Raw genomic sequence first — 43,670 nt, 5'->3', positions numbered from 1 at the left:
TAACCCCCAGACCGGAAATCCAGGAGCAGCGAATCATGCTACGGCGGCAAAGGGAATCCCCCTCAGCGATTCCAGGCAACCTGAGAACGCTCTAGCAGTGGCTCAGGCGCAACGCGAAGCGGACCTGCGGGATCGGCTCGGCGCTGGCCGCCCCTTGTCGGTCGGAACCCTGTGCATCGGCGCCGGCATCATCGACCATGCCGTCCATGCCGGCTTGCACGAGGCGGGTATCGCGACTGAGGCGGCGCTGGCTGTCGACATCGATCCTGAGGGGCTGGACGTGGCGGTCACCGCCAATCCGGCGACTAAGGGCTGCCGGATGAGCATTGAGGCCAGCATCGACGAGATCGAGCCCGAGATCATGCCCAAGCTGTCCGTCCTCCTGGCCGGGCTGCCGTGCACCGCGGCGAGTGTCGCCGGGCGGGCACGCAAGCGCTTGACCATGCCGGAAGCGGACGAGCAGGCGGGGCACCTTTGCCACGCATACCTCACGCTTCTGCGCGCGTCGGAGGCGCCGATCACGGCGATCGAGAACGTCCCCCAGTACGCCTCGACGGCCTCCGCCGCAATCATTCGCACGCAACTCAAGCGCCTCGGCTACAGGGTTTTTGAAGTGCCGCTCGTCGGGTCGGAATTTGGCGCTATCGAAGCCCGTCGGCGTTGGACGCTGATCGGTATCAGCGAGGGACTGGCGCCGGAGACCCTCGAGGTGCCTGCGGAACCCGGTTCCGCGACCCGGCTGGGAGACGTCCTCGAAGACGTGCCGCCGGGCGATCCTCGCTGGCAGGATCATGCTTATCTGGACCGGCACGCCGAGGCGGAGGCCTCCAAGGGGAACAGCTTCAAGCGCAACATCGTGACTGTCGACAACACCACCGTCGGCACGATCGGACGGTCGTACTGGAAGCACCGGACCAGCGAGCCTTCCCTGCAGGCTCCCCACGACGCATCGCTCTCCCGTCTGCTGACGCCGGCAGAGCACGCCCGTGTCAAGTCTATCCCGGATGACCTCGCCGCCGCGATCATCAACGGCCGCTCCGCCACCGCCGCTCATGAACTGCTAGGGCAGGGCGCTGTGTGGAGTTGCTTCCGCGCCCTGGGGCGAGCCCTTGGAAAGGTGCTCGCACCGCTCGCCGGGAGCAACGTCGTGCCGCTCCCGGCGCGCACCCCGGTCTCCATCCCGCCGCTCCGTCGCCATTCCCGCATCACCAAGCGCGCAGCCGACTTCGGCCAGCTTGCGCTCGCTCTGTGAGGGAGGTCTAAATGCGGTTCTTTCCGAATTCCTTCTCCGACACCGGCTGGAAAACCGTCGAAGAAGCCTGTGCAAGGCTCGGACTGCGCGACGCCGAGGCGCTCTACGAGCAACTGGAGCGCTCCGTGCGGCGCCTCCAAGAGCGGCTGGACGGCGCAACTGGGCGCCGTGTCAGCCTCACGCTCCCCTGGCCAACGGCGGGCCGCTGGTGCGTCTTCATGAGCTTTAACGACCCCCTGGTGCCCGCCAGCGAGATGGTGCTGGTGGCGCTGGATGACGTGATGGAGGTCAGCACGAGGCTCGTCGACCATCTCGCGACCCTGGGTGAGGCCGTTCTGCAGGCCGCACGGCCCGCTCCAGTCTCTCCGGTGTCCCTTGCGCCGGAAAAGGCTGATCCCGCGCTCCAGAGGGCCTCGCGGCGCGTGCAGGCTGCCATCCGGCCGGAACAGCGACCGGCGCCGGCGCTGCTGCCTCCCATGGGCTCGGTGGCGACCACCGGCCAATTTGCCCTTGCTCTCTGAGGAACGGAAGCATGACCACCCGCACCAGACAGAGCCAGCTTCTGCTTCCGTTGCTAGAGGTCCTCGACGATGCCCCCAAGGGGATGACGGCGGCGGAGGCGGTGAGCGCCGTCGCCGACCACCTGAAGCTCTCCGAGGAGCAGCGTCGAGAGACTGTGCAACTGCCCTCCGGTACCTACCGCGCGCTCGACCGGGATGTCCGTTGGTGCCGCCAGAAGGCGGTCCTTGCCGGGCACATGGATGGATCGGTTCATAACCTCTGGCGTCTCACTCCGAAGGGGAAGAAAGACCTCCGTTTCGCCATGCCGGGGATCGTGGTCACGGTTTTCGAAACGGAGAACGGCGCAGCGGTGTGGGCCCAGGCCGAGAGCGCGTTCGGTCACATCGAGGATCAATCCCTAAACCTGATCTTCACCAGCCCCCCGTACCCGATCCTCACCGCGAAGGACTACCAGACGGCTGACGATGTCGGCACGTATCTGGATTGGCTGACTGGCCTTGCCCGGGAGTTCCATCGCTGTCTCACGTCCGATGGCTCACTGATCCTGAACCTCGGCGATGCGTGGCAACCCGGCAGGCCGACCCTCAGCCTCTATCAGGAGCGCCTCATCCTGAAGCTGGTTGATGATCTGGGCTTCCACGTCGCTCAGCGCTGCCACTGGCACAACCCGGCCGCCCTGCCGTCGCCGGCGCAGTGGGTCACGGTCAAGCGTGTTCGGCTGGCCCAGAAGGTCGAGAGCCTCTGGTGGCTGTCGCGGTCAGACACCCCGAAGGCAAACAACCGACACTGCCTCCAGCCATACAGCGACGCCATGCAGAAGCGATTGGCACAAGGTGGCGAGAAAGGCGCGGCGCGGCCGTCGGGGCACGTCCTCGCCAAGGGCGCCTTCGGGGCAGACAACGGCGGCAGCATCATGTCCAACCTCGTGATCGCTCCCAACACTGCATCGAACGGCGCCTACCAGCGCTACTGCCGCGATAACGGGCTGCCCGCTCACCCTGCTCGCTTCCCAGAGGCGATTGTCGAGCCGTTCATCAAGCTCACCACAGAGCCCGGTGACACGGTGTGCGACCCGTTCGCGGGCAGTCTCACGACGGCGGCTGTCGCGGAGCGCCTGCAGCGCCGGTGGATCGCCATCGAACAGAGCCTGACCTACCTGCGGGGGGGCGTTGGCCGGTTCGAGCCCGATGGGCTGCGTGTGGCCGCCTAAAAGGGAGAAGACCATGAGAGGTTTCGGCATCCTGAACGGTCCGCGCTCTCGAGTGTCCGTCGCCGACGACAGCGCGCGTTGTCCGAGTTTCCCGTGGCTCCTCACCAACGCCGGTTACGGCGGCGCGCTGAAGCGCCGCTTCGCTGACCGGGGCGTCGCTGAGGGCCGAGCCCGCCGACTGGCGCGCACCCTGCGCGCCGATGGAGCCTCCGTCATTCTGGAGATCGCCGATGCTGTCCGCACGTGATGTCCGCGCCCAGACAACCGTCCCCGGCTTCGTCCCGCCGCGGCCGCCACAGTCGTCGGCGCCGGCGCAGGTCCTCCCGTTCCGCCGTCCGATCCGCTGGTCGGCGCCGCGCCTGGACGACCTAGCGCGGCTGGCGGTCGACCTCGTGCGGGACGAGAGGGTCCTCTTTACGGCCCACGCCTACAGCGACCGCATGTCGGAGCGCGACATCGGGCAAGGCGAGGCCCTGGAGATCGTGTCCAAGGGTACGCCCTACAAGGTCGAACCTGGCGCGGCCGACGGCGAATGGCGGGTGAATTTCAGCCGGCGGGTAGGCGGCCGGGACGCCGCCGTGGCCCTGAGCCTGACGCAGGGACGTCATCAGGCCAAAGTGGTCACCGTCATGTGGCTCGATCGCCGGTAGCCGCTCCTCCTGGTCAGGCTCTTTGCCAATCACACGGCTCAAGGTGCCGAAAGACGTTGAATCGCAGCGCCTTTCAGCGGCGCGCCGGTTGAGGCCGCGCTGCTAGAGTCGTCTGCAAACAAAGGGGGGCACCTTGAGACAAATGGCATCCACGCTCCGCCGCGTCGACGTCATCGAACCGGCGCCGGCGATGAGCCTGAGGCAGACCATTGCGCAAGCCCAGGAATGGTTCGGCGAGGATACCGCGGGGGTGGGCGCCTACAATGAGCGGGTTGGGGTCTTGGTCGAAGTCTTCGGCGTCCATGTCGGACTCGAACGTGAAACCGCCAACCGCTGGGCTCGCGCTGCATGTCTTCACGACGTCGGAAAGCTGTGGGTTCCCGCCGACATCCTGCTGAAACGTGGTCCCCTTTCCGCGGAGGAGCGTCACGTGATGCAGCAGCACACTCTCGTGGGCTGCCTGCGTCTGTACCCCGTGTGCGAGGTGGCGGCTACCATGGCCCTCTCGCACCATGAGAACTTCGATGGTAGCGGTTACCCCTACAAACTGGCCGGCCAGGCCATTCCGTTTGCCGGCCGCCTCGTGAGGCTGCTGGATGTGTACGACGCCCTACGGTCGCTCCGGCCCTACAAGCCGGCGCTGAGCCATGATGAGGCCGTCGGGATCATGCTCCGTGGGGACGAGCGGGTCCGGCCGACGATGTTCGATCCACGCCTCCTGCACTGCTTCGAGCAGCATCATCGCCTGATAGAGGCCCGCTACGGCTGAAGAGGGTGACAAGCCGCCGCACGCGAGTACCGCCGTGTTCTGTGACGTGTTCGTTGTGGCTAGCCTACACTCGATGAGGGGACAGAATGACAGCCCATGCGACGATAGCAAGGATGTTCACGTGGGTGTGTTTAGTAATGTTGATATCCTCTATCACCGCAACTGCGCTCGCTTATCTGGACGGCAATGAAACCCTGCTGCCGGATTTTATATTGATCTCTGTTGTTCTCCTGGTGGTTACCGGCCTTTGTTTTTACGAGTATCGGTGCGCGGCGGCCCGGTAGACGCCTTTTTTCGTGCTCGCGGAAGGCAGGAACATGCGGACTGTAATCCTCTCCGCTCGACCATCAGCAGGGCACATGCGGCGAGGGGAACTGGGGCGCTGCCAGGATCTGAATTCTCAGGTTGCTGCTCCCCGAATATGACCAACGGCTTCGGCTGGCCCCAAGTCCAAATATCCGCCGTCGGTGTTGAACACTGAAGCACCATGACGGGAGGGCGACATGCGGTCGATGCTCATGACAACCATCGCTGCAGCACTGGTGGTGGCTTCCCACGGCGGCGCCGTCGCCGAAAGCGGAGGCAACGCCGAGGCTGGACTGATCTGCTTTCAGAACGGCCGCGTCATCCTGGCACTCGACGTTGTGACGGACTTCGCGATCCAGGAAACGACCAGCGGGCGCCGGTATGTCGGCCGCTGGGTGCGCAGTACCTACGCGGCCCCGGAGCCGTTCAGGATCGATGCGGGAAGCGACACCACCTGCTTCTCGCACAGACCGGAGCGGGGGTTCTTCTTCAGCAGCGGTGCCGGTCGGTAGGTCAGTTCCACCGGGTCGAAAGACGTGCAAAACTGTCGTCTTTCGGCTCTATCGCACTCAGCGTCGGACCGGTACATTGGGCTCACTTAGCGCCGCTTGCATGCTGCAGCGTTTGCAAAGTGTCCAGCTTCGGCTGGAGGACCTAGTTGGGGTCCTGAAACAACCAGCGCTCACGCCGCGGCCTCAGTGCCACGGCATCCGGCGACACTCGTCGCCGATGATCCCCCTGGGGAGGCATTCTCCCCACACAGGGGAAATCCGCCTCCTCGAACAGCCCCGGAGGGTCAGCCCTTTGGGCCGGCAACCCTCCTCTTTCCGTAAGGGAGTTGCGCTACTATGTCTATCGACAAGTTGTTCGAGTACGAGGAAGAGCTTCGCACTGGCGGCGCGCCGAATGCCGAGGTGTTCACCAAGGCGCTGCGCGGCGTTCTCAGGGAGCTCAAACAGGAGAGGTCCGGTATGGAGGCTTCTGTCACCGAGCTGAAGGGCGGCATCGACAAGCTCGATCACCGCATCGACAAGCTCGATCACCGCATCGACAAGCTCGATAGCCGCGTTTCCGCCCTCGACCATAAGGTCGATGCCGTTGAGCTCCGGCTCACTGCTCGCATCGACGCTCGCATCGACCTGGCCAAAGCCGAGCTCACCACCGAGATCCGAAACAGTAGCCTTGAAATCATGAAGGCGATGAACAATCAACTTTACAAGACAATGGGGGCGATCGGCACCATCATCGCCGTTTTCTACCTCATCGAAAAGTTCACCTGACAGCAGTCGGGCGCGACACACAAATACCCTGCGGGGAGGCCTCCTCCCCACCAGGGGAGAACTGCCTCCTCGCATCATCGTCCATTCACGACAACGAGGAAGCAGACCATGAACAAGCACTTCGACACCGTCTTTGCCTTGGCCGAAACGTCGCCCGGCTTTGACGATGCTGCGAACCGTTCTGAGATCATCCAGGCCAAGCGCGAGCTGGCGGCCCATGCCGGGTTGCAGGCGGCTGCTCAGGCGCTGATCGGCGCTTGGGGGAAGGGAAACCTCTCCCAGCCATTGCAGGCCATTCAGAAGGCCGTGGATGCGTTTTCTGCCCTATCGTCCTTGCCGGCGCCGGGGCATGTCCGCAAGTTCCTTGACCTCTCGACTGCTCACCTGGACGTGGAGGGAAGGGATCATCTGGAACAGGGTGGCGAGGGGATGGTCGTCTATCCCACCGCCTACGGATGGTTCGTCTACGTGTCGGAACCCGATGCGCTGGCGAGCTACACCGTGCCGCAGTGCCTGCTCGACATCCTTGATCGCGCCCGACAACTCGGATGTGACTATGTGCTCCTCGACTGCGATGCCGAGGAGGACAGCGAACTTCCGACGTTCGACGAGGCCGGTGCCGTGGAGGTTCCGGAAACCCCTCCGCAGCAGCCCGAGCCCGTCGCGGAGGTCGTGGCGGACGCTTCCAACTTCTGTGCCGAGCCCGGCACTCCCCCCTGGGACGAAGCCTGGGCGGCCCTGGTCGCCGAATTCGGCGATCCGGTCTGTCTCAGCACCGACGGGTGCCATAGCTGGCAGTATCTCGGCACCACCCAGAAGCCCGACGGCACCTGGAAGCACATCTTCCGCCACCGGTCGCTCTCGGCCGCGGGAGGCCAGCGGACCTATCGTGAGTACCCGGCGACGCCGCCGGCTCGCTGATCGGCGCTGATTCACGCCTGCGCTCCGTGCGCGGCACACAACACCAACCCGACCGGGTGCGTCTCCCGGTGGGGACGCACTCCGTCCCCATCGTCCAAGGAGGACCCCCGATGAAGAAGTTGACGCTCAAGGGCATTCCAGCCTCGCTGGTCGTTTTCGACTACCAGGCGTTCGGTGGCCCAATGCGCGCCTACTGCGCCGAGATGCCGGCGCGTAAGTGGCTCGAGGCGCACGGCTTCTGGGCCGGCCATTCTGTTCACATCGAAGAGATTGTTGAATGGGAGCGGTCACCCACGGACCGGGCTGCCGACGTGTTGTTCCGGATCGGAACGCTGGAGGCCAAGTTCTCCGACCTGATCCGGACCGACCTGCCGGTCGGCACGGGCGGCACCGCGGAAGCAGGAGACTTGATGCAGCTTGAACTTGACGGAGCATGGGCGTTTTTCGACCACTCCTGCGCAAGCTGGACCGGCTTTTCCGTTACAAGCTCCGCAATGGACGGCCGCCGCGGCTTCACGCTGGACCCCGAGTTCGCTCGCGCCTGGCTGGACCGAGGACGGTGCCGCCTGCGGCTGCACACGCAACGGCTTTCGGCCAAAGCGGCTGCCTGAGCGTCCCTCAGGTTCGCCACATCGCAAGCGCTGACCGGCCCTCCGCCGGCAGCGACACTCAACCCCACCGGGGCGACCACGCCCCGGGAGGGGTGTCGTGCGCCCGCCAATGGAGGACCCCATGCTGAATGCGGAAAGCCCCCGTGCTCGTGCGTACGCCATCGTGTTCCTTTATCGCGTCCAGAAGATCTCTTTTCTGCGCGCAATACGGGAGCTGGCTGCGCTCGGCATGCTCGAACTGAGTGGTAAGGGCTCGTGCCCCGTGGTCGATGCCCTCTATGCCCACTCGCTGGACGCGCTCCGGCGGATCATTCGGGAGTACGTCCCGGAGCCCAGACCCCAGCTACCCGATACCAGCAAGCTGCTTCGCCTTGCGAGAGCCGCCTGACCCACATCATCACAAACCCAAGGGGACCATGCCTCCCCAATGGGAACCGGCGTGCTCCCCGTCCGAGGAGAACTTCGATGAGCACCCCGCAAGAGACCGTCCGACGTTTCGTCACGTCTGATGGCTTCACCTACTTTCACCTGGATGACGTTTGGCGCGACTCAATCCTTTCCGGGCTCGTCGATGCGAGCTTGGACGGTGGCGAAAACGGCCCGGTCGGCGAGGATGGCTCGATGTCGGGCATCCTTGATGTCGTGCAGCCGGTGCTGCGCGTCTCGTGGATCGACGGTCCGCGCCAAGGGCAGGTGGCGAAGATCCCCATGATCGCCGTGCCCAAGCTGGTCAATGTCAGTGGCCAATGGCTCACCGGATGGCGACTGGCTGCCGGCGAGGCTCCATCATGGGTCACTGAGGTGCTCCAGTATGCCCTGAATGAAGGGCATACCCTGGAGGGGTCCCGGTTCATCGCCGACGAGATCGGCGACGAACTGGACCGGGGTGACGGCCGGCCCAACCTGACATTCAACGTCGATTACCTGGCGACCACGACACCTACGGTGATCGTGGGCGAGCGGGAGATGCAGGAGACCCAGGCGTCGGTGCAGGCATTCCTGTCCGCACCCTGAGCCTCCAGACGGCCCTTCATCACCCCTCCCGGTGGGGAGGGGCCGTCCTTCCGCGAAGCCACACCGTCCAACTGAGACCGTGGCGCAAGGAATGCCCTCAGCGCCGGACGGTCCACGGCGGAAGGCGGTGGAACAGCGCAGTGCACGCGAGCGCGAGAGTGAGCGGGTATACGACCGGTTTGCCGTCGCCGCGGCGGCCGGAGCGATAATGCTTGATGGACTCGACAGACAATCTCAGCGCCGCCGCGGCCTCCTCGCGCGTTTCGAAGCCCATGGCGTCCATCCAGTCATTGAATGCCTCGGGCGTCATGGCGCCCCAGTCATGGCCGGCGTCGGGGCGGGAATCCGGCGGCGTGCTGCTCATAACGTCCTGATCCTCGATCTGCCCGGCTGCGCGCCGGTCTGCGCAACAGGTTTACGCCGCTGCTTTGAGATCGACAACGCGCGAACGCAGTTCCGCTTTCGTCGGCCGCACCGCACGGCTGATGTGGAGCGCATAGACCGCCACAGCTCTCCAGTACACGGCTAGGGGGCCTTTCTTGCTGGTCCAAGACTTCTCGGCGCGCACCTTCGCGTCCAGATACAGGTCGCGGAGGACATCGGCGAGGGCAAGCCGGAGTTCGGGCTGCAGCGTGAGCAGCCTGGCGACAGCCGGCAGGGCGAGAACAGGATTTCGAACTTCGGGGCGCGAGCTACGGTCCATGGTCAGGTCCTTGTTCGTGTTCGACGGAGAGGGAGGTGGTGGCAGCGCACAGCGTTCTTTAGGCGGCGATCTGCAGCCGGCGGCGCGGCGGCGAGTTTGCCGTTACCAGCACTCGGGCCATTTCCGGGCACACGCTGTTGCCAATCCGGGCGATCTGCTGTTCCTGGGTCAGCCTGCGACCGTCGGAAGTGCGGTCAATGACGTACTCCGGGGGGAAGCCCTGGATGAGCTTCAGCTCTTGCGGCACCAGCATCCTCATCGACAAGTCGACGATCTGGAACCACTCGCCCTTCACGCGGCAGAGGCCCAAAAGGTGCGGCAGTTCGGTCGCGGGGCCTACATAGCCAAGTTGGGCAGCGAGCGCGGTCAAGAAGGCGTCTGGTTCCGCCGGCGGTAGTTTGCGCAGGCCGCGCGTGCTCTTCCAATCGACGCGCTCCAGGAACCGCCGCACGGCCCGAATTTGCTCATGCAGTCGCTTGGGGAAAGCAGTCAGGAGAGCGTCCTCGAAAGGAACGCTCACGTCGTCTAAGGCCGTGCCAACTGGCTCCAGTCTGGTCTGGACGAGGCCCTGGTGCATTCCGGACGCCAGAACAGCCGGAGCCGACCTATCAAGGGCCCGGCCGTCCTTGCACGTACCCTTGAGCACCACAAGGTGAGCGCCCTGCCGCCCGTGCGGATCGCGGGTTGCGGGGGTCGCGGCGGCCCCCTCCCGCCCCTGTCCGACACTCGGGGCATGGAGCTTGTGGATGGTCGCGGTCACCGGCTGCTGGTGGCTGCCCGTTGTGGTGATGGTGGAGGCGGGGGCCAGCAAGCTGTGCCCAATCTCGCCCGTGTTGTGCTGGGCCAGATAGGCGACGCTGCCAGTGTCTGCGCCCGACAGTGGGTGCGCGTGGCTGGTGAGAAGAGCACTTTCGTTCTTGGTGACGATTGTCGGGTGCGGCACACGTGGATCCCGAACCTTGATGGAGCGGCTGCCGCGCTGGGTGATCTGCGTTGTGGCCGCAAGCACAAGCCCATGGGCATCGCGGGCTGCGGTGATGGTCTTGGCCGGCTCGGTCGAAGCGAAACCCCGGAACCCCTTGCCTGCATGGTTGAGCGTGGCGACGAACGGCTCGTAACCCTCGCGCATCGACGATGCGATCATGAAGCGGTGCGCACCATGGGCCAAGCGATCCAAGGTGGCGGGCGCGAGCGGCTTCGTCCGACCGAAGATGCTCTTGGAGGGCAAGGAGAAGTCAATGCAGGTGGACACCGGGGTGTAGGGCTTCAACAAGCCCGTGCGAACCTCGTCAGAACGTGGGTCGCCATGGGTCGGCGTCGGCCAAGCGACTGGGACGCCATCGCGGCGTGCGACGATAAACAGGCGGGTCCTAATGGTCGGGACACCAAAGTGATGGGCGGCCAGGCAGCGGAACTCGAGATGGTACCCGAGCCGCTCCAACTCCGTCCGCCATTGTCGGAAGTAGAGCCCTTTCAGTGCTTCAGCCGGCGCGCTTTGGCTGTCCGGTGGAACCCCGGAGCCGTCAGGGAACGGATAGAGGATCGGCTCGTCCTCGGTGGGGCCTGCGGTTAGCATCTCCGGAACATTCTCAACGTAAATAACTTTCGGACGTTGCCAACCCGGAAGGCGCGCCCATCTAATAACAACCCTCATCAATCCCCTGATTTTTGGACTTCTCAGAGCCTTGCCTGAGGCTCTCGACCAATGGCGACAGTCCGGCGATGCCCAGAGATTTCGTATGCTGCGGCCTCTACATGCGATTACTGGATCGACCTCAAACACGTCGCTATGAAAATGTTCGGTGCGAGGATGATTGACTTCGTGCATGGCGATTGCAGCGGCATCATGATTCACCGCCAGATCGACGGGCTTGCCAAGGGCCTGCTCCATTCCCTCCGATGCGCCGCCGCCACCGGCAAACAGGTCAACGTCCAACTCATCGTCCGCCGTCGACTTCAAGGACAACGAAAACTGCGCGGCAGGACTCTCCGCCCGTCCCATTGAGCGACGCGCCTCATTACGGCGGCGCGCGCGGGAACGAGCTGGCATGTGCGGAACGGAAATGGGACGGGGGTGAACGGACATCGCCATGGACATGACCTCAGCACTATGGGCGAAGCGGGTAATTTTTACCCTCCTGCTCCCATATAGCTGTTGCCTCTCTCCTCTGGCAAGGGTAATTTGTACCCACGCCGAGCAGGCCGGAAAGGCTGGCTCGAACACAAAGAGGCAAGAAAGATGGCCGCTTCCTCTCAGATCGCTTCCAAGACCGCATCTCCCACTGCCGGGGAAAAATTACCCGCAACCGTCATCCAGGTTCGTGGCGTGCCGCTGCGTGTTGCTGACCAAGCACTGCACGCCGTCCGCTTCGGCTATTGCCCGGTCTCATCGACTGGCTACCGGTCGCACTATTGCCAGCCGCTACCGTCGCCCACCGCGCTGGAGGAAATCGCCCAGGAGGCGGACAGGCAGCGTGCTTCGGCACTCCGGCGGCTTCGGGAAGCAAAGGCGGGATCGCCGAAAGGACGCACCCCGGACCAGCGGTTTTCGGATTTCATCATGTTTGAGGGCGCGATCTCAGCTGCCGTCAACCAAGCCTACCTCGCGCCGCCGTCGGACCAGGACAAGCTGTTGCGGGAGATTGCAACCACGACCGAGGCTTTGGCGCCTTTCATGGTAACGGGCCATGCCAAGCCGCTCAATCCCGGTTCGCACTGGACCCCCGAGCTGCTGATCGAACGCGCGCAGGCTTACCACCGCCTTTGTGCTTTGACGTGCCGCCTACTTGCCCGCCTGTGCCAGCGTGGAAGGGCCATCGACATCGCCGCCTGGGGCGCCTTCGTCGATGCGCTTCCTCGCGGCCCTGGCTTCTCGATGCTCCCTCCGACCGTGCTGTTGAAGCTGCTGGGCCGGGACGGCTCCGAGAAGGCAGGAACCAGTGGCAACGCGGTTGAGGTGTGTGGCGCATCCGCTCCGCATGCGGTCGATGACATCGAGGAGCAGCACTGTGAACCGGAGCCCCGCGTCGCGCCTGCAGAGCTGGTGGCCGCCAATGCGGCGCCGGTTTGGACGGTCGACAAGCGTGGTCAGCTGTCCATGTTCTGAGAAACCGTGCGAAGTGCCGGAACACGAGCGGAGGGGCGGGTAGATCGAACGGCGGCGGTGTCGGGTGCGACTGAGCCGACGGCTGGCGCGGCGATCGTCACCAACCACACCAGGGCCGCATAGCCTTTGATGGGCGAGAGATGATCCATCTCGGTCGAGAACTCGCATTGGAACGTGGTCGGCGGAGGCGCCGATTGGGTCGAGGCAATCAAGGTGCGCACCAAGCGCCCTCATTGTCTGGCCGTGACAATGCTTATACTTAAGCGATCAACTGTGTCTCATAATTTGCAATCATGATCGAGATGCAGATTTTCTTTCTTGTGCGCTCTGTACGATATGGTAGGATCGTCTCATCAAACCACTGACTGATGCCGCCGCCATGACTGCGCTCTTCTCAACAGACAAGCTGCTGGATGCCAAGTTCTCCTCTGAGACCGTCGAGAAGATCGCCGCAGCTTATCGTGCGGTGCGCGATCTCATCGAAAAGGATGTTCCTCTCGCCGTTGCGGTCAGCTTCGGGAAGGACAGCACGGCAATGCTCACCATCGCGCTGCTGGCCCACCATGATGCGGTGCGCGAGAACCCGCTGCGCCACCCCTTGACCGTTCAGACCGCAGACACCGGCATCGAGAACCCTGTCATTCATCAGCACGTCCAGAGCCAGATTTCGTTGCTGGAACGCTACGCCCGTCGACACGCGATCCCTCTGCGGATACGCGTTGGGCGTCCCACCCTGGCCTCGTCGTGGATGACTGCCGTGATCGGGATGCGCAAAGTGCCCACGTTTTCGAATTCGGCAAGCCGAGACTGCAGCGTAGAGCTAAAGGCCCGCCCGAACCTGCGCGAACTGCGCAAGCTGGTGCCTGAGCTGAAGGCTGAATACGAGGCGATGCTTCGGACTGCGGAGCCGGGCGACTTCTTCCGCATCTCCGAGCTTGCTGCGTCCCTGGACCGGGAGAGCGTGGTGACCCTCTTGGGCACCCGCTTCTCAGAGTCTACCAGCCGAGCCGGCCGGATGGATCGCAGGGGCGACGCGGCCCGCGCCATTACCGTCACCGCGGACGGTCAGCGGACGCTGCCACTGATCGCCGACTTCGACACGGATGAGGTATGGGAATGCCTTGCCCTGGCTGGGGAGGGGCGGGCGCTGGAAGCCTATGCACCGAACTTCGACCAGACCCGTGACCTCTATCGCGCGGCCACCGGCGAATGCCCGGTGGTCTCATCCGGTAAGTCTGCCGCCTCCGCCTGTGGAAGCCGATTTGGCTGCGCGCTTTGCACCGTATCGGGCAGCAGCGACAAGAGCATGACCATCATGCTCCGAGACCCGAAGTATGCCTGGATGCAGCCGCTCAATGATCTGCGCGACTTCCTCGTGGAGACCCAGTACGACCTCGACCGTCGGCGTTGGACGGCCAGAACCACGGACCCGGTTACCGGCCACGTTCGGATCCAAGCCGACGTTTACTCCCCAGCCATGGTCCAGGAGCTGCTGGGTATCTGCCTGACGATCGACGCCCGCGAGAAGGAACGGGCCGCCGCCTTGGACGAGGACCTCTGGGCCTATTACGCTGGTGAGGCCGTGTCGTGGTCCGACCCCTATATGCGCGCGACGGCAGCCGCTGGGACGCCTGACATCGCCTGGGCGACGCGTATGGCAAAGCCGCAGTTCCAACTCGTAAACCCTGAGCAGGTGCTGGCAATCGACTTCATGTGGGCACGTTACGGCGCCTCCGTCCCCTTTGAGGCTCTGCACATCTGGCGCGACGTGACCAAGCGGGGGGTTCGCTTTGAGATCCCCAAGATCGAGGTTCAGCCGAACCGGCGCGATCTCCGTATGCCGGAGCCGCGCTGGGTCGCGCTTCCCGCGAATGAACGGATGTTGCACCCGCTCTACGACCCGCTGACCACGTTCTACTATGAGCGCCCAGGCCGGGACGTGCCTGCGGTCACCGCGCAAACGTGTGTCGAACACCAGGAGGAGGAGACCTTCTCGGTTGACGGCGAATCCGCTCATATGATTTTCGAGTTCGAGGCTGACCGCCTGCTCGATGTCTACTACAACGGACGCTTCGAGCCGACGGTGGCGGTACAGTTCTACCTACGCTTCGGCACGATTGCACTCGCCGCCGGACGGCTGCAGGAACTGGCGAACACGGTGGACCACGCCCAGCGTCTTACTGACGCAGGCCTCGGCCCAGGCACGCCGGCCGCGGAGTTGCTCGCCCGCTCGATTTCCGATGGTGAGCACAATCGGCTGAAGGCTGCCACCATGATCCCTGCGAGGGTGGTGCCGGCGCCACGGCGGCAAGCCAATATGCCGATCGGGCAAGGCGACCTCTTCGCCTCCCTAGCCGCCTGAGGTACAACTATCGAAGGTCGAACGGCACAGCCACACCAGCGAAAGGCGGCGGAAATCGCCGTCTTTCAAGGTCGCGGGCAACGCCGAAAATCGGCTAACCAGATGCCATTGCACGTTGGAGTATCCGACCGTGACCAGACTGCCCACCACCGCCCTGCGCTCCATTGCCGTCGCCACGGTTGCTATATCCCTGACTGCCTGCACAACGACTTCTCGGCCCCGTCCAGTGGACGGATGGCAGCAGGCGCGCGACGCCCAACGACAGCTGTTATCCGGCGCTGGCCTCGAGAACCACTTCAAGCAGCCCCTGGTCAATGGGAAGCCGACCGTGACGACGGGCCGCGACGCTAAGTTTGACACACTCAACATCAGCTACGATCCGCGCTACGTCACCTCGGAGGAAGTCACCGAAGCCGGCAGCACCTTCTGCGAGAAGCAGAAGCAGGGTCGGCAGCCTATTCTCCTGGAGATGATTGCCGGGCAGTTGGATGAAAGTAACCGGGCTGCCCGTGAGCGGGTCCAGATGACGAGCTCGGCAACAATTTTCTGCACCAATGGCTCTGCGGCCGATGAGGCCCTGCTGGCCGCATATAAGGGCTCCCGGACAACGGCGCTCCAGCAGGAGGCGCAGCGCTCGGCGATGCAACGTTCGGCACAGCTCCGGGCCAGGATCGAGGAATCTCAGGAGAACCGTGCCCGATGGGACGCCATTAAGCGCCGCGACGAACAGCGGGTGAATGGATCGACCGGCTACACCTACGTCCCGACGCACTGACCATCGTCCACCCACGACATCAGAACCGCCATCCCTTCGGAGAAGCAACCGCCATGAGCACCCCCGTCACGAATGACCGCGTTTCTCTGGATATCCCCGATTTCGTCGGCCACACGAAGGGCTGGGATGGCGGCGTGTCGTTCGGGAACCTGGAGATCTTCCAGTTCTGCTCGGTCATGAAGCAGATCGATCCAAACGGGCAGCTGCGCCAGCAGATCACAGACGCGCTGAACGCTGCGCCCGGCCTGCGCGTGGCGATGATGCACGGGACATTCAGCCGTGCTCCGGTGGTTGCCACTGCGGCTGAGTAAGAAAACCCAGTCGTAAGCCGCGTTCCCTCCCGGCGTTGCACCGCGACGCCGGACACCGCCGGTCGAACCCGCGAAGCGGTGCGAGAGGGAGCTGAGCGGCGACCCTGGCAGTCCGCAAAATGTGCATCGAAGATGTCTTTGGCTTGGGACGCCACAACCGCGGCGGCTGTCTGGTTCTCCGGCACGGCGCGGAATAGCTTGGGCTCCTTGACCGGCCGCGCGATGCCTTGCCGGTTCGCCAGAGCCGCGATAGCGATGGCGTCTGACTGGTTTAACCTCATTCATGAAGGGTCCAATCCCCCGTGCCGATCAGCCTGCCCTACAACACAGCTGTTCGTGAGCGGCGTCGGTCAGCCCCGGAGGCACTGGACTTTCTCCCCACTCAACCGTGGGCGGTTCGGGCGCTGGTGCACCAGATCCTTGGTGTCGACGCGCTGTCCGGAAGCGTCGTCTGTGAGCCTGCGGCCGGTGCCGGGGATATCGCCCGCACGATGCTGGAGTTCACTCCGCATGTGCGTGTCGCAGATGTGGCGGATTACGGAACCAGGAACATCTACGAGCAGCCGATCAGCATTCGCGATTTTCTGACTTGGACGCCCGATGAAGCGGAAGCTCCGGATTGGGTCTGCACGAACCCACCCTTCACCTTGGGAGAGGCCTTTATACACCACGCCCGCCGCTTCGCCCGACGCGGCGTGGCGGTGATCGTCCGAACCGCATTCCTGGAAGGGCAGGGCCGTTACGAGCGGCTGTTCAGCCAGTGTCCGCCTGACATTATTGCCGTTCACGCCGAGCGCGTCCCGATGTTCGTGGGGCGGCTGGATCCCAAGAGGAGCAGCGCAACCTCGTATTCATGGTTGATCTGGTTCCGGGACGGAGCTGGCGACGCGCGAACACGCTGGATTGCACCGTGCCGCGACATCTACGAACGGGCATCGGATTATCACGGGTGGCGCTGGTGCATGCATGCCGGCCGTCCGTTGCCGCACCTGTCAATCACAGGCGTAGCGCATCTCGAAGACGACATTGCCCAAGCGCTGCCGATCCTGCGCGATCCAGTCCGCACCGTGATCCATCCTGGTCGCCTCCGCGTGGTGTCCAGCCTGATCGAGGCCACACCGGACTGTCGCGAACGGGTGCTGGCCCGGATCAGCGTTTGGCACGCAGATGCCGTTCCGACCGAGGCAAGGGCGAAGCTGGAGCAAGCCCTCGTCCATCATGGACTTCGGATTGACCCTGCCAATCTCGGCACCAAGCTCGCGGCGTGACGTGAGAAGGTTCAACGACGTGCTGACGTCTCGATGCGGTACCGAGCGATGACCAAGCTGACTCCGGCCCAGATCGCCCAGCTGATGCGGATCGACGCCGGCGGAATAGACGGGATGCCCGCCGCTGGCTTCACAGCGTCTGCACCGGAGAAACGACTGCTGACGCGCGGGCTGATTCAGACCTGGACAACCAGCATTCCGGCCGGGATCGGCGCCTTGACCATTAAGCTGAGCCTGGCGGCTTTAACCAACGACGGTCACCGGCAGTTCGCTGAACTCGGTCTGCCCCCATCTGCCGACATGGCTAGGTTCATCGGGCGGCGGCAGGGATGGTGCAGCACCAATTACGAGTTGCTGCGGATCGCCCACCTGAGGGGCTATGTGGAAGTCGTCGAACGGAGCGGTGTCGGCGGCTGCACAACGCGCTGGCGCCGCACAGAATCCGGGAAGGCCGCGCTGATCCTGTTCCATGAGCATGAGCGACTGGTGGCTGAGGAGATGGCCAAGCTAGAGGCCGCACACCTGACCCGGAGCAAGACGCAAGACATCGCGAGGCCGCGGACGCGGGGCTAGGGTTCGTCAGCCCATTGCCCCATGGCCGCCAATATCTGAGCTGGACGGCAGAACGTACCTGCGGGTGTCGCCTATCTTGCCAAGGAACGGATTTCACAGGTGATGGCGCTTGCCGACAACAGGCCGTTGGCGTAGAATGCCAACATGAATGCCGAACTCGTCATCCGCCGCCGCGTCGCTTACGGCAACCGCGACTTTGCCGAAATGGTGGTGTGGCGGGTGCCCGAGCCCGTTCCGCCAACCACCCACGGATTCAAGTACCGTCTGGTCTATATCGTTGACGGGCGGCGGGTGCTGGGGTTCGACAACGAACGCGGCAAGGGTGACCATCGGCATCAGGACGACGCCGAGCATCCCTACGAGTTTGTCAACGTCGACCGGCTGCTCGCCGATTTCGTGGCGGCGGTGAGGCAATGGAGGACCGACCATGATCGAACGTGACATCCGCGTCGATACTGACGCCCTGGACCAGGCGGCCGCTGAGGTTGCCGCTGCTTGGAAGGCGGCTGAAGCGGGCCATCCCGCCGCGGCCACCGATCGCCTCTACTTCGCAAGCTGGGAGGCCCTATGCACCGTTCTGACGCCCAAGCGCTACGAGCTGCTGCGGCACCTACGGCGTGCTCCTGCGGATGGTATTCGGGCGCTCGCGCGTGATCTCGGGAGGGACGTCAAGCGGGTCCACGAGGATGTTACCGCGCTCGAAGAACTGGGACTGATCGAGCGCGGCGCCGACGGTAGGCTAACCATGCCCGTCGACGAGATAGCCTCGTCGATCCGCTTCGCAGCCTGAATGTCCAGAAAAGGAGCCGAAGGTGGCATCGTGCATGAGTCTTTCCGTCCGGACGTTCGTTGAGGCTGTGCGCCTCGCCAGCAGCGTACCATTTTCCGAAGGAGCCGTGTTCGGCGTAGGGGGCGGCCCTGGGAATTGCGAACGGCATCCGGCAATGCGCCTCCTGGCCGATGCATGGAATTCCGCCGCGCCGGAGGATCTCCGCAGCGCCGCCTTCGCGCTCAGCTTCGTCAGGCAGGATGGCGAGTATCGGTGCGCGTCGGCCGACGTGCTTGCGCCGTCGTTGCATGATCGGGCCGTGCCGGCTAGCTGCGCACTCGTCGGAGACGACGTATTGCTCCAGTTCGTCCGGAGCTTCGCTGCTGGCCGCCGCAATGGCCACGGCTGGGAATTCCTCCAGGTAGACGGTGGGTTGTGGCTTGACGTTGCGGTGGCCGACGAAGAGCGCGATGAAGCCTACTGGGGCTTGGTGACGCTGGAATCGTTCCCGAGCGCCTTTCCGGCAGTCTGGGCGCGCTTGACCTCACGGTCGGCCACCAATCTGTGAATAGAGCGACGGGAAGCCCATGCGAACCCTGCACCAAGAGGTCATGCGCGAGGCCGCCTCGTCCGGGCAGCCGAGGTTTCGACCGACGCAATCCCAGATCGCTGCCATTCGGATGGCGGCGAAGCGAGACTGGCCTGCCGGCGAGCCTCGCATTGACTGGTTCAACAAGGCGACCGCACGGGTCCTGCTGCGCGAGGGCGTCATCGTCGAGCGGCCGGATAGCGCGGCTGGAAGCCGCGGGAACATCATCGATCTGACGCCGGCAGGCGAAGCGCTGCTGGCGTCTATCTAAGGAGCGCCATAATGCAAACGCTGGTGAAAGGCATGCGCGTCCGTGCCGAATGGTTCGAGGCACGTCCTTTTGATGCCGTGTCGCTGGCTGGCGTCCAGTTGAAGGTTGCTGCCAACCCAAAGGTTGTTGAGGGTACTGTCGCGCATATCCGCGGCGACCATCCCACCTCGCCGAGATCCGTTGGGGTCTGGATCTCCACCGACGCCGGCGATGAGGTTGTCGTCGATGCCCGCCACATAATCAGCGCCAGCGCGCCTGCCGATCCAGCATAGGAGGGCCGACGGCGCCGGCCAGCAGCAGGATCGCCGCCGTCCCGGCCGGTCAGCCGCCGCGGTGGAACTGGCCGCGCGCCCAGCGCGCCGCCCCCGTCAGCAAGTAACGCGAGCCGAGGGCGCCGACCTGCAGGACCGCCAGCTGCCTTAAGTTGTCGATTAACGAGTTTGCGGCTAGGGTGCCGCACTAGAACCGGCACCGTACAAACCCGCCGTCCACCTGCGACGGCGGCGTTATCTGAGGAATACCATGACGCGAAATGAACGACTTGCGACTGCTTTTACTTCCATGAATGAGGCATTCGAAGTGTTGCGCCCTCTCGCGATCGGGGGCAGCGAAAAAGGTCCTGCGAGTGAGATCGTCGCGCAAATATTGGAAAGACTGTACCACGACATGGACACGCTTGTTGAGGTCATGGCCAACTCGGCAAACGAAGAGCAAGCGATCAATAGGCCGAGCTGACCCGCAGCCGCCCGACCCAAGCCTCGGCCGTCGTCTTCGGTCTGGTGATGAGGGCTGGCAGTCTCCTCCGTAGTTTCCCCGCCGCCTGATAAACGCCCGATGTGGTCTGGCTGTTGACCAATCGCACCTGAGGCCCTGATGCACCAGTCCCCGGTTTGGTCCGTTCGTCACATTGTCACCCGCATTCACGGGTGCGATCTCGCTGTAACCTGGCGCCCTGAATGCTGGGTATGGAACGTAACCGTTGCCGGCGAGCAAGTTGCCAGCGGGAGATCGCGCAGCCAAGAGGGCGCCCAGAATGCCGCTGTGCAGGCAGCACGGCGCCACGCGGACGATGGCGGCAAGGTGCAACTCCCATTGTTCTGAGATCAACGGCTACCGGAAGCCGGCCCGATCTGGCGTTCGACGGGGAGGTGAAACTGACGAAGCGCCCGTACCCTCTTGGAGCCGGAAGGCGTTCCCATAACGGTCAGGCTGCTTTTGCGAGAAGCCATTCCTTCAGCTTCGACCACCGACGCCCCTCCTGCCGTGCCCGCACCGCCATCCCGAGCGCCTTCCGCTGGCCCACGACGACGACCAGTCGCTTCCCGCGGGTGACGCCGGTGTAGACGAGATTGCGCCTGAGCATGCTCCAGTGCTGCATCGCCAGCGGGATGACGACGGCCGGGTATTCCGAGCCCTGACTCTTGTGGATCGTCGTCGCGTAGGCCAGCGATACCCTGTCCAGTTCGCCGAAGTCGTAAGCGACCTCACGGCCGTCGAAGTCGATCAGCAGTTCGCTGTTCTCCGGGTCCATGGCGGTGATGACGCCCAGGTCTCCATTGTAGACCTCCTTCTCGTAATCGTTCTCGGTCTGCATCACCTTGTCGCCGACACAGTAAGTCCAGCCGAAGCGCTCGACCCTGGCATCGCCCGGTGGGTTCAGGACCGCCTGGAGTTCCACGTTCAGCGACCGGGCGCCGAGGCCCCCTCGGTTCATCGGGCAGAGCACCTGGATATCGCGTACGGGATCGAGGCCGAAGCGTTTCGGGATCCTGTTCCTGACGACCTCGATGAGCTTGCGAACACCAATCTCCGGTTCCGCCGCCTCGACGAAGTAGAAGTCCGAACCTTCGACCGGCGCCAAGTCCGGCATCTGGCCCTGGTTGATGCGGTGGGCATTGACGATGATGCGGCTCGCAGCCGCCTGCCGGAACACCTCGGTCAGGCGCACCACGGGCACGGCGCCGGATGCGATCACGTCGGCCAGCACCTGCCCCGGCCCCACCGACGGCAACTGGTCGACATCGCCGACCAGGATCAGGGCCGCCCTGTCGGGGGTCGCCTTCAGCAGCGCGTTCATCAGGGGCACGTCGACCATGGATGTCTCATCGACGACGAGCAGATCGCATTCCAGCCGGTTCTCCTCATTGTGCTTGAAGCCTCCGGCAGCCGGGTCGAAGGCGAGCATCCGGTGGATGGTCCTGGCCTCCAACCCGGTGCTCTCGGAGAGCCGCTTGGCCGCCCGGCCGGTCGGGGCGCACAGCAGGATCCGGATGTGCTTGGCAGCCAGGATCTTCAGGATGGAGTTCACCAGGGTCGTCTTGCCGACCCCGGGGCCGCCGGTGATGACCATGACCTTGGATGCCAGGGCAAGCCGGACAGCCTCCCGCTGGCTCGGCGCCAGCGTCAGTCCCGTCCTACCCTCCACCCACTCCAGCGCCTTCTCCATGTCGATGGCGGGCCAGGGCAGCGTCCCGCCCGCGAGCCCCCGCAGCCGGGCGGCGATGGCCTGCTCGGCCCGGTACAGCCCAGCCAGGAAGACGCAGTCCCTGCCCTCCAGCTGATCGGCGATGACGGCGCCGTCACGAAGCTCGTCCGCCAGCGCCTCGGCCACCAGATCGGTGCCGACCTCCAGGAGGTCGCTGGCCAGCTTCTCCAGTTCCTCCACCGGCAGGCCGCAATGCCCCTCGTCCATAGCCTCGGCCAGCGCGTAGCCGATACCCGCCCGGACGCGGACCATGGCCGTCTTCTCGATGCCCAGCTTGGCGGCGATGGCATCAGCGGTCTTGAAGCCGATGCCGCGGATGTCCCGGGCCAGCCGGTATGGGTTCTCGGTGATGAGTTGGATCGCCTCCTGTCCGTAGGTCTTGTAGATGCGGACGGCCCGGGAGGTCCCGACGCCGTTGGCGTGCAGGAACAGCATGATCTCCCGGATCGCCCGCTGGTCGGCCCATCCCTTGACGATGCGGTCGGCCCGCCTGGGCCCGATGCCCGTGACCTCGCGCAGGCGACTGGGTTCGGCTTCGATGAGGTCGAACACGGCCTCGCCGAATGCCTTGACGAGCTTCTTCGCGTAGACCGGGCCGATGCCTTTGATCATCCCGGAGCCCAGGTACTTCTCGATGCCCTCCAGCGTGGTGGGCTGCGTCGCCTTCAAGAAGGTGGTCTTGAACTGGAGACCGTGGGTGCGATCGTTGACCCAGCTGCCGCTCGCCTGGATCCATTCCCCGGCCGAGATCATCGCCGCATGTCCGACGACGACAACCAAGTCCCGATGTCCGCGGACCTTCACCCGGAGCACGCAAAAGCCGGTCTCGGCGCTGTGGAAGGTCACGCGCTCCACCAGCCCGGCCAGGGACTCCGTCGATGACGCGATGGCTTGCCCGCTCATGCTGTGAGTGTGCTGGATTCCCGATCGTGAGGCCAGAATTGTCAGCTCCGCCGTGGTTGTCCCGTCATCCAGGTCTTCCAAGACGCTGGTTTGTTCGAAGGGACCGGGATCACCAGCAACCTCCAGGCGACGGCGGTCATCTGGTCGCTCCCCAGTATCACCTCGACCTCAGGGGGCCGCCTTGCCACGACCACGGCCACGCCTTGTCGGCTTTTCCGGTGCCACTGGCGCAGGTGTCTGAGCGCGACGCCCAAGCCCCATGCCCTTTGCCAGCTCCGATCGAGCCGCCGCGTAGGTGGGGGCCGTCATCGGGTACTCCGGTGCCAGGCCCCATTTCGCTCGGTATTCGTCGGGCGCCAGGTCGTGCTCGACGCGCAGGTGACGCTTGAGAAGCTTGTTCTTCTGCCCGCACTCCAGGCAGGTGATCGTGTCTGGCGCCACCGAACGCTTGATTGGGACGGCCGGCTGCTGGACCTCAGCTTGCACCGATGAGGAGCTGATCGCGGTGGAGAGTGCCCCGTAGATCCCGCGCAGCACCGCAGGGATCTCAGCCACTGCCAGGGTATGGTTGCTCAGGTACGCGGACGCAATCTTGGCGGTGATCTGCACCAGGCCCGCTTGGTCAAAGCGATCTTCATGGTTCTGCTCGGACATTCAAAGTGTCTCCACTGTCGGTGCAAGACGGTGATGAGATCCGTCAAAAATCACGAAGAACGATATCCATCACAGCACCAGTGCCGCAAAGAAAAAATCCAGAGTTACAATTTTTCTTCTTGAGCTATGCGCTCTGTACGATATTATCAGTTTCATCAGCGCCACTCCCCCACAATTCCGGAGCCCACCCATGTTCCAGTACACGCTGGACATCTTCTCCGACACCGCCTCAGCTCCGGCCTCGGCGTTTGGACCCGTCTCGGTTCCATTCTTCGAACCGGACTTGGCAAGCTATGACCATTTCCTTATAGCATTCAGCGGGGGCAAAGATAGCGTGGCAATGGTTCTTGACCTGCTGGAGCGTGGTGTTGATCCTGCAAAAATTGAACTGTGGCACCATGATGTTGACGGCCGTGAGGACGAAGGCAATTTCATGGACTGGCCGGTGACGGCAGATTATTGCCGGAAGTTCGCTGCAGCTTTTGGTTTGCGCATATACTTCTCATGGCGGATCGGCGGCTTCAAGCGTGAACTCTTGAAGAGTAATGCCATGATCGCGCCCGTGGCCTTCGAAACACCCGATGGCGTGAAGGTGGCCGGCGGGGAGCGCGGCGAAATCGCGACCCGGCGGCGCTGGCCAGCGCTATCGCCCAATCTGCGCATTCGCTGGTGCAGTGGTGGTTTGAAAGTGGATGTCATGTCCATAGCGATCAACAACCAAAAGAGGTTCCGAGGCACGCGGGTCCTGGTGATGACAGGGGAGCGGGCAGCGGAAAGCGCTAACAGGGCCAAGTACCTGCCATTTGAGAATCACCGCTGCAACGCACCTGGAAGACGGGCCAACCGCACAGTCCACGTCTGGCGATCCGTGCACGCCTGGAGTGACGAGGAGGTCTGGGCAATCGTCAGGCGACATGGGGTTGTAGCTCATCCCTGCTACCACCTGGGTTGGGGGCGGGCATCTTGCGCCGGCTGCATCTATGGCTCGCCGTCGCAATGGGCCAGTCTGCGCGTTGCGGCGCCTGAGATGTTCGGCGTGATCTCTGGGATGGAGGGGCGACTGGGGCACACCATCCAGCGGGACGAGACGGTCACCCAGCGTGCCGACCGCGGCCGCGCCTATGACATGGATCCGGAGATCGTCCGCATTGCCATGTCCCGCACCTACGAAGGGCCGATCCGCGTGGCTACCGCGGACTGGCACCTGCCGAAGGGCGCATACGGCGAGAACGCCGGCCCCTGCTGACCGCCCAGGGGCCACTTTCTGGTGAGCCCCACTTCGCCCTGTCGGATGGCCTCCTCTCCGGGTATGCTCCCGGCGAGAGGTGCAGCCCGATGTCCTACCGTAACAACCACCGCAACCGTTTGGCACTGAGTGTCATCGCCATCGGCATGTGCGCTCTGGTCGTGTCGAGCCAGCTACTCCCCTGGCTGCACACAGCGACCCTGATCTCGGGCGCGGTCATCGCGGCCGTCCTGCTGGCATGGCTGGGTTTCCGCTATACGGCGTTCTGGCGCGACATCTGGATGATGCGTCGTGCATTCAACCAGGCGGTCGACGAGGCGAACGAGCGCCGGAGCATGGAGCCCTTGTCTCGCTCGGACACCAAGGGAATCGACTAAGGCCGCACTCCGCCAGTTCCAACCCGACGCGTTGGGGTTCGCCTCTTAAGCCACAGCCGCTGAGCCCTATGAGTTTGGGCTATCGAATGGCTGTGAACCGACACCCATCCCACAGGTAGCCGGCGTTCCTTTTTCCGTCCCCTAGCAGGCTCTCGAATTGGAAGCCCGCCCCACGAATGACCCCGTTCAGCGCGTCCGTGACGCGGCACGTCGTCATGAGCAAGCGCCGCTCCTGACCGAATTTCGGCGCCGTGTAGGGTCTAGCCGCAATGCCGGGATCATCGGCATCAAGGTTGTGGGCGATGTAACGATCCCGAAAGTCACGGATGGACAGCAAACGCTTGGACTCCATCACCGCCCGGCCAACCCCCATTCCAATCCGGAGTTGCTTACGGTATGACCGCCGGGCAGCTTCTATAGCGCCAACTCGGATTACATGGCAGTGCTGTTGTAGTTCTTCGAAGGCGAACTCCTCGCGGTGATTGCGCCGGAACACTCGCTCCAGCTCCAACCGCTCGAAAAGCCGGCGGCGGTAAAGAATGCGCAGCACTTTCGGCTCATCAATCAGTGCGATCACAGTCGGTATACTGAACTTTCCTAGGTCAGGGCGATCCCATAGGGCTGTCAACTTCGCCAGCTCCATATAGAGGATGGCCTGTTGGAAATCGAAGAAGGCGTGTGCGGCATACGAACGCCCAATTTGACTGGATAGCCGGTTCGTTGCGTTGACGATTTGATTGTTGCCGTGGGTCTGGGCTAGACTCCCGATGAAGCGCCAGAGTTCGGACGCCTTCTTCTCGGCGAGCGACACACGCTCCGCCGGGCTCATCCCTGCAATCTTCTTCCTAGTGACGTCGCCTCTAGCCACTGTTTTCTCCTACCGGATGGGATGCTGGACCGGGGCCTGATCCTGGCCGGCGGAGGCAGGCACTTGACGCTTCACTTCTGCCGGCGGCCGGTCTGACGACCGCAGGCCAGGCGGCGGTGACGGCGTCATTAGGACCACGAGCGGCGTGCATCCCGCAAGCGTCAGTAGGGCGATGGCGGGCAAGGCGAGGTTCTTGAGCTTCATTGTCCGGGTAGGAAATCGGAAGGGCAGGGAGCGCTATTCTACCGTTTTACTCGGACGGAGAGCAATATTTCTCGCAGTCGTTGCTTTCGCGCCTTGCGGAAAAGCCCGTAACGGGCTTAAATTCATTGAGTCGTTACGGAGCCCCTACCATGCTCTCCTTGGTCAAACGAATGGCCGCCGCGATGATCCCGCAAAACACTTACGATGAGACCTCGCCCAGCGACGAACAGTTCGGTGCGATCCGTGCGATTGAAGGCTGGTACAGCGACAAGCGTGCTCCCCAGGTTTACTTTCTCGGCGGTGGCGCTGGAACCGGCAAGTCGTACACGGCCAACAAGGTGATCGAACGCCTCAAAGAGCGGAACAAGGTCAAGAAGGTAGCCTCCGGTGCCTACACCGGGAAGGCTGCGCACATCTTGCGCAAGAAGGGGGTCAAGGACGCGACGACCATCCACCAGATGATCTACGAACCCCGCGAGGACGAGGAGACGGGGGAAATCTACTTCGTTTCCCGTATCGACGGGCCGGCCGCAGAGGCGGACCTGATCGTGCTGGACGAATGCTCGATGATCGACGAGCGGCTGGCCAATGACATCCTGATGTTCGGGAAGAAGGTGTTGGTCCTCGGCGATCCGTACCAGCTTCCGCCCGTAAGCGGCGCCGGCGCATTTACGAAGACCGCCCCCGATTTCCTCCTGCGCGAGATCCACCGGCAGGCCAAGGAAAGCCCGATCATCCGGCTGGCGACCATGATCCGCAATGGCGAGCTGCCGCGCCGTTTCGGGTCCGCCGGCTCGGCCCACGTTCTCCCGCTCACTCCCCAGACCCAGCGCCTCGTCGCCCGCCGTACAACGCAGACGCTGTGCGGGGTTCACAAAGTCCGCTTTGCCTACACGAGCCGCCTGCGTGCGCTGCACGGGTTCTCCGGCCCGATGCCAATGCGGGGGGAGCCCGTCATGTGCTGCAAGAACAACCGCGACGCAGCGCTATTCAACGGCATGATGGGCATCATGACGGCCGACGCCGAGCAGGGCTTTGAGAAAGGGGAGGGCGTCTTCAACCTTTCGGTCCTGATTGAGGATGAGGCGAAAAGGCGCAAAGACCTACCCACGTCACCATGGATGTTCCAACAGCACTTTAATCACAGCATCACCCGCCCTAAGGTTAGAAAAGGTATTGAGGAATTCGACTTTGGCTATGTCCTAACTGTCCACAAAGCACAGGGCAGTGAATGGGACAGCGTGACGGTCATTGATGACTCGCGCGTCTTTCGCGATGACCGCTGGCGTTGGCTTTATACCGCGGTCACTCGCGCCAGCGACGAACTGGTGCTCCTCCTGAGAGAAGACCTTGGCGGCCGGTGGAATATGCCGGTGTTCGATGACTGCGAATTGCAGCTCGCTGCCTGATCTACACGAACCCGCGCCGCTCCTCGTCCTACCAGCACAGCGAAAACGCCAAGGCTTGTACCAGCTTCGGCCCGCGAAATCTATCGTACAGGGCGCATTATTTCGTTGCAGTCATGCGCTGTGTACGATATCTTTGCTGTGTTCCCCAAACACGTCCGAGGCTCCAATGCCTACTATTCATCCGCCGCCCGGCTCTCAATCCGACCTTTTCGGCCCGCAGAAGCTCCCGCTTTGGCAAACCACGAACATTCGCTGGATCATTGAGGAAGGCCAACACCAAGGGCGGCGCTGCATTCTGAAAAGCAGCTTCGACACCAAAGACGGTATGAGGTTTGGCCGCGTGGTTTTGGAAGACACGCGCGAGGAGATCGTCCTGCCGGTGGCGGACTTCCGCCTTGTGATGGATACCGTTGTGCCGCCCGGCCTTGAACCTTTCAGCGTCCGTCGCCGACCCCACTCTGGCCTCGCCTTGACCGGCGCTCCCGCCTCGGTCCGGCTTAAGTCGTTCGAAAAATCCTCTCTTCGCCCGGTGTAAGAGCCGGTTGGCGGCTGTTCCTTTTCCCATCCCGAACGCCAGCCGCCGACCGCATCCCACCGCTCCCCACACCGCCCAACAGCCCCTCATCCCTGGAAAGAACCGCACCATGCCACACAGCAAGGGCGACCGCGTTTGCCTGACCCACCCGAAGACCAAGAAGACGGTAAACGCCGTTGTGTTCAAGGTCGCGGCCAAGGTTTCCGTCGTCACCGACGATCTGGAAGTTTTCACCGGCGGTCCCGCCGTCTTCACCCCGTCCAAGGTGCCCATCCCGTCCAAGCTGCACGATTTCATGGCAAACCTGACGCTCGAGAAGGGAGCCCGTGTCGAATACGAACATGAGGGGGCGATGGTGTACGGCGTCGTCAGCAAGGGCGGAGAGAACGTCGTCGTCGTCCTGGATGGGGGGCGTCAGGAAAGCCGTGGTCCGGCCTACCTCTACCACCGGTCCAACCACCCCCTGCCGGTTGATCCTCCCTCGGACATGGACAGATGGGCCGTCACGAACTACCGCGAGGTCAAGGCTCTGAGCGAGGAGACGCCGTGCTTTACGGCGACGATCACCTATGACGGCAAGCCGGTTCTACTCGCCGACAATCGCGGTCAGGGCGGTCCCAATGGCTACGCCACCCACCCGAAGGCTCCTAAGGGCACCAAGTGGGAAACGAAGCTGCTCGACGATGCAAAGGCCTGGGCCGAGCAGTTCGGCTGCGCGCACCCGGTTCCCGGTGAGACGGATGACTGGCTGGACTGGCATGTGACGGAGCGGCCCTTCGGTGTCACAGCGGCTGCGCACTTCGCGAACTGGAACGCCATGACGGCCAGACTGCGCAAAGCGGAGGACTGATGGCGATGCAGAGCCCCTCATCCCCTGTCTGGTACCTTCCAGGCGACGACATGCCGATGGTCGAGCCGACGGCTACGCGGGCCGCACTGGCGTCATGGATAGCGGCACCCGACGCCCTTGTTGAAGGCCGCTGGCTCGTAGCCGTCGTCGTCACCCGACGCCGGGTGTACGACGGGGCGCTTGGCCGGCGCGTGACGCGGGACTGGCGGATCGGCCACTTCCTTATCTGGCGCGATGGCCAAGCCGCTCCGACGCTGGATCGGCAGATCTACCGAGAGGTTCTGCAGGAGGCTCGTGCTTACGGTGTCGACCAGAGCGTGGTGCATGGGCGGCTCTGCACCATCGGCGGAACGCGCATGAGCTTCGAGCAATTCGGTGTGCGGTCACGGAGCCAGCGCGAGGGGCTGGCCGAATGACCGGCTCCCGTTTTGCCCGTCACCAGCCGCCTGATGCAGTGGATTATTGCTCCGACGGCCGCTGCAAGACTGGCGCTTGCCTCGGGTTCTGCACGAAGGACCGTAAAGCCCGTTACGCGGAAGCGGCCAACTGGTTTCGGGAGGGTGGCTGCGTCGTCTGCACCTACGACAGCCGAGTCATGGGAGACAATATGACCGGCCGCGCTGGGACAATCCGGCGTCTCTGCGGATCACCTTTCGATGACCACTGCTATGTCGAGTTCCCTCCCATCGGGCGTGAGCGCAAACCGCGCGAGCGCATGATGGAATTGCGCCAGCTGGAGCCGTTCGATCCCGATGCTCCGTGGCGACCGGTGCTGGACGCTGAGCAGCTCCGCACCCTGGCCGCGATCCAGGCTGATCCCTCGGCACCGCTTGTCTGGGGCCGGGAGCGGAACAGCCGTTGGCGTCTGGCCCGGACCCTCGCTGCATTGGGCGTCGTCCGGCACTCGCCGGGCAAGAGAGCGTGGCTTGAACCGTGGGCACTCACAGAAAGAGGGGAGGGAGCACTTGCGCTGCTCGCCCAACCGTCGACGGGCTAGAACCCGGTAATCGCGGGCGAAAGGCGAAATTACATCGGCCACGTCTTCCAAGGCGTGGCCGATGGTGTTTGTTGTTCGTTGTCCCACATAGACAATTGGAACCACAGATTTCACTCTGCGTCAGAGCCAGACTTCGTAGAGATCCAGAATAACGATAAACAATCCCAGCGCGCGCTGCTTTTTTGGGTTGCGCTATGCGCTGTGTACGATACATTTACCTCGTTCCCCAACATACAAGGCGACCGCAGCTATGCCTGCACCCGTAGTTTTGGCCACCGCCATGACCGCTCCGATTGCGGCCACCTCTATCGACAAGCGCCTGTTCGCGACGTTCCGACCGCAGGCCTGGGTCAATGATCACGCCGTGGACATCGACGGCGCGAGCCGGATCGACGTGACCAACAAGGTGCTGGAACTGAGCGCCGATGAAATTCGGGCTCTTCCCGACAGTCCGGATAACGACTTCCTGGCCGAAGGCACCGCCGAACTGAACGCCCACAGCGGCCCCTATGAGGTGGATGTGGACGCGGCCGACCTGCAGAGCTTTTTCGGACTCGCAGACCTCGACCTTCTGACCGAGGAACTGGTTGCCGGGGCGCGGGCTACTCGCACGGTATCGCTTTCCGTGGAGTATGCCATGACCATGCAGGCCTATGGCCGCTCGACGGTGGCCCTTGTGGTGCCGGCGGACACGGACGAGGAGGCTCTGGCCGCGTTGGCGCGCAAAGCCGCCGAACAGGCTTTCAAGGACGGCACGTTGATCGATGGCTGGAAGGTGGATGCCAGCAGCGCCGACGGTTACCGCGTCGTGTCCATGTCCGACGGCCAGGAGAGGGACGTTGATCCCGATGGCTTCTCGTTGGAGGACAACGGCATGCGCTTCCTCACCGAGGCCGAGCGCGCGGTGTTCGACAGCGCGGACGGCCGCGCCATGCTGGTTCACCTGCCGCATATGCTCGCTCTGCTGACCGACGCGCTACCCACTATCGCCGCGATGGCCGGCTACAAGACGCCGACCCCACAGGTCGACGACTTTATTGGGCTGGAGCGGGACATCACGAGGTTGCTCGCAAAGGTGAGCGGCAACAAGGAAGCCGCATGATGCCGCGCGTCAGCTTCGGGACCAACATCGATGCGCCGGACACCGTGACGGCCGCGGCGCTGCACAAGGCGCTCAGGGCACCGTCCGACACGGACGGCCCGAACATTGTCGACACTGCGATCACCGGCACCGACCTCAGCGCACCGCAGCCAGAGCAGACGAACTGCACCATCGCCGGCGGGCCGCCCCCCAGGGACGACGATGAGGATGAAGACGTCTGCCGCACCTGCCATGGCCGCGGCGCGTCCAGCGATGACGCCTACGATGGCGAGTGCCCATCCTGCGCGGACAAGTCCGACGAGGCCCTCCAGGCCGAGCTGAGCAAGGGAGACACGGTATGAGTGCCGCCATCGCGCCGGATGATCTGCCCGAGGCCGGGGACCGCATCCGCCTGGTTAAGATGGGTCCCGATCCCTGTCCGATTGAGCCGGGAGCCACCGGCACGGTCAAAGGCGTGAACATGTTCAGTTTCGGGACACCGGGGCATGGGCAAATCCGTGTCCACTGGGACAATGGCAGGTCCCTGATGCTCGCCCTGCCGGAAGACGAGTTCGAAATCATCGCCTAGCCGCTGCGGGCGCGTTCCCTGGATCGCGCCCCCGTCCTTGGCTCCTTGACGCTGGGAGCCAGCGCCTGAGCCCACCAGCGGCACCTGCATCCCCCGCTTGCAGCCATTCCCGCACCGGGAATCCGACCGCGACACCGGAGCACTCCATGGTCGTCATATCCCCTCTCCCGATCCTGTGCACTGCCGAGTTGGACACGCTCGCGGCGATCCATGCTGATCCCGCCTGCTCCATCATCGGCACAGGCACGGTACCGCCAGACCGCCTGCTGGACCTCCACAGCACGGGCATCTTGGTGAAGCCCGCCTACTACGAGCGCGACGGCAAGCCCTGGCCGGTGTCGGCGCGCGGCTTGGCGGTCCTCCGCCGCGCGGGACTGATCGCGGATGTGCCTCCAATTGAGTGCGTCGCCGCCGTCCGACAGGAGAGCGGTTATGCCGCTATGGAAGGTGCGCCCGTTCAGCCCTGGCACCTCATTCTCGGCAGGCATCCCTACGCCATCCCAGTCAAGGGCGAGGTGCCGCTCACCCCTGGTTGGACCCATGTGTTCTCCGGCCATGATGGGCCGGGAACCAGCGACTGGTTCGTGCTGCTCCGGCTTCCCCCAAAGACGCCGGGCACCCGGATACGCGTGGTCCATCGGGAGCCTGGCTTCTCGTTGTCCAGCACGGAGGGGATGACCGGAACTCTGTCGACCCCACCGTTCGCAGGCGAGTGCAAGAGCTGCAGCTACCCGAACAGCCCCTACTCCTGGTTCATTCCGGACGGGGTGTGGAAGTCGTACTGGAACACTTGCGTGACCCGGCTCGACAAGGTGGAGCTGCTGCCGTGAGGGCCGGCATCTATCGCAGCAATCTCGTCACCTAAACGGCCGGCCCGTCGGCCGGAGTGCAGGCCCTCTCGCTCGCTCTTGTTTCGCGCCCTGTCCGTCACCCGTCTCCGTGACCTCAAGCCGATCAGGGCCGCGACCACCTGGTGGTTCACGGGCCTCCGCGCCATCGCGCTGCTCTAGCCATCATCGTCCGCCCCAGACACCAGAGCGCCGCCACACAGCCGCCGCTACACCCGGACTCTGCCAATGAACATGCTTTCCAAGGCTGATCGCCAGCTCGCCATCGACTTCGACCGCGACTACACCATCCCGACATGCATCCATTGCGGCGAGCCGCAGGTCGTGGAACTGGCCGAAATCTGGTCGGATCACTCCTTCATGATCTCGACCTGCTGCCATCTGCTCTATGAGGAACTGGCTTATGAGATGGCCGATCCGGACTTCCGCACGGCCCTGCTGCAGAACCTGCAAGCGGCGGAGCACTTGGGCGCTGAGCGGCTGCGTCGGGTGGCCGATCAGGACGGGCAGCTGCTCTTGGATTGCGAGCTGGAAGTCGCGCCCATCGCCTTTTCCAGGATGAAAGCCTTCGTCCAGCGCCACCACGATCACTGCCCGCCTCCGGTCTGTTGGCGTTATGGGGCTGGCGTCTGGAATGGACACACGCTGGTGGGCGTCGTTTCCGTTGGGCGCCCGGTAGCTCGGATGCTGCCGCAGACGACCTGGGTGGAGGTTAACCGGCTGTGCGTTGATAGGAGCCTGCCGGACACGCTTCGGTACAAGGCCTGCTCGACCCTTTATGCCTGGGCGGCCTCTGAGGCTGCTCGGAGGGGGTTCGACCGCATAATCACATACACGCTCTCGACGGAATCCGGCATGAGCCTCCGCTACGCCCGCTGGAAACCCGAGCATGTAACCCGACCGAAGAGTTGGAACAGCCGGAGCCGCCAGAGGGTCGACAAGACGCCCCTGGTACCGAAGGTCCGCTGGGCACGCGACCTCAAGGCGGCACGTCCGGCACTCCAAGACTGAGGGAGCGGCGCATGCATACTCTGCACGCCGGGCTCGCCGCGGCTCCTCTGCGTCGAAGCACGACACGGAGAGACCGACCGTGCAGAGCGCATATCGTCCGTCACGAACGGGCAGCCGGGGCGAGCTTCGCCAAGTCCAACTCGCCCTCGGCGCCCCAGCCGGCGGTGCCAGCCTTCACGTCGGGCCGGAACGCCTCATACATCCGGAACGCCTGCCGTGCGAGGTCCGCCGGTGGCAATGAGTGGGCCAGCACCGTCATGGCCTGACGCACATCCTCCAGGTCGTCCCCAAACTTCCCGGCCAAGTACCGGTTCACGCTCGCCGGCGTGATCGGCTTGCCTTGACGGACCGCACGCAAGCCGTCCTTGGTGTGCACGGTGGGGATCGACCGTCCCATGAGGTGGAGGTGGATCTCGTCGCCATCTTGGAGCGCCTTGCGCTGATCGCTCACCGTCTCTGGGGTCGGCTCGAAAATTCCCAGCCGGACGCCCTTGGCATGCGCTGTGAGGCCCGATAGCGCCTTGCCCATGGTGAGAGCTTCATCATGGTCCAGACCAAGCCGTTCCGCGACCACTGTAGCCCACAGCGTCAACACCGGTGCCCTGTTGATCATGATCTTGCGATGCGAAGACGACATAGTTCCATCCTGGGGTTAACGCCCTCATCTGAACGGAGGCTCAGACAAGCGGTTCCATGAGAGGCGATTTCCAGAGCACGCGATGGAGAGTTGCGGAGATTGCCGCAGTCGCCGCGGCGGTTCTCTGGGCTGCAGACGACTAGCTGCCGCTGCCGCTGGGTGATGCTCTTCCGCCTTCGCCCGTGCGTGACCTGCGCCAGATCTGACGCAGCTTGCACTTTGGCGCTACCAGCAGCTTCCCAACCAGGAATAACCGGGCAAGCCAGCGTCTAACTGGGACATCAAGTGTTTCGAGAGACATACTTCCTGCTTCCTTTCAACCTGAGAGGCTTTACACCGGCTCAGTGTCCAACCGCGACATTGGACGAACCTTGAGTTTATAGATCTCATCTATCAAACTGTAGCGTTACGCTTCATTTATTGTTGCCATGATGCGCTCTGTACGATATAACGGCGCTGTGTTCCCCACACTCCGCCCGCAGAGGCTCCCGCATGCAATCCGCTCCCGACTTTTCGCTTGTCATGAACCGCTACCGTTCCAGCGTTGGCGCCGCCGTCCAGGCTGGCACACTGCCTCGCGGCTTCGGCATCGAGGTTCGCTGCACGCCCGCCGGCATGTTCACGGCTCTCAACGTCGAGGTCATTCGGTGTGAGGTTCTTGTTGTGGACCCCGCCCATGCGGCTTCGCCAATGCCCGTTCTGAACACCGCCGGCGAATACCTGCGTAAGGTGCTGCTCAAGCTCGCAAATGAGAATGCTGGCATCGTGGGCGTGGTGAAGTACCGTCGCGATCTTCTGGCGCAACAGGCGTCCACCGTGCGCACGCTGGATGCCTCGGCGCTGGCCGCAATGGCGTGGAACCCCCCGGCCAACGACAGCGCCCCGGACGAGCCTCCGCCGCCCGCATCGGCGGCTTCCGACGAAACGATGGTGAGCGGCTACGCGCTGCTTGCCGATCGCCTCCTGGAACGGATCACCGCCGGGGTGGCCATGTCGTCGGCGGAGCTTTTCAAGCTGGCCGACGAAGCGTTCGGCGGAACCATGGGCGCTGGCGCTTACGTCGCCAAGGACGCCTATGAGGCGTCGGAGCTGGCGATGAACCGCCACATTCGCGCCAACTCTGCCGTCTGGACCCTGGACGTTGACGCGGACAGCGCTGTTCGCATCGCTTCGGAAATCGAGACGGCGGCGGCTCGGCTCCCCACCCAGACCCGCCGCGATGGCGAAATGCTGGCGCTGCAACAGTTCTCGACGCCTCCCGCCTACGCATACGCTTTGGCTTGGGCTGCGGGCGTGACCGCGGGCGATGTTGTGTTTGAGCCCAGCGCCGGGAACGGGGGGCTTGCGGTGCACGCCTCCAATGCCGGAGCCAAGGTCCACGTCAACGAGATCGCCAACCGTCGCAAGCTGGTTCTGCGGGCGCTCGGCTACGAACCCACCGGGGAGAATGCCGAACAGGTCCACAACATCTTTGCGGGAAAGCTGACGCCTACCGTGGTTCTCATGAACCCGCCCTTTAGCCGGTCGATCCGCACGGGCGACAAAAAGGACCTCTCGGTGGCCGGCGAACACGTCGAGGCCGCGCTAAAGCTGCTCCCGGACGGTGGCCGTCTCGTTTGCATCACCGGCAAGAACACCGGAGCCGCCGGCAATCGGGGTTCCTGGATCACGCGCATCCGCTCCAAATACGCTGTGCGTGCCAACCTGCTTGTGGGGGGTGCGCTCTACAAAGCTCACGGAACCACTATCGAAACCCGCGTCGTGGTGATCGACAAGGTTCCGGCGAACAACACCGCGCCCGTCATTGGGCAGGCGGACACCCTGGAACAGCTTATCCGCCTCCTGGCCCCGGTGCGCCGCACGTCCAAGGTGGACGACGACGGTGACGGCGCGGACAGCCGCTTTGCCGCTTATCGTCCGGCCCGCCTGGACACTGCCAAGCTGGGCCTGCCCACGCCGGCCCCGCATCCGGGAAAGCTCGTGGAAAGCTGGGCCATGTCGGCGGTCACGCCGCCGGAAATCTGGTATGTGCCCAGCTTCCCGGAAGAGGTGATTGCGGGGGGGAAAATCTCGGCTGCACAGCTGGAAGTCGTTTGCTACGCAGGCCAAGCGCACGCCCAATGGCTGGAAGCACATACGGATGGCGTCCCGTGGCGCCGTGCTTATTACATCGGCGATGGAACAGGGGTGGGCAAAGGGCGCGAAATCGCCGCAGTTATTATGGATAACTGGCACAAGGGCATTCAACGCCATGTCTGGCTGACAAAGGATAGCACCAAACTCTTGAAGGCTGCCAAGCGCGACTTCAAGGCTCTGGGCGGCGATCCGGCCCTGGTGTTCCCCTTGCGCGCCACCCCGGCGGGGGAGCCGGTGAAGGCGCCGCATGGCGTGATGCTCGTTTCGTTCGGAGAACTGCGGTCGAACCGCCCCGGTAAATCCCGGGTTCAGCAGATCGTCGACTGGCTGGGCTCCGATTTTGAGGGCGTTCTTGCAATGGACGAGTCCCACAAAATGGGCAACGCCATGGACGAAAAGGGTGAGAGGGGTCGCACGAAAGCGTCTCAAACGGCCTTGGCGGGAATCGACATTCAACGTCTGCTCCCAAAGGCTCGTGTTGTTTATATCTCCGCCACCGCGGCATCCGAGGTGCGCAATTTCTGCTTCGCTGATCGCCTCGGCATCTATGGGCCGGGCACCCCGTTTCCAACCAAAGAGGCTTTCGTATCCCGCATTGAGGCTGGCGGCGTAGCCTCAATGGAGATTGTCGCGCGCGATTTGAAGGCCATGGGCTTGTTCTCGGCCCGCTCGCTGTCGTACGCCGACGTGAAGTTCGAGCGCCTGGTTCACGAACTGGCTCCGGCTCAATTGGAAACCTACGATACCTTGGCTGATGCCTGGCAAGTCGTGCTTTCCAACCTCGATGCCGCCATGGATTCGGCGGGTTCTAAGTCAGACGCCGGCGCCCGCAGCGCCGCCCTGTCGGCATTCTGGGGGTCCAACCAGCGCTTCTGGAACCAAGTCCTGACGTCTATGCAGTTGCCGACGGCCGTCCGCGAAATGGAGCGCGACATTGCCGCCGGTCATGCCGTGGTCGTCCAGTTGGTGAATACCCTGGAAGCCCAGCAGGAACGCGCCCTGTCCAAGGAGGGCGCCATGGAAGCTCTCGATGATCTGGACCTGACGCCTCGTGACATTCTGATGCAGTATTTGGAGGCGTCGTTCCCCATCCACGCCTACGAGGAATACACCGACGAAGAGGGCAACACGCGGACCCGCCCTGTGATCGATGAAGCCGGGAACCGCGTCGTGTGTGCCGAAGCGGTCAAGATGCGTGACGACATGCTGGCCCGCGTCGGCTGCCTCAAGGTGCCGCACGGGCCGCTGGAAGCCATCATCGACCATTTCGGCGTGGAGACAGTGGCCGAGATTACGGGCCGCTCCCGCCGGGTTGTAACGCTGGCCGATCCGGAAACCGGTCTGCCGACGCGCCAGATCCAAACCCGGAGCGAGGGCGCCCGGCTCGCCGACATGGAAGCGTTCGCCAACGACAATAAGCGCATTCTGATTTTCAGCAATGCCGCCAACACGGGCGTGGATTTTCACGCGTCCAATCAAATCCCAAACCGTCGTCTGCGCCGTCATTACGTGCTGCAGGCGGGGTGGAATGCGAAAGAATGCACCCAGGCCCTGGGTCGCACCCACCGCTCCGATCAAGCGCAGGCCCCGGAATACATCTTGGTCACGACCAATCTTCGCGGCCAACTGCGCTTTATTACGTCCATCGCCCGCCGGCTGGGAGCGCTTGGCGCTCTCACGAAGGGGCAGCGCGACACCGGCAGCCAAGGGCTGATGTCGGAGCGGGACAATCTGGAAGGCGAATACGGCACGGCGGCAATCAATCAGATCATCCTCGAACTGCACATTGGCGGCACGATTGCCGGACTCACCATGGCCGAGTTTGAGCGCAAACTGGGGCTGCGGCTGACCGATAGGGAAGGGAACCTCACTCGCAACAGCTTCCCTCCGGTGCGCCAATTCCTTAACCGCCTGCTGGCGTTGAAGGTGGCCGACCAGAACGCGCTTTTCGATGAATTCCAAGATCGCCTTGATGAGCACGTTCAGGCGGCGATTGATGCCGGGATCTATAACCAGGGTGTCGAGGAATACCGGGCGGATCGCATCGAAGTGGTGAGCCCGCCGCGGACTGTGTACGTCGAGCCGTCGTCCAAGGCGGAAACCTACTACGTTCACCTCCGGGCATGGCACCGCCGCACGCCCCGGTCCTTCCATGCCGTTGCCGACGGACGGATGGGTGGCAAGCGGCGGGAGGTTACCGGCTTCGTCCGCGAGATCGCCACGGGGGCGGTGTTCGCGGTCGCCACGGCCCGCGCTCGGACCGATGAATCGGGCAACGTGATAGCGCAAGTCCGGCTTATCGGCCCCTACTCGGAACGCTTCGAGGAAGCTCGTAACCTGTCATCAGCTAAGGCCTTCGCCATCCTGTCCAGCAGCGAAGCCGAAAGCCTGTGGCTGGAACAGGCAAGGGCGACGAAGGAGCTGCAAGGCTACGATCTGAACCTCATTTGCGGCGTTCTGCTCCCTGTCTGGGACCGCCTGGATGCCGGGGGCCGGGTCTTCCGCGTGATCGACGAAACGGGCGCTCAGTACCTTGGTCGCCTGATCCATCCCGGACGCGTGCGTTCCACCCTGGCGAAGCTGGGCGCCGATCTGAACACGGCCTGGACCCCGGAAGAGGCCATTGACGCGGTTCTTACCGATGTGCGGCTGGATCTGGTGAACGGGTGGAAGCTCAAGCGCGCCCGCGTCAACGGCGAGTATCGGATCGAGGTCGTTGGGTTCCAGCCGTCGGATATCAAGCGTCTGGCCGACCTTGGCTGCCGGCGCGAAATTGTCCAGTACGCGACGCGCCTTTTCGTCCCGACCGCCGATGCGTCGGTGATGACCGCGCTTCTCCGGGTAGCGCCGGTGGCTGAGGACGACGCCGACGCAGCGGAAGCGGCCTAAGTCAGGAAAGGAACCTGTCCGGCACTTCGGGCAGGTTCCGCCGGCTCCCCGAAGGAGCAGGGGAGGGAATCAACTCGCCCCCTCTCCGCCACCTCCGTCCCTCCAATGTCGCGGTCGAACGCCAGTGCGGCGGGAAGGCGAGGAGGGCAGGGGAGCCGGCCAGGATCGCACCCCGACCCTGGATAGGAATGGATACGAAACATGGCGACGAACTACGGCCTGGGGCAGGCCAGCGGGCCTGAGCTACGAGCCCTGCGCAAGGCACTTGGGATCGAATCCCAGCTTGGCATGGCGGCGCTGTTGCACTTCCTGGGCGGCACACCGGTAGCGCGGTCCACGATCAGCCGTCAGGAGAGGCTTGCCGCCGCGTCATCGACAGAGCTGGTCGCGTTCCTACGCTTCCTCGCCCTGGTCAGGCCCAAGCCTCCGGCAGAGGGGGTGAGGTCAACCGAGCCGCCGCTTCCAACTCTCGACGGCTTCCTCGAATGCCGGCTGGGGGCCTCCCGGTCGGACACCGACGCCGGAACCATCGAACAGGCCGCAGCGGACTGGCGCGAACTCCTGCTTTCGCATCTGCGCTTGGGACGCGCTCTGCCGGTGGAGTTGCTGGATGGGCAGGAAGACCACGATTTCATCGTGCGGCTCATCCAGGCCGCGCCCGGCGTCGCGGCACAACACCTTCTCCGGCTGGGGTACGGGCCGGAACCGTCATCACACCCGAGGTTCAACCATGCTCACGAGCAACTTGATCTGTCCTCAGTGCCGGCGTCCGTACAAGACGGAGGACGGATTGCGCCGGCACCTGGAGGAGCGGCACCGGGCTCTGGTGCTGGACGAGGACATCCCCGAGATCACCGGCCGCAGCTTCATCTTCGAGGATCAGATCTACGATGTTGAGGGCTTGCTGGCGCTGGTGCGCTCCGCACCGTCCAAGTTCCCCCCTGAGCTGGTCCCATTGGATCAGGCGCTGCTGACCCATGTCGCCCTCTTCGAGCGCGATGAACGCCGGATCGCCACCATGACACCCGCCGAAGCTGAGGTGCCGATCCTCACCGTCGGTATGGCAGGCGGCACCACGCAGGTCATCGACGGCCTGCATCGCATTCACCGACGGCACCGCGACGGCAAGAGGGACATAGCGATGGTGTTCGTTCCTCACGCGGTCGCCCAACCCTTCATCCACCCGCGCCCCCGCCGTGGCGCGTGAGCATCAAGGAGATCTGTCGTTGTCCAGCTTAAACACCAAGAACGCCATGCGCCCGTTCGAAGACGATCTGGCCGCCCTGCTGGCCGCACTGTCCGGTTACGGCAGCTTCGTGCACGAGATGATCGGGGATGCAGGGGAGGGACTCTGGGCCGGCACCGAACGCCCTGGCCCTGAGAGTGATTGCTCACGGGGCTGGCTGAGCGCACGCTGCCGGCCGGGCCACCCGCGCATTGGGGGTGGCTGGCGATCGGGTTGTTGCGCGGCGACTCGGGATATGAGTCAACATCTCCATGACGGTTCCGCCGCGCTATCGCCTGAGTGACGCCGAGAAGGACGCCCTGCTGCTCGAGCAGGCGGCGCTGATCGAACGCTTGGCGGCGCGGGTGGCCGAACTGGAAGCCTTGATCGGCAAGCCGAAGAAGACCTCGGCGAACTCGCATATCCCGCCGTCCCAGGATGGCCCCGGGGGCAAGGCCCGCAAGGCGAAGCGGGGGCGCAAACCACGGCCATCGCGCCCCGGTGTCGCGCGGCCGCTGGCGCCTGATCCCGATCGCACCGAGCGCTGCCTGGCCGAGAACTGCCCGCATTGCCAAGCGGCATTGGCGCCGGCGGCACAGCGCTGTCGACACCGCTACGATCACATCGACCTGCCGGAGGTTCGCCCGGTGGTGACGCGGGTGGAGCTGTTCGGCGGTCGCTGTGGGCAGTGCGGTCGGCGCTACCGGGCCGCGCCGCCCGCCGCCATGCCGCCGGGAACGCCGTTCGGTCCGGGGATCCGCTCGCTGCTGGCCTACCTGCATCACAGCCATCATGTCGGCTTCGAGCGGCTGTCACGCCTGCTGAAGGAGGTGTTCGGGCTGACCATCTCCGAAGGTGCCATCGCCAATGCCTTCCGCCGCATGGGCTCTGCGTTCGACACCGCCTGCGCGGCGATCAAGGCCAAGCTCCTGACGGCCCCCGTCATCGCCTCGGACGAGACGACGACACGGGTCAACGGCGTGACCCACTGGCAGTGGGTGTTCCAGTCCGACGACGCTGTGCTGCACACCATCGCCCCCAGCCGGGGACGGGCGGTCGCCGCCGCAGTCTTGGGCGACCACCAGCCCGAAGTCTGGATCTCCGACCGCTACGCCGGCCAGCAGGAACTCGGGCGGGTCCATCAAGTGTGTTTGGCGCACGTCTTGAGGGACGTGCAATACGCCATCGACTGCGGCGACAGCGTGGTGGCGCCGAAGATCCGCGATCACCTGCGTTGGGCGATCCGCGTCGGCAAGCGAAGACCGGGCCTGAAGGACAGCACGCTGGCTGCCTACGCCGCCAAGGCCGAACGCCGCCTCGATGCCCTGCTCGGGGTGCCCGCCGCCCATCCGGCCGGACGCGAGTTGCAGCGCCAGGTCAAGGCGTGGCGCGGCAAGTTCTTCGTCTTCCTCAGCAACCGCCGCGTCCCGCCCACCAACAACGGCAGTGAGCAGGAGATCCGCCCGTCCGTGATCTTCCGCAAGGTCACCAACGGCTTCCGCTCCGACTGGGGGCCGGGCATCCACGCCGGCTATCGCTCCGTCACCGGAACCGCGCGCCGCCAAGGCCAGTCCGCCTGGACCGCCATCCGCCACCTGATCGACGCCACTTTCGTCGTCGCTTAACGGCTCAGCTGCCGCCACCCGGGTGAGCAATCACCCCTGAGAAGCTGTTCGCCTTCGAGGTCCACAATGCCGCAGGCGACCGCTGGCTCGCTCTGCTGGTCTGGAAGGATCACGCCGACGGCGGCATCACCGGCGCCCTGGTGCGCTCCGCAGACGTGCCGATCCAATACGAGGACGAGGAGGTGACACTGGGCCAGCTGGCCGTCCGACATCGCCTGTCCAAATCGACAAGGCCCCAGTGGGATGACGTCCTCGACCTTGCCGACGAGCTGATCGCGCCGCCTGACGCCAAAACCCCCTGAACGATGACCGACCGGAAAGGCGATGATTTCCGCTGCCTTTCTCCGGCGCGCAGGCGAAGCCTTCTACCGTATCGTCGTGGCTCGACACTCGGGAGCGCGCCGATGAGGAAATCCCTCGCCAACCCAATCAGCGAAGCCCACGCCCGTGGCCAAGTCACAGCACTTCTGAAGGGCACCTTTCACCGGGAGCGCCCCGCTGATGCCGAGTTGGTCCAGTACCTGTCGGCCGAGATCGCTGGGTCAATCTGGCGCCAGTACGAGATCGGCCCCTTTCAGTGGCAGGCGAAGCATCTGCGCTGGTTTCTGCGCGATGGGACGGCAGAGCTGAGCATGGATGATCGGCACACGTACTACCTGACCGTCGAACGGGTGTCCCAGGCCCTTGGCAAATGGGGCCGCTGGGAGGATGACCTCGCCTCCGGGCCTTGGGCAATCCCGCCCGCTGCGCTCGTCCAGCCGGCGTTATCGCAGCCTGCTGTATAGAATTCCACACCGTCCTCGTTAGACTTGGGCCGCTGACTTCATGCAGCGGCCCATTTTTTATCGCATGGCGAAGCTACATCTGGAATAGTGTCGGTTCATTATGCGATGTCGCATGAGTGGCGTTTATTTCCATAACACAGATTATGTGCGTTTTATCTTGTAAGCGCGGTAGGTTCTATTCTGAAGTGCAACTTTCTTGTAATCACAGGGCTTTACGGGTCGTGAGCGCTGATGGGTGAGCATTATTCGCAGATCGATTTCGCCGAGCGCCGCCGCATCCAGGATATGCGCGACGCCAAGATGCCGGTGACGGCGATCGCCGAGGCTTTGGGCCGTCACCGGTCGACCATTCACCGGGAAATCCGGCGCAACTTCTATCACGCGCGATGCCAAGGCGGCCAAGCGCCTGCTCCGCAAGCTGCTGAAGAAGCAGGGTTCGGCCCCGCGGGTGATGGTGACGGATAAGCTGAAGTCCTATGCGGCCGCCAAGCGGACGATCATGCCGGGAGTGGAACACCGCCAGCATAAGGGCCTCAACAACCGTGCCGAAAACTCCCACCAACCGACCCGACGACGCGAGAGGCAGATGAAACGCTTCAAGTCAGCCCGCCATGTTCAGCGTTTCCTGTCCATCCACGACCCGATCGCCAACCTCTTCCACCTTCGCCGCGACCACCGCCCTGCTGCCGACTATCGGAAGGCTCGCACCCAGGCGTTCCAGGTCTGGGCCGCAGTCGCCGGCGCGCCGCTGTTCGCGTAATCAGCAGACCGCTGCTGTCCGCCGTGCCTTCACTCTGCCTAGTCGTCGACAAATTGACGGTGCCATCTCGCGCGTTGACACCACAGGGCTCAGTCCAAGGCGGAACTGCGAATGAAGAATGTGCGCATCGCCGGGAAGATTCTCGGCATCGTCATTGTCCTGGGAACGGTCTCGGTACTGACCACCTTGGTGGGCGGCTTGACCTTCCCCCGGCAGAAAGGACACCGGGTTAAGCGGCTCGAAGCTCGGCCTGGTCCGGGGTGATGTAGCCGAGAGCCGAGTGCAGTCGCTGGC

49 protein-coding genes and 2 pseudogenes are annotated in these 43,670 nt (G+C 63.9%); 43 read left to right on the top strand and 8 right to left on the bottom strand.

The genetic code is table 11. The features are described from left to right. The 12 genes from J2Y49_RS31245 to J2Y49_RS31190 form a co-directional block, all read left to right on the top strand. On the top strand, positions 1–1,252 hold a 1,252-nt coding region (locus J2Y49_RS31245; protein ID WP_310119591.1), incomplete at its 5' end, for a DNA cytosine methyltransferase. A gap of 11 nt (positions 1,253–1,263) precedes the next feature. Further along, a complete protein-coding gene (locus tag J2Y49_RS31240; RefSeq protein ID WP_310119589.1) occupies positions 1,264–1,773 on the top strand; it encodes a hypothetical protein in 510 nt (169 codons plus the stop codon). Between the two features lie 11 nt (positions 1,774–1,784). Beyond that, a complete protein-coding gene (locus tag J2Y49_RS31235; protein ID WP_310119587.1) occupies positions 1,785–2,984 on the top strand; it encodes a site-specific DNA-methyltransferase in 1,200 nt (399 codons plus the stop codon). Between the two features lie 13 nt (positions 2,985–2,997). After that, on the top strand, positions 2,998–3,231 hold the full coding sequence (locus J2Y49_RS31230; protein WP_310119585.1) for a hypothetical protein: 234 nt from the start codon (positions 2,998–3,000) through the stop codon (positions 3,229–3,231). Continuing rightward, positions 3,215–3,634 carry a DUF4258 domain-containing protein gene (locus J2Y49_RS31225; RefSeq protein ID WP_310119583.1) on the top strand — a complete coding sequence of 140 codons (420 nt, stop codon included), beginning with the start codon at positions 3,215–3,217 and terminating at the stop codon, positions 3,632–3,634. Before J2Y49_RS31230 ends, J2Y49_RS31225 begins: the two co-directional genes overlap by 17 nt. 142 nt (positions 3,635–3,776) lie before the next feature. Next, a complete protein-coding gene (locus J2Y49_RS31220; protein ID WP_310119581.1) occupies positions 3,777–4,403 on the top strand; it encodes an HD domain-containing phosphohydrolase in 627 nt (208 codons plus the stop codon). Positions 4,404–4,906: 503 nt separating this feature from the next. Next, entirely contained in the window at positions 4,907–5,221 is a 315-nt protein-coding gene (locus tag J2Y49_RS31215) for a hypothetical protein (protein ID WP_310119579.1), read from the top strand. Between the two features lie 336 nt (positions 5,222–5,557). Beyond that, positions 5,558–5,989 carry a hypothetical protein gene (locus J2Y49_RS31210; protein WP_310119578.1) on the top strand — a complete coding sequence of 144 codons (432 nt, stop codon included), beginning with the start codon at positions 5,558–5,560 and terminating at the stop codon, positions 5,987–5,989. A 108-nt stretch (positions 5,990–6,097) separates the two neighbouring features. Continuing rightward, positions 6,098–6,910 (top strand): hypothetical protein, encoded by an 813-nt coding sequence (locus J2Y49_RS31205; RefSeq protein ID WP_310119576.1) that lies wholly within the window; start codon positions 6,098–6,100, stop codon positions 6,908–6,910. A gap of 110 nt (positions 6,911–7,020) precedes the next feature. After that, positions 7,021–7,521: a hypothetical protein gene (locus J2Y49_RS31200; protein WP_310119574.1), complete on the top strand. Its 501-nt coding sequence runs from the start codon at positions 7,021–7,023 to the stop codon at positions 7,519–7,521. A gap of 121 nt (positions 7,522–7,642) precedes the next feature. Then, positions 7,643–7,909, top strand: a complete 267-nt coding sequence (locus J2Y49_RS31195; RefSeq protein WP_310119572.1) for a hypothetical protein — start codon at positions 7,643–7,645, stop codon at positions 7,907–7,909. A gap of 77 nt (positions 7,910–7,986) precedes the next feature. Beyond that, positions 7,987–8,535, top strand: coding sequence for a hypothetical protein (locus J2Y49_RS31190; RefSeq protein WP_310119570.1), 549 nt, complete (start codon positions 7,987–7,989; stop codon positions 8,533–8,535). Positions 8,536–8,632: 97 nt separating this feature from the next. Here the strand turns inward: J2Y49_RS31190 and J2Y49_RS31185 are convergent, their stop codons facing one another. The 3 genes from J2Y49_RS31185 to J2Y49_RS31175 are packed head-to-tail and all read right to left on the bottom strand — an operon-like array spanning position 8,633 to position 11,174. Then, positions 8,633–8,899 carry an XRE family transcriptional regulator gene (locus J2Y49_RS31185; RefSeq protein WP_109155062.1) on the bottom strand — a complete coding sequence of 89 codons (267 nt, stop codon included), beginning with the start codon at positions 8,897–8,899 and terminating at the stop codon, positions 8,633–8,635. A gap of 51 nt (positions 8,900–8,950) precedes the next feature. Then, positions 8,951–9,238 (bottom strand): hypothetical protein, encoded by a 288-nt coding sequence (locus tag J2Y49_RS31180; RefSeq protein ID WP_149228685.1) that lies wholly within the window; start codon positions 9,236–9,238, stop codon positions 8,951–8,953. A gap of 58 nt (positions 9,239–9,296) precedes the next feature. Continuing rightward, on the bottom strand, positions 9,297–11,174 hold the full coding sequence (locus tag J2Y49_RS31175) for a DNA cytosine methyltransferase (RefSeq protein WP_310119566.1): 1,878 nt from the start codon (positions 11,172–11,174) through the stop codon (positions 9,297–9,299). A 303-nt stretch (positions 11,175–11,477) separates the two neighbouring features. On the opposite strand from J2Y49_RS31175, the gene J2Y49_RS31170 reads away from it, so the two are divergent. The 11 genes from J2Y49_RS31170 to J2Y49_RS31120 all read left to right on the top strand — a co-directional run bounded on the left by J2Y49_RS31170 (position 11,478) and on the right by J2Y49_RS31120 (position 19,534). Then, positions 11,478–12,344: a hypothetical protein gene (locus tag J2Y49_RS31170; RefSeq protein WP_149228689.1), complete on the top strand. Its 867-nt coding sequence runs from the start codon at positions 11,478–11,480 to the stop codon at positions 12,342–12,344. Between the two features lie 379 nt (positions 12,345–12,723). Then, entirely contained in the window at positions 12,724–14,706 is a 1,983-nt protein-coding gene (locus tag J2Y49_RS31165) for a hypothetical protein (RefSeq protein WP_310119563.1), read from the top strand. A gap of 130 nt (positions 14,707–14,836) precedes the next feature. Further along, positions 14,837–15,481, top strand: a complete 645-nt coding sequence (locus J2Y49_RS31160) for a hypothetical protein (RefSeq protein WP_149228693.1) — start codon at positions 14,837–14,839, stop codon at positions 15,479–15,481. Positions 15,482–15,534: 53 nt separating this feature from the next. Further along, on the top strand, positions 15,535–15,792 hold the full coding sequence (locus J2Y49_RS31155) for a hypothetical protein (RefSeq protein WP_149228695.1): 258 nt from the start codon (positions 15,535–15,537) through the stop codon (positions 15,790–15,792). A gap of 302 nt (positions 15,793–16,094) precedes the next feature. Then, the gene (locus J2Y49_RS31150; RefSeq protein WP_188092596.1) at positions 16,095–17,060 is read left to right on the top strand and encodes a hypothetical protein; all 966 of its coding nucleotides are present in this window, start codon (positions 16,095–16,097) and stop codon (positions 17,058–17,060) included. Positions 17,061–17,108: 48 nt separating this feature from the next. After that, positions 17,109–17,633, top strand: a complete 525-nt coding sequence (locus tag J2Y49_RS31145) for a hypothetical protein (RefSeq protein WP_194915226.1) — start codon at positions 17,109–17,111, stop codon at positions 17,631–17,633. Positions 17,634–17,777: 144 nt separating this feature from the next. After that, on the top strand, positions 17,778–18,074 hold the full coding sequence (locus J2Y49_RS31140; RefSeq protein ID WP_149201742.1) for a DUF6516 family protein: 297 nt from the start codon (positions 17,778–17,780) through the stop codon (positions 18,072–18,074). Further along, positions 18,061–18,423 carry a hypothetical protein gene (locus tag J2Y49_RS31135; RefSeq protein ID WP_149228698.1) on the top strand — a complete coding sequence of 121 codons (363 nt, stop codon included), beginning with the start codon at positions 18,061–18,063 and terminating at the stop codon, positions 18,421–18,423. Before J2Y49_RS31140 ends, J2Y49_RS31135 begins: the two co-directional genes overlap by 14 nt. Positions 18,424–18,457: 34 nt before the next feature. Then, the gene (locus tag J2Y49_RS31130; RefSeq protein WP_149228700.1) at positions 18,458–18,970 is read left to right on the top strand and encodes a hypothetical protein; all 513 of its coding nucleotides are present in this window, start codon (positions 18,458–18,460) and stop codon (positions 18,968–18,970) included. Between the two features lie 19 nt (positions 18,971–18,989). Next, positions 18,990–19,262 (top strand): hypothetical protein, encoded by a 273-nt coding sequence (locus J2Y49_RS31125; protein ID WP_149228702.1) that lies wholly within the window; start codon positions 18,990–18,992, stop codon positions 19,260–19,262. Positions 19,263–19,273: 11 nt separating this feature from the next. Further along, positions 19,274–19,534, top strand: coding sequence for a hypothetical protein (locus tag J2Y49_RS31120; RefSeq protein ID WP_149228704.1), 261 nt, complete (start codon positions 19,274–19,276; stop codon positions 19,532–19,534). A gap of 932 nt (positions 19,535–20,466) precedes the next feature. On the opposite strand, the gene J2Y49_RS31115 is transcribed toward J2Y49_RS31120, so the two are convergent. Beyond that, positions 20,467–22,650 (bottom strand): ATP-dependent RecD-like DNA helicase, encoded by a 2,184-nt coding sequence (locus J2Y49_RS31115; RefSeq protein WP_149228708.1) that lies wholly within the window; start codon positions 22,648–22,650, stop codon positions 20,467–20,469. A gap of 168 nt (positions 22,651–22,818) precedes the next feature. Beyond that, positions 22,819–23,304, bottom strand: coding sequence for a MucR family transcriptional regulator (locus tag J2Y49_RS31110; protein ID WP_149228710.1), 486 nt, complete (start codon positions 23,302–23,304; stop codon positions 22,819–22,821). A gap of 190 nt (positions 23,305–23,494) precedes the next feature. Here J2Y49_RS31110 and J2Y49_RS31105 point away from each other — a divergent pair, with 190 nt between their 5' ends. Continuing rightward, positions 23,495–24,550, top strand: a complete 1,056-nt coding sequence (locus J2Y49_RS31105) for a phosphoadenosine phosphosulfate reductase family protein (RefSeq protein WP_310119551.1) — start codon at positions 23,495–23,497, stop codon at positions 24,548–24,550. Positions 24,551–24,639: 89 nt separating this feature from the next. Then, complete coding sequence (locus J2Y49_RS31100; protein WP_149228714.1) at positions 24,640–24,927, top strand: hypothetical protein; 288 nt, start codon at positions 24,640–24,642, stop codon at positions 24,925–24,927. Positions 24,928–25,006: 79 nt separating this feature from the next. On the opposite strand, the gene J2Y49_RS31095 is transcribed toward J2Y49_RS31100, so the two are convergent. Continuing rightward, entirely contained in the window at positions 25,007–25,756 is a 750-nt protein-coding gene (locus J2Y49_RS31095) for a hypothetical protein (RefSeq protein ID WP_310119549.1), read from the bottom strand. Positions 25,757–26,148: 392 nt separating this feature from the next. On the opposite strand from J2Y49_RS31095, the gene J2Y49_RS31090 reads away from it, so the two are divergent. From J2Y49_RS31090 to J2Y49_RS31045, 10 genes are all read left to right on the top strand, one after another. Continuing rightward, positions 26,149–27,408: an ATP-dependent RecD-like DNA helicase gene (locus tag J2Y49_RS31090; protein ID WP_247884065.1), complete on the top strand. Its 1,260-nt coding sequence runs from the start codon at positions 26,149–26,151 to the stop codon at positions 27,406–27,408. A 166-nt stretch (positions 27,409–27,574) separates the two neighbouring features. Continuing rightward, positions 27,575–27,943 (top strand): hypothetical protein, encoded by a 369-nt coding sequence (locus J2Y49_RS31085; RefSeq protein ID WP_310119547.1) that lies wholly within the window; start codon positions 27,575–27,577, stop codon positions 27,941–27,943. A 109-nt stretch (positions 27,944–28,052) separates the two neighbouring features. Further along, a complete protein-coding gene (locus J2Y49_RS31080) occupies positions 28,053–28,793 on the top strand; it encodes a hypothetical protein (protein WP_310119546.1) in 741 nt (246 codons plus the stop codon). After that, on the top strand, positions 28,793–29,209 hold the full coding sequence (locus tag J2Y49_RS31075; protein WP_310119544.1) for a hypothetical protein: 417 nt from the start codon (positions 28,793–28,795) through the stop codon (positions 29,207–29,209). The genes J2Y49_RS31080 and J2Y49_RS31075 overlap by 1 nt, the downstream gene beginning before the upstream one ends. Further along, on the top strand, positions 29,206–29,790 hold the full coding sequence (locus J2Y49_RS31070; RefSeq protein WP_310119543.1) for a hypothetical protein: 585 nt from the start codon (positions 29,206–29,208) through the stop codon (positions 29,788–29,790). Before J2Y49_RS31075 ends, J2Y49_RS31070 begins: the two co-directional genes overlap by 4 nt. A gap of 280 nt (positions 29,791–30,070) precedes the next feature. After that, on the top strand, positions 30,071–30,892 hold the full coding sequence (locus J2Y49_RS31065; protein ID WP_310119542.1) for a hypothetical protein: 822 nt from the start codon (positions 30,071–30,073) through the stop codon (positions 30,890–30,892). Further along, positions 30,889–31,233, top strand: coding sequence for a hypothetical protein (locus J2Y49_RS31060; protein WP_310119540.1), 345 nt, complete (start codon positions 30,889–30,891; stop codon positions 31,231–31,233). The genes J2Y49_RS31065 and J2Y49_RS31060 overlap by 4 nt, the downstream gene beginning before the upstream one ends. After that, entirely contained in the window at positions 31,230–31,460 is a 231-nt protein-coding gene (locus J2Y49_RS31055; protein ID WP_310119538.1) for a DUF4314 domain-containing protein, read from the top strand. Before J2Y49_RS31060 ends, J2Y49_RS31055 begins: the two co-directional genes overlap by 4 nt. Positions 31,461–31,606: 146 nt before the next feature. Beyond that, positions 31,607–32,290, top strand: coding sequence for a hypothetical protein (locus J2Y49_RS31050; RefSeq protein ID WP_310119536.1), 684 nt, complete (start codon positions 31,607–31,609; stop codon positions 32,288–32,290). Positions 32,291–32,536: 246 nt separating this feature from the next. Then, positions 32,537–33,319: an XF1762 family protein gene (locus J2Y49_RS31045; protein WP_310119534.1), complete on the top strand. Its 783-nt coding sequence runs from the start codon at positions 32,537–32,539 to the stop codon at positions 33,317–33,319. 100 nt (positions 33,320–33,419) lie between these two features. Here the strand turns inward: J2Y49_RS31045 and J2Y49_RS31040 are convergent, their stop codons facing one another. Further along, complete coding sequence (locus J2Y49_RS31040; RefSeq protein ID WP_194915180.1) at positions 33,420–33,956, bottom strand: hypothetical protein; 537 nt, start codon at positions 33,954–33,956, stop codon at positions 33,420–33,422. A 492-nt stretch (positions 33,957–34,448) separates the two neighbouring features. Between J2Y49_RS31040 and J2Y49_RS31035 the strand changes: the two genes are divergently transcribed. Continuing rightward, positions 34,449–38,981 carry a strawberry notch-like NTP hydrolase domain-containing protein gene (locus J2Y49_RS31035; RefSeq protein ID WP_310119533.1) on the top strand — a complete coding sequence of 1,511 codons (4,533 nt, stop codon included), beginning with the start codon at positions 34,449–34,451 and terminating at the stop codon, positions 38,979–38,981. Between the two features lie 444 nt (positions 38,982–39,425). On the opposite strand, the gene J2Y49_RS31030 is transcribed toward J2Y49_RS31035, so the two are convergent. Then, on the bottom strand, positions 39,426–39,656 hold the full coding sequence (locus J2Y49_RS31030) for a hypothetical protein (RefSeq protein ID WP_149228736.1): 231 nt from the start codon (positions 39,654–39,656) through the stop codon (positions 39,426–39,428). A gap of 55 nt (positions 39,657–39,711) precedes the next feature. On the opposite strand from J2Y49_RS31030, the gene J2Y49_RS31025 reads away from it, so the two are divergent. From J2Y49_RS31025 to J2Y49_RS30995, 7 genes and pseudogenes are all read left to right on the top strand, one after another. Beyond that, complete coding sequence (locus tag J2Y49_RS31025) at positions 39,712–40,188, top strand: hypothetical protein (protein WP_149228738.1); 477 nt, start codon at positions 39,712–39,714, stop codon at positions 40,186–40,188. A 290-nt stretch (positions 40,189–40,478) separates the two neighbouring features. Continuing rightward, positions 40,479–41,831, top strand: a complete 1,353-nt coding sequence (gene tnpC / locus J2Y49_RS31020) for an IS66 family transposase (RefSeq protein WP_310119532.1) — start codon at positions 40,479–40,481, stop codon at positions 41,829–41,831. A gap of 140 nt (positions 41,832–41,971) precedes the next feature. Next, positions 41,972–42,133, top strand: coding sequence for a hypothetical protein (locus J2Y49_RS31015; RefSeq protein ID WP_310119531.1), 162 nt, complete (start codon positions 41,972–41,974; stop codon positions 42,131–42,133). 102 nt (positions 42,134–42,235) lie between these two features. Then, positions 42,236–42,616, top strand: a complete 381-nt coding sequence (locus tag J2Y49_RS31010) for a hypothetical protein (protein ID WP_149228742.1) — start codon at positions 42,236–42,238, stop codon at positions 42,614–42,616. Between the two features lie 231 nt (positions 42,617–42,847). Next, positions 42,848–42,997, top strand: a pseudogene (locus J2Y49_RS31005) (helix-turn-helix domain-containing protein); the annotation flags it as partial. Between the two features lies 1 nt (position 42,998). Then, positions 42,999–43,376, top strand: a pseudogene (locus J2Y49_RS31000) (DDE-type integrase/transposase/recombinase); the annotation flags it as partial. Between the two features lie 111 nt (positions 43,377–43,487). Beyond that, positions 43,488–43,640 carry a hypothetical protein gene (locus J2Y49_RS30995; protein WP_310119530.1) on the top strand — a complete coding sequence of 51 codons (153 nt, stop codon included), beginning with the start codon at positions 43,488–43,490 and terminating at the stop codon, positions 43,638–43,640. Positions 43,641–43,670: the final 30 nt, after the last annotated feature.

The organism is Azospirillum sp. BE72 (genome assembly GCF_031455875.1).
Lineage (GTDB): Bacteria > Pseudomonadota > Alphaproteobacteria > Azospirillales > Azospirillaceae > Azospirillum.
The sequence above is the reverse complement of the archived record's forward strand: the minus strand, read 5'-3'. Positions and strand labels throughout refer to the sequence as shown.

Excerpts from the sequence above, each read along its gene's own strand:
- J2Y49_RS31240 (WP_310119589.1), top strand. The coding sequence starts at position 1,264 with ATGCGGTTCTTTCCGAATTCCTTCTCCGACACCGGCTGGAAAACCGTC.
- J2Y49_RS31235 (WP_310119587.1), top strand. The coding sequence starts at position 1,785 with ATGACCACCCGCACCAGACAGAGCCAGCTTCTGCTTCCGTTGCTAGAG.
- J2Y49_RS31230 (WP_310119585.1), top strand. The coding sequence starts at position 2,998 with ATGAGAGGTTTCGGCATCCTGAACGGTCCGCGCTCTCGAGTGTCCGTC.
- J2Y49_RS31225 (WP_310119583.1), top strand. The coding sequence starts at position 3,215 with ATGCTGTCCGCACGTGATGTCCGCGCCCAGACAACCGTCCCCGGCTTC.
- J2Y49_RS31220 (WP_310119581.1), top strand. The coding sequence starts at position 3,777 with ATGGCATCCACGCTCCGCCGCGTCGACGTCATCGAACCGGCGCCGGCG.
- J2Y49_RS31215 (WP_310119579.1), top strand. The coding sequence starts at position 4,907 with ATGCGGTCGATGCTCATGACAACCATCGCTGCAGCACTGGTGGTGGCT.
- J2Y49_RS31210 (WP_310119578.1), top strand. The coding sequence starts at position 5,558 with ATGTCTATCGACAAGTTGTTCGAGTACGAGGAAGAGCTTCGCACTGGC.
- J2Y49_RS31205 (WP_310119576.1), top strand. The coding sequence starts at position 6,098 with ATGAACAAGCACTTCGACACCGTCTTTGCCTTGGCCGAAACGTCGCCC.
- J2Y49_RS31200 (WP_310119574.1), top strand. The coding sequence starts at position 7,021 with ATGAAGAAGTTGACGCTCAAGGGCATTCCAGCCTCGCTGGTCGTTTTC.
- J2Y49_RS31195 (WP_310119572.1), top strand. The coding sequence starts at position 7,643 with ATGCTGAATGCGGAAAGCCCCCGTGCTCGTGCGTACGCCATCGTGTTC.
- J2Y49_RS31190 (WP_310119570.1), top strand. The coding sequence starts at position 7,987 with ATGAGCACCCCGCAAGAGACCGTCCGACGTTTCGTCACGTCTGATGGC.
- J2Y49_RS31185 (WP_109155062.1), bottom strand. The coding sequence starts at position 8,899 with ATGAGCAGCACGCCGCCGGATTCCCGCCCCGACGCCGGCCATGACTGG.
- J2Y49_RS31180 (WP_149228685.1), bottom strand. The coding sequence starts at position 9,238 with ATGGACCGTAGCTCGCGCCCCGAAGTTCGAAATCCTGTTCTCGCCCTG.
- J2Y49_RS31170 (WP_149228689.1), top strand. The coding sequence starts at position 11,478 with ATGGCCGCTTCCTCTCAGATCGCTTCCAAGACCGCATCTCCCACTGCC.
- J2Y49_RS31165 (WP_310119563.1), top strand. The coding sequence starts at position 12,724 with ATGACTGCGCTCTTCTCAACAGACAAGCTGCTGGATGCCAAGTTCTCC.
- J2Y49_RS31155 (WP_149228695.1), top strand. The coding sequence starts at position 15,535 with ATGAGCACCCCCGTCACGAATGACCGCGTTTCTCTGGATATCCCCGAT.
- J2Y49_RS31145 (WP_194915226.1), top strand. The coding sequence starts at position 17,109 with ATGACCAAGCTGACTCCGGCCCAGATCGCCCAGCTGATGCGGATCGAC.
- J2Y49_RS31140 (WP_149201742.1), top strand. The coding sequence starts at position 17,778 with ATGAATGCCGAACTCGTCATCCGCCGCCGCGTCGCTTACGGCAACCGC.
- J2Y49_RS31135 (WP_149228698.1), top strand. The coding sequence starts at position 18,061 with ATGATCGAACGTGACATCCGCGTCGATACTGACGCCCTGGACCAGGCG.
- J2Y49_RS31130 (WP_149228700.1), top strand. The coding sequence starts at position 18,458 with ATGAGTCTTTCCGTCCGGACGTTCGTTGAGGCTGTGCGCCTCGCCAGC.
- J2Y49_RS31125 (WP_149228702.1), top strand. The coding sequence starts at position 18,990 with ATGCGAACCCTGCACCAAGAGGTCATGCGCGAGGCCGCCTCGTCCGGG.
- J2Y49_RS31120 (WP_149228704.1), top strand. The coding sequence starts at position 19,274 with ATGCAAACGCTGGTGAAAGGCATGCGCGTCCGTGCCGAATGGTTCGAG.
- J2Y49_RS31115 (WP_149228708.1), bottom strand. The coding sequence starts at position 22,650 with ATGAGCGGGCAAGCCATCGCGTCATCGACGGAGTCCCTGGCCGGGCTG.
- J2Y49_RS31110 (WP_149228710.1), bottom strand. The coding sequence starts at position 23,304 with ATGTCCGAGCAGAACCATGAAGATCGCTTTGACCAAGCGGGCCTGGTG.
- J2Y49_RS31105 (WP_310119551.1), top strand. The coding sequence starts at position 23,495 with ATGTTCCAGTACACGCTGGACATCTTCTCCGACACCGCCTCAGCTCCG.
- J2Y49_RS31100 (WP_149228714.1), top strand. The coding sequence starts at position 24,640 with ATGTCCTACCGTAACAACCACCGCAACCGTTTGGCACTGAGTGTCATC.
- J2Y49_RS31095 (WP_310119549.1), bottom strand. The coding sequence starts at position 25,756 with ATGAGCCCGGCGGAGCGTGTGTCGCTCGCCGAGAAGAAGGCGTCCGAA.
- J2Y49_RS31090 (WP_247884065.1), top strand. The coding sequence starts at position 26,149 with ATGCTCTCCTTGGTCAAACGAATGGCCGCCGCGATGATCCCGCAAAAC.
- J2Y49_RS31085 (WP_310119547.1), top strand. The coding sequence starts at position 27,575 with ATGCCTACTATTCATCCGCCGCCCGGCTCTCAATCCGACCTTTTCGGC.
- J2Y49_RS31080 (WP_310119546.1), top strand. The coding sequence starts at position 28,053 with ATGCCACACAGCAAGGGCGACCGCGTTTGCCTGACCCACCCGAAGACC.
- J2Y49_RS31075 (WP_310119544.1), top strand. The coding sequence starts at position 28,793 with ATGGCGATGCAGAGCCCCTCATCCCCTGTCTGGTACCTTCCAGGCGAC.
- J2Y49_RS31070 (WP_310119543.1), top strand. The coding sequence starts at position 29,206 with ATGACCGGCTCCCGTTTTGCCCGTCACCAGCCGCCTGATGCAGTGGAT.
- J2Y49_RS31065 (WP_310119542.1), top strand. The coding sequence starts at position 30,071 with ATGACCGCTCCGATTGCGGCCACCTCTATCGACAAGCGCCTGTTCGCG.
- J2Y49_RS31060 (WP_310119540.1), top strand. The coding sequence starts at position 30,889 with ATGATGCCGCGCGTCAGCTTCGGGACCAACATCGATGCGCCGGACACC.
- J2Y49_RS31055 (WP_310119538.1), top strand. The coding sequence starts at position 31,230 with ATGAGTGCCGCCATCGCGCCGGATGATCTGCCCGAGGCCGGGGACCGC.
- J2Y49_RS31050 (WP_310119536.1), top strand. The coding sequence starts at position 31,607 with ATGGTCGTCATATCCCCTCTCCCGATCCTGTGCACTGCCGAGTTGGAC.
- J2Y49_RS31045 (WP_310119534.1), top strand. The coding sequence starts at position 32,537 with ATGAACATGCTTTCCAAGGCTGATCGCCAGCTCGCCATCGACTTCGAC.
- J2Y49_RS31040 (WP_194915180.1), bottom strand. The coding sequence starts at position 33,956 with ATGTCGTCTTCGCATCGCAAGATCATGATCAACAGGGCACCGGTGTTG.
- J2Y49_RS31035 (WP_310119533.1), top strand. The coding sequence starts at position 34,449 with ATGCAATCCGCTCCCGACTTTTCGCTTGTCATGAACCGCTACCGTTCC.
- J2Y49_RS31025 (WP_149228738.1), top strand. The coding sequence starts at position 39,712 with ATGCTCACGAGCAACTTGATCTGTCCTCAGTGCCGGCGTCCGTACAAG.
- tnpC (WP_310119532.1), top strand. The coding sequence starts at position 40,479 with ATGACGGTTCCGCCGCGCTATCGCCTGAGTGACGCCGAGAAGGACGCC.
- J2Y49_RS31010 (WP_149228742.1), top strand. The coding sequence starts at position 42,236 with ATGAGGAAATCCCTCGCCAACCCAATCAGCGAAGCCCACGCCCGTGGC.
- J2Y49_RS30995 (WP_310119530.1), top strand. The coding sequence starts at position 43,488 with ATGAAGAATGTGCGCATCGCCGGGAAGATTCTCGGCATCGTCATTGTC.